This is a genomic window from Streptomyces sp. NPDC086777, from assembly GCF_040702065.1.
Lineage (GTDB): Bacteria > Actinomycetota > Actinomycetes > Streptomycetales > Streptomycetaceae > Streptomyces.
The window spans coordinates 208,448-264,787 of record NZ_JBFBJI010000003.1 but is presented as its reverse complement, the minus strand read 5'-3'; the positions used below and the strand labels follow the sequence as shown (position 1 = coordinate 264,787).

55 protein-coding genes (2 of these 55 only partly in view) are annotated in these 56,340 nt (G+C 68.9%); 26 read left to right on the top strand and 29 right to left on the bottom strand.

Translation table 11 applies throughout. The features are described 5' to 3' along the window. The 5 genes from AB0472_RS06170 to dnaA all read right to left on the bottom strand — a co-directional run. On the bottom strand, positions 1 to 59 hold the beginning of the coding sequence (locus AB0472_RS06170) for a DciA family protein (RefSeq protein ID WP_366353812.1). It extends 469 nt beyond the left edge of the window; the window shows 59 of its 528 coding nt (coding positions 1-59); it begins with the start codon at positions 57 to 59; the stop codon falls past the left edge of the window. Beyond that, positions 56 to 1,177, bottom strand: coding sequence for a DNA replication/repair protein RecF (recF, locus tag AB0472_RS06165; RefSeq protein ID WP_366353810.1), 1,122 nt, complete (start codon positions 1,175 to 1,177; stop codon positions 56 to 58). The genes AB0472_RS06170 and recF overlap by 4 nt, the downstream gene beginning before the upstream one ends. A gap of 73 nt (positions 1,178 to 1,250) precedes the next feature. After that, positions 1,251 to 2,126, bottom strand: a complete 876-nt coding sequence (gene gnd, locus AB0472_RS06160) for a phosphogluconate dehydrogenase (NAD(+)-dependent, decarboxylating) (protein ID WP_351956817.1) — start codon at positions 2,124 to 2,126, stop codon at positions 1,251 to 1,253. 177 nt (positions 2,127 to 2,303) lie between these two features. Further along, entirely contained in the window at positions 2,304 to 3,434 is a 1,131-nt protein-coding gene (gene dnaN, locus AB0472_RS06155) for a DNA polymerase III subunit beta (RefSeq protein WP_189262851.1), read from the bottom strand. A gap of 953 nt (positions 3,435 to 4,387) precedes the next feature. Beyond that, positions 4,388 to 6,358 (bottom strand): chromosomal replication initiator protein DnaA, encoded by a 1,971-nt coding sequence (gene dnaA, locus AB0472_RS06150; protein ID WP_366353808.1) that lies wholly within the window; start codon positions 6,356 to 6,358, stop codon positions 4,388 to 4,390. 374 nt (positions 6,359 to 6,732) lie between these two features. On the opposite strand from dnaA, the gene rpmH reads away from it, so the two are divergent. The 9 genes from rpmH (at position 6,733) to AB0472_RS06105 (ending at position 13,773) form a co-directional block, all read left to right on the top strand. After that, on the top strand, positions 6,733 to 6,870 hold the full coding sequence (gene rpmH, locus AB0472_RS06145; RefSeq protein ID WP_015659252.1) for a 50S ribosomal protein L34: 138 nt from the start codon (positions 6,733 to 6,735) through the stop codon (positions 6,868 to 6,870). A 21-nt stretch (positions 6,871 to 6,891) separates the two neighbouring features. Continuing rightward, positions 6,892 to 7,263: a ribonuclease P protein component gene (gene rnpA / locus AB0472_RS06140; RefSeq protein ID WP_352355774.1), complete on the top strand. Its 372-nt coding sequence runs from the start codon at positions 6,892 to 6,894 to the stop codon at positions 7,261 to 7,263. Beyond that, a complete protein-coding gene (gene yidD, locus AB0472_RS06135; RefSeq protein ID WP_366353805.1) occupies positions 7,260 to 7,625 on the top strand; it encodes a membrane protein insertion efficiency factor YidD in 366 nt (121 codons plus the stop codon). The genes rnpA and yidD overlap by 4 nt, the downstream gene beginning before the upstream one ends. A 3-nt stretch (positions 7,626 to 7,628) precedes the next feature. Then, complete coding sequence (gene yidC, locus AB0472_RS06130; RefSeq protein WP_366353804.1) at positions 7,629 to 8,963, top strand: membrane protein insertase YidC; 1,335 nt, start codon at positions 7,629 to 7,631, stop codon at positions 8,961 to 8,963. A gap of 15 nt (positions 8,964 to 8,978) precedes the next feature. Further along, on the top strand, positions 8,979 to 9,491 hold the full coding sequence (locus AB0472_RS06125) for a R3H domain-containing nucleic acid-binding protein (RefSeq protein ID WP_366353802.1): 513 nt from the start codon (positions 8,979 to 8,981) through the stop codon (positions 9,489 to 9,491). 116 nt (positions 9,492 to 9,607) lie between these two features. Further along, positions 9,608 to 10,324: a 16S rRNA (guanine(527)-N(7))-methyltransferase RsmG gene (gene rsmG / locus AB0472_RS06120; RefSeq protein WP_366353800.1), complete on the top strand. Its 717-nt coding sequence runs from the start codon at positions 9,608 to 9,610 to the stop codon at positions 10,322 to 10,324. Positions 10,325 to 10,622: 298 nt separating this feature from the next. Further along, a complete protein-coding gene (locus tag AB0472_RS06115) occupies positions 10,623 to 11,696 on the top strand; it encodes a ParA family protein (RefSeq protein ID WP_366354063.1) in 1,074 nt (357 codons plus the stop codon). Continuing rightward, positions 11,693 to 12,820: a ParB/RepB/Spo0J family partition protein gene (locus AB0472_RS06110; RefSeq protein WP_366353798.1), complete on the top strand. Its 1,128-nt coding sequence runs from the start codon at positions 11,693 to 11,695 to the stop codon at positions 12,818 to 12,820. Before AB0472_RS06115 ends, AB0472_RS06110 begins: the two co-directional genes overlap by 4 nt. A gap of 335 nt (positions 12,821 to 13,155) precedes the next feature. Beyond that, positions 13,156 to 13,773, top strand: a complete 618-nt coding sequence (locus AB0472_RS06105; protein WP_366353796.1) for a GNAT family N-acetyltransferase — start codon at positions 13,156 to 13,158, stop codon at positions 13,771 to 13,773. Positions 13,774 to 13,825: 52 nt separating this feature from the next. On the opposite strand, the gene trxA is transcribed toward AB0472_RS06105, so the two are convergent. The 7 genes from trxA to AB0472_RS06070 form a co-directional block, all read right to left on the bottom strand. Further along, on the bottom strand, positions 13,826 to 14,158 hold the full coding sequence (gene trxA, locus AB0472_RS06100) for a thioredoxin (RefSeq protein WP_093500841.1): 333 nt from the start codon (positions 14,156 to 14,158) through the stop codon (positions 13,826 to 13,828). Between the two features lie 46 nt (positions 14,159 to 14,204). Then, positions 14,205 to 15,173, bottom strand: coding sequence for a thioredoxin-disulfide reductase (gene trxB / locus AB0472_RS06095; protein ID WP_366353794.1), 969 nt, complete (start codon positions 15,171 to 15,173; stop codon positions 14,205 to 14,207). A gap of 191 nt (positions 15,174 to 15,364) precedes the next feature. After that, complete coding sequence (locus AB0472_RS06090; RefSeq protein WP_366353792.1) at positions 15,365 to 16,273, bottom strand: zf-HC2 domain-containing protein; 909 nt, start codon at positions 16,271 to 16,273, stop codon at positions 15,365 to 15,367. Next, on the bottom strand, positions 16,270 to 16,995 hold the full coding sequence (sigM, locus tag AB0472_RS06085; protein WP_366353791.1) for an RNA polymerase sigma factor SigM: 726 nt from the start codon (positions 16,993 to 16,995) through the stop codon (positions 16,270 to 16,272). The genes AB0472_RS06090 and sigM overlap by 4 nt, the downstream gene beginning before the upstream one ends. Before the next feature lie 35 nt (positions 16,996 to 17,030). Continuing rightward, complete coding sequence (locus AB0472_RS06080) at positions 17,031 to 18,752, bottom strand: protein kinase family protein (protein ID WP_366353790.1); 1,722 nt, start codon at positions 18,750 to 18,752, stop codon at positions 17,031 to 17,033. A 118-nt stretch (positions 18,753 to 18,870) separates the two neighbouring features. Further along, positions 18,871 to 21,204: a murein biosynthesis integral membrane protein MurJ gene (gene murJ, locus AB0472_RS06075; RefSeq protein WP_366353789.1), complete on the bottom strand. Its 2,334-nt coding sequence runs from the start codon at positions 21,202 to 21,204 to the stop codon at positions 18,871 to 18,873. Positions 21,205 to 21,249: 45 nt separating this feature from the next. Then, positions 21,250 to 23,694, bottom strand: a complete 2,445-nt coding sequence (locus AB0472_RS06070) for a DUF6049 family protein (protein ID WP_366353788.1) — start codon at positions 23,692 to 23,694, stop codon at positions 21,250 to 21,252. Positions 23,695 to 23,983: 289 nt separating this feature from the next. Here AB0472_RS06070 and AB0472_RS06065 point away from each other — a divergent pair, with 289 nt between their 5' ends. Further along, entirely contained in the window at positions 23,984 to 25,426 is a 1,443-nt protein-coding gene (locus AB0472_RS06065) for a CCA tRNA nucleotidyltransferase (protein WP_366353786.1), read from the top strand. Between the two features lie 89 nt (positions 25,427 to 25,515). On the opposite strand, the gene AB0472_RS06060 is transcribed toward AB0472_RS06065, so the two are convergent. The 3 genes from AB0472_RS06060 to AB0472_RS06050 all read right to left on the bottom strand — a co-directional run bounded on the left by AB0472_RS06060 (position 25,516) and on the right by AB0472_RS06050 (position 28,760). Further along, entirely contained in the window at positions 25,516 to 26,811 is a 1,296-nt protein-coding gene (locus AB0472_RS06060; protein WP_366353784.1) for an MFS transporter, read from the bottom strand. 139 nt (positions 26,812 to 26,950) lie between these two features. Further along, entirely contained in the window at positions 26,951 to 28,033 is a 1,083-nt protein-coding gene (locus AB0472_RS06055) for an inositol-3-phosphate synthase (protein ID WP_366353782.1), read from the bottom strand. 43 nt (positions 28,034 to 28,076) lie between these two features. After that, positions 28,077 to 28,760 (bottom strand): PadR family transcriptional regulator, encoded by a 684-nt coding sequence (locus AB0472_RS06050; RefSeq protein WP_366353781.1) that lies wholly within the window; start codon positions 28,758 to 28,760, stop codon positions 28,077 to 28,079. 362 nt (positions 28,761 to 29,122) lie between these two features. Between AB0472_RS06050 and AB0472_RS06045 the strand changes: the two genes are divergently transcribed. Together AB0472_RS06045 and AB0472_RS06040 are read left to right on the top strand one after the other, a co-directional pair. After that, on the top strand, positions 29,123 to 31,762 hold the full coding sequence (locus tag AB0472_RS06045) for a transglycosylase domain-containing protein (RefSeq protein ID WP_366353780.1): 2,640 nt from the start codon (positions 29,123 to 29,125) through the stop codon (positions 31,760 to 31,762). Between the two features lie 131 nt (positions 31,763 to 31,893). Beyond that, positions 31,894 to 33,393, top strand: coding sequence for a glycosyltransferase 87 family protein (locus AB0472_RS06040; protein ID WP_366353778.1), 1,500 nt, complete (start codon positions 31,894 to 31,896; stop codon positions 33,391 to 33,393). Positions 33,394 to 33,502: 109 nt separating this feature from the next. On the opposite strand, the gene AB0472_RS06035 is transcribed toward AB0472_RS06040, so the two are convergent. From AB0472_RS06035 to AB0472_RS06025, 3 genes are all read right to left on the bottom strand, one after another. Next, positions 33,503 to 34,534, bottom strand: coding sequence for an alanine racemase (locus AB0472_RS06035; protein ID WP_366353776.1), 1,032 nt, complete (start codon positions 34,532 to 34,534; stop codon positions 33,503 to 33,505). An 84-nt stretch (positions 34,535 to 34,618) separates the two neighbouring features. Beyond that, complete coding sequence (gene femX / locus AB0472_RS06030) at positions 34,619 to 35,740, bottom strand: peptidoglycan bridge formation glycyltransferase FemX (protein ID WP_352355810.1); 1,122 nt, start codon at positions 35,738 to 35,740, stop codon at positions 34,619 to 34,621. Positions 35,741 to 35,902: 162 nt separating this feature from the next. Continuing rightward, on the bottom strand, positions 35,903 to 36,205 hold the full coding sequence (locus AB0472_RS06025) for a hypothetical protein (protein ID WP_366353774.1): 303 nt from the start codon (positions 36,203 to 36,205) through the stop codon (positions 35,903 to 35,905). Positions 36,206 to 36,466: 261 nt separating this feature from the next. Between AB0472_RS06025 and rpsF the strand changes: the two genes are divergently transcribed. The 4 genes from rpsF (at position 36,467) to rplI (ending at position 38,170) form a co-directional block, all read left to right on the top strand. Continuing rightward, the gene (rpsF, locus tag AB0472_RS06020) at positions 36,467 to 36,757 is read left to right on the top strand and encodes a 30S ribosomal protein S6 (RefSeq protein ID WP_093500872.1); all 291 of its coding nucleotides are present in this window, start codon (positions 36,467 to 36,469) and stop codon (positions 36,755 to 36,757) included. 75 nt (positions 36,758 to 36,832) lie between these two features. Beyond that, positions 36,833 to 37,426: a single-stranded DNA-binding protein gene (locus tag AB0472_RS06015; RefSeq protein ID WP_366353771.1), complete on the top strand. Its 594-nt coding sequence runs from the start codon at positions 36,833 to 36,835 to the stop codon at positions 37,424 to 37,426. Between the two features lie 42 nt (positions 37,427 to 37,468). Then, the gene (rpsR, locus tag AB0472_RS06010) at positions 37,469 to 37,705 is read left to right on the top strand and encodes a 30S ribosomal protein S18 (RefSeq protein ID WP_003949403.1); all 237 of its coding nucleotides are present in this window, start codon (positions 37,469 to 37,471) and stop codon (positions 37,703 to 37,705) included. Positions 37,706 to 37,723: 18 nt separating this feature from the next. Beyond that, the gene (rplI, locus tag AB0472_RS06005) at positions 37,724 to 38,170 is read left to right on the top strand and encodes a 50S ribosomal protein L9 (RefSeq protein ID WP_093500876.1); all 447 of its coding nucleotides are present in this window, start codon (positions 37,724 to 37,726) and stop codon (positions 38,168 to 38,170) included. Between the two features lie 175 nt (positions 38,171 to 38,345). On the opposite strand, the gene AB0472_RS06000 is transcribed toward rplI, so the two are convergent. Further along, positions 38,346 to 39,683, bottom strand: a complete 1,338-nt coding sequence (locus AB0472_RS06000) for an MATE family efflux transporter (RefSeq protein WP_366353769.1) — start codon at positions 39,681 to 39,683, stop codon at positions 38,346 to 38,348. A 459-nt stretch (positions 39,684 to 40,142) separates the two neighbouring features. Between AB0472_RS06000 and dnaB the strand changes: the two genes are divergently transcribed. Next, a complete protein-coding gene (gene dnaB, locus AB0472_RS05995; RefSeq protein ID WP_366353767.1) occupies positions 40,143 to 41,618 on the top strand; it encodes a replicative DNA helicase in 1,476 nt (491 codons plus the stop codon). Between the two features lie 34 nt (positions 41,619 to 41,652). Here the strand turns inward: dnaB and AB0472_RS05990 are convergent, their stop codons facing one another. After that, the gene (locus tag AB0472_RS05990; protein WP_366353766.1) at positions 41,653 to 42,219 is read right to left on the bottom strand and encodes a dihydrofolate reductase family protein; all 567 of its coding nucleotides are present in this window, start codon (positions 42,217 to 42,219) and stop codon (positions 41,653 to 41,655) included. Positions 42,220 to 42,403: 184 nt separating this feature from the next. Here AB0472_RS05990 and AB0472_RS05985 point away from each other — a divergent pair, with 184 nt between their 5' ends. After that, the gene (locus tag AB0472_RS05985; protein ID WP_366353764.1) at positions 42,404 to 43,789 is read left to right on the top strand and encodes a serine hydrolase domain-containing protein; all 1,386 of its coding nucleotides are present in this window, start codon (positions 42,404 to 42,406) and stop codon (positions 43,787 to 43,789) included. 82 nt (positions 43,790 to 43,871) lie between these two features. Here AB0472_RS05985 and AB0472_RS05980 read toward each other — a convergent pair whose 3' ends face one another. Next, positions 43,872 to 44,324 (bottom strand): GNAT family N-acetyltransferase, encoded by a 453-nt coding sequence (locus tag AB0472_RS05980; protein ID WP_366353763.1) that lies wholly within the window; start codon positions 44,322 to 44,324, stop codon positions 43,872 to 43,874. Positions 44,325 to 44,333: 9 nt separating this feature from the next. Further along, a complete protein-coding gene (locus tag AB0472_RS05975) occupies positions 44,334 to 44,792 on the bottom strand; it encodes a MarR family transcriptional regulator (protein WP_366353761.1) in 459 nt (152 codons plus the stop codon). Between the two features lie 143 nt (positions 44,793 to 44,935). Here AB0472_RS05975 and AB0472_RS05970 point away from each other — a divergent pair, with 143 nt between their 5' ends. Together AB0472_RS05970 and AB0472_RS05965 are read left to right on the top strand one after the other, a co-directional pair. After that, on the top strand, positions 44,936 to 46,144 hold the full coding sequence (locus AB0472_RS05970; protein WP_366353760.1) for an MFS transporter: 1,209 nt from the start codon (positions 44,936 to 44,938) through the stop codon (positions 46,142 to 46,144). Between the two features lie 44 nt (positions 46,145 to 46,188). Next, positions 46,189 to 46,608 (top strand): heme-binding protein, encoded by a 420-nt coding sequence (locus AB0472_RS05965; RefSeq protein WP_366353759.1) that lies wholly within the window; start codon positions 46,189 to 46,191, stop codon positions 46,606 to 46,608. Between the two features lie 70 nt (positions 46,609 to 46,678). On the opposite strand, the gene AB0472_RS05960 is transcribed toward AB0472_RS05965, so the two are convergent. Beyond that, entirely contained in the window at positions 46,679 to 47,545 is an 867-nt protein-coding gene (locus tag AB0472_RS05960) for a GNAT family N-acetyltransferase (protein WP_366353757.1), read from the bottom strand. A 192-nt stretch (positions 47,546 to 47,737) separates the two neighbouring features. On the opposite strand from AB0472_RS05960, the gene AB0472_RS05955 reads away from it, so the two are divergent. Together AB0472_RS05955 and AB0472_RS05950 are read left to right on the top strand one after the other, a co-directional pair. Then, positions 47,738 to 48,370, top strand: coding sequence for an HAD-IB family phosphatase (locus AB0472_RS05955; protein WP_366353755.1), 633 nt, complete (start codon positions 47,738 to 47,740; stop codon positions 48,368 to 48,370). A gap of 307 nt (positions 48,371 to 48,677) precedes the next feature. Beyond that, positions 48,678 to 50,135, top strand: coding sequence for a globin domain-containing protein (locus AB0472_RS05950; RefSeq protein ID WP_366353753.1), 1,458 nt, complete (start codon positions 48,678 to 48,680; stop codon positions 50,133 to 50,135). A 4-nt stretch (positions 50,136 to 50,139) separates the two neighbouring features. Here AB0472_RS05950 and AB0472_RS05945 read toward each other — a convergent pair whose 3' ends face one another. From AB0472_RS05945 to AB0472_RS05925, 5 genes are all read right to left on the bottom strand, one after another. Continuing rightward, complete coding sequence (locus AB0472_RS05945) at positions 50,140 to 50,622, bottom strand: NUDIX hydrolase (RefSeq protein WP_366353751.1); 483 nt, start codon at positions 50,620 to 50,622, stop codon at positions 50,140 to 50,142. 87 nt (positions 50,623 to 50,709) lie between these two features. Next, positions 50,710 to 51,615, bottom strand: coding sequence for a LysR family transcriptional regulator (locus AB0472_RS05940; RefSeq protein ID WP_366353749.1), 906 nt, complete (start codon positions 51,613 to 51,615; stop codon positions 50,710 to 50,712). Between the two features lie 230 nt (positions 51,616 to 51,845). Beyond that, the gene (locus AB0472_RS05935; protein WP_366353748.1) at positions 51,846 to 52,976 is read right to left on the bottom strand and encodes a cystathionine gamma-lyase; all 1,131 of its coding nucleotides are present in this window, start codon (positions 52,974 to 52,976) and stop codon (positions 51,846 to 51,848) included. Continuing rightward, the gene (locus AB0472_RS05930; RefSeq protein WP_366353746.1) at positions 52,973 to 53,464 is read right to left on the bottom strand and encodes a low molecular weight protein-tyrosine-phosphatase; all 492 of its coding nucleotides are present in this window, start codon (positions 53,462 to 53,464) and stop codon (positions 52,973 to 52,975) included. Before AB0472_RS05930 ends, AB0472_RS05935 begins: the two co-directional genes overlap by 4 nt. 7 nt (positions 53,465 to 53,471) lie before the next feature. Further along, entirely contained in the window at positions 53,472 to 53,849 is a 378-nt protein-coding gene (locus AB0472_RS05925; RefSeq protein ID WP_351956854.1) for a phage holin family protein, read from the bottom strand. Between the two features lie 59 nt (positions 53,850 to 53,908). On the opposite strand from AB0472_RS05925, the gene AB0472_RS05920 reads away from it, so the two are divergent. From AB0472_RS05920 to AB0472_RS05905, 4 genes are all read left to right on the top strand, one after another. After that, positions 53,909 to 54,226 carry a cupin domain-containing protein gene (locus AB0472_RS05920; RefSeq protein ID WP_089100494.1) on the top strand — a complete coding sequence of 106 codons (318 nt, stop codon included), beginning with the start codon at positions 53,909 to 53,911 and terminating at the stop codon, positions 54,224 to 54,226. A 165-nt stretch (positions 54,227 to 54,391) separates the two neighbouring features. Next, positions 54,392 to 54,604, top strand: a complete 213-nt coding sequence (locus AB0472_RS05915) for a DUF5326 family protein (protein WP_366353744.1) — start codon at positions 54,392 to 54,394, stop codon at positions 54,602 to 54,604. A 211-nt stretch (positions 54,605 to 54,815) separates the two neighbouring features. Further along, the gene (locus AB0472_RS05910; RefSeq protein ID WP_366354061.1) at positions 54,816 to 55,604 is read left to right on the top strand and encodes a helix-turn-helix domain-containing protein; all 789 of its coding nucleotides are present in this window, start codon (positions 54,816 to 54,818) and stop codon (positions 55,602 to 55,604) included. A 98-nt stretch (positions 55,605 to 55,702) separates the two neighbouring features. Next, positions 55,703 to 56,140 (top strand): SsgA family sporulation/cell division regulator, encoded by a 438-nt coding sequence (locus tag AB0472_RS05905; protein ID WP_093500910.1) that lies wholly within the window; start codon positions 55,703 to 55,705, stop codon positions 56,138 to 56,140. 181 nt (positions 56,141 to 56,321) lie between these two features. Here AB0472_RS05905 and AB0472_RS05900 read toward each other — a convergent pair whose 3' ends face one another. Next, a protein-coding gene (locus AB0472_RS05900; RefSeq protein WP_366353743.1) for a YibE/F family protein crosses the window boundary here: on the bottom strand, positions 56,322 to 56,340 show its end. It continues 1,589 nt past the right edge of the window; 19 of the gene's 1,608 nt are visible here — the last part of the coding sequence; the start codon falls outside the window, past its right edge; the stop codon is at positions 56,322 to 56,324.

Sequence of the window (56,340 nt, the reverse complement as noted above, 5' to 3'; positions counted from 1 at the left end):
ACGCGCGCGAGGTCGACACCGGAGGGTTCCTCCTTGGGCGCGGGTCCTTCGGTGCTCATGCCCGCTCCACCGTCCCGTCGGCCACCGCGTACCGCCGGCCGGCGAGGACGTGCGGTACGTCGTCGTCCACGGCGGCGGTGACCAGTACCTGCTCGCCGGGCGCGACCAGCTCCGCCAGCCGCTCCCGGCGCCGTGCGTCCAGCTCGGCGAACACGTCGTCGAGCACCAGCACCGGCTCGTTCCCCTCGGCACACAGCAGGTCGTACGACGCGAGGCGCAGCGCCAGCGCGTACGACCAGGACTCGCCGTGCGAGGCGTAGCCCTTGGCGGGCAGCTGCCCCAGCTTGAGGACCAGGTCGTCGCGGTGCGGGCCGACCAGGGTCACGCCCCGCTCGATCTCCTGCTTGCGGGCGTCCGCCAGCGCCGCCATCAGCTGGCCGTACAGGTCCTCGCGCGTGTGCGCCTCGCCGGGCGCCGACGGCCTGTACTCCAGCGCGACCGGACCGCCGCCCGGCGCGAGCTGCTCGTACGCCTTGTCCGCGAGGGGCTGGATCGCGGCGACCAGGTCGAGCCGCTGGGCGAGCAGCTCGGCACCGGCCCGCGCCAGGTGCTGGTCCCACACGTCGAGCGTGGAGAGGTCCATGGAGCGGCCGCCGTGCCGCCGGGCGAGGGCGGCGGTCTTCAGCAGGGTGTTCCGCTGCTTGAGCACCCGCTCGTAGTCGGACCGCACGCCGGCCATCCGCGGCGACCGCGCGGTGATCAGCTCGTCCAGGAAGCGGCGCCGCTCCCCGGGATCGCCCTTCACCAGCGCGAGGTCCTCGGGCGCGAACAGCACGGTCCGTACGATCCCCAGCACGTCACGCGGCCTGACCTGCGAGGACCTGTTGATGCGGGCCCGGTTGGCCTTGCCGGGGTTGAGCTCCAGCTCGACCAGCTGCTGCCGGTCGCCCTGCCGGACCTGCGCCCGGATGATCGCCCGGTCGGCGCCCATGCGGACCAGGGGAGCGTCGGAGGCGACCCGGTGGCTGCCGAGGGTGGCGAGATAGCCGACGGCCTCGACGAGGTTGGTCTTGCCCTGGCCGTTGGGGCCGACGAAGGCGGTGACGCCCGGGTCGAGCGGGACCTCGACCCGGGCATAGGAGCGGAAGTCGGCCAGCGACAGATGCGTGACGTGCATGGTTCTCGCCGACCTCCCCGTGACCTGCTGCTTCGTTCTCTGCTCGGTACTGCTTGTCGGTGCTGCTCCGGTGCTACTTCGCCTCTACGGCGTGGCCGCCGAACTGGTTGCGCAGCGCGGCGATCATCTTCATCTGCGGCGAGTCGTCCTGCCGGGAGGCGAACCGCGCGAACAGCGAGGCCGTGATCGCGGGCAGCGGCACCGCGTTGTCTATGGCGGCCTCCACAGTCCACCGGCCCTCGCCGGAGTCCTGTGCATAACCCTTCAGCCTGTCCAGGTGCTCGTCCTCGTCGAGGGCGTTCACCGCGAGGTCGAGCAGCCAGGAACGGATGACCGTCCCTTCCTGCCAGGAGCGGAAGACCTCGCGCACGTCCGTGACGGAGTCGACCTTCTCCAGGAGCTCCCAGCCCTCGGCGTAGGCCTGCATCATCGCGTACTCGATGCCGTTGTGGACCATCTTCGCGAAGTGGCCCGCGCCGACCTTGCCGGCGTGCACCGAACCGAAGTCACCCTCGGGCTTGAGCGCGTCGAAGACCGGCCGGACCTTCTCGACGTGCTCGGCGTCGCCGCCGTACATCAGGGCGTAGCCGTTCTCCAGGCCCCAGACACCGCCGGAGACTCCGCAGTCGACGAACCCGATGCCCTTGGCGGCCAGCTCCTCGGCGTGCCTCTCGTCGTCCGTCCAGCGGGAGTTGCCGCCGTCGACGACCACGTCACCGGGCTCCAGGAGCTCGGCCAGCTCGTCGATCGTGGACTGGGTCGGGGCCCCGGCCGGGACCATCACCCACACCACGCGCGGCCCGCTGAGCTTGCCCACAAGCTCTTCCAGGCTGTGGACGTCGGCGAGGTCCGGGTTGCGGTCGTATCCGACGACGGTGTGGCCCGCGCGGCGGATCCGCTCGCGCATGTTGCCGCCCATCTTGCCGAGGCCGACGAGACCGAGCTCCATCAGTTGGTTCCTTAGGTTGCGGTGTGGCAGGAGAGGCACGTTCGTGCCCGCGTCCGAGCCTAATCCCGGCCCTTTGCGCACAGTTGTGGGCATAGCCGCTCACCTGGGGAAACCCACCGATTCCCGGTGCCGGGTGCCCACAGGGGGCGCCCGACACCGTGCACAGCTGTGGACAACTCAGCCGCTGAGCCGCACCGGCATGATCAGGTACTTGTACGCCTCGTCCGCCTCGGCGTCCACGGCGGGCTTGCCGCTGAGCAGGGCGGGCTTCGTGGAGGTCGTGAAGGAGAGCTGGGCCACCGGCGAGTCGATCGCGCTCAGGCCGTCCAGCAGGAACGTCGGGTTGAAGGCGATCGAGATGTCGTCGCCCTCCAGCTGCGCGTCGACCCTTTCCACAGCCTGTGCGTCGTCGCTGGAACCGGCCTCCAGGATCAGCACGCCCTGCTCGAAGCTGAGCCGCACCGGGGTGTTCCGCTCGGCGACCAGGGCGACGCGCTTGACGGCCTCCACGAAGGGGGCGGTCTCGATCACGGCGACGGAGTTGAACTCGGTCGGGAACAGCGTGCGGTACTTCGGCAGGTCGCCCTCGAGCAGCCGCGTGGTCGTACGGCGGCCGGCGCCCTCGAAACCGATCAGCCCCTCGCCCGCGCCCGAGCCGGAGAGCGCCAGGATGACGCTGTCGCCGCTCGTGAGGGCCTTGGCGGTGTCCAGGAGCGTCTTGGCGGGCACCAGGGCGACCGCGGAGGCCTCCGGGTTCTCCGGCTTCCACAGGAACTCGCGGACGGCGAAGCGGTAGCGGTCGGTGGAGGCCAGGGTGACCGTGTCGCCCTCGATCTCGATGCGCACACCGGTGAGCACCGGCAGCGTGTCGTCACGTCCGGCGGCGATGGCCACCTGGGAGACCGCGGAGGCGAAGACCTCGCCGGGGACCGTGCCCGTCGCGTTCGGCATCTGCGGCAGGGAGGGGTACTCCTCCACCGGCAGCGTGTGCAGCGTGAACCGGGACGATCCACAGACCACCGTGGCCCGTACACCGTCTGTGGAGATCTCCACCGGACGGTTGGGGAGCGCGCGGCAGATGTCGGCGAGCAGCCGGCCGGAGACGAGGACCGTGCCCTCCTCCTCGACCTCGGTCTCGACGCTGACCCGCGCGGAGACCTCGTAGTCGAAGCTGGACAGGCTCAGCTGGCCGTCCTCGGCCTTGAGCAGCAGGCCGGCGAGGACCGGCGCCGGCGGACGGGCCGGGAGGCTGCGTGCCGCCCACGCCACTGCCTCCGCGAGTACGTCGCGTTCCACCCGGATCTTCACCGTAAGCCCGCCTCCTGCTGTCGCCGGGGCTTCTCGCCCTGCTGCGCCTTCGTCGTCTGTCCCGGTGTCGTCGGCCCCGGGGAGGGGAAGAACACCGGGGACCAGTCTGACGCACCGCACTGACAGCTGGTGCCTCTCGGGGTCAAGTCGTGACGAGACGCGGTCAGGGGCCGGAGAGCGAGTTGTGCACAGGGCCCTCTTCGAAACGGATTCCCAGCTCTCTCTAGTTGTCAGTAGTAGTAGGGGCTGTGGATACCGTGGATAACCTCGTTTGCCCAGCTCAGGGCCGAGATTTTGTCCACTGCCCCTGTGGGTGGGCCCGGTGGAAAACTGGGTGCCGCTGTGGAGAACAGAAAGTTCTGCACACGCCATGCACAGCCCGGGGGTACTTCTCCCCAACGCCGTCCCCAGCTTTACCCACCTTTCCCACAGGCCAACCCGGCACCTTTGTGTGACGCCTTTCACTCGACCCGGTGAGCAGGCGCGTCACGTTGCCGAACAGTGGACAGCGGTGTGGAGAAGCCGGGGATCGCTGGGGACAACAGCCCCTCACCCTGTGGGCGACCGGTGGACAACTTCGTGCACAGCCTGTGGATCTCTTCTTCGTCCACAGTCTGTGGAGATCCGTTGTCCACGATTCCACAGCCACCTGAGCTGCCCTGATGCGGTTTCGACCCCCAGCCTGTGGACGACGTTCGGGACAACTTCACAGTCCCCAGGGTGTGGACGCAAGAAAGTCGGCAAATCTGTGGAGGACGCCCGTAACCAGGCCGGTAATCGAACAGCGGCGGGCGATTGTTTGCGGCCCCGTGCAGGGCACGCGCCCCGTCAGGAGCGCGGGGAACGGCGCGACAAGCCCCCACCGGGCCCGCGGCAGACCACCTCCTGAGCCGCCCCAGGACGCGAAAAGGCGCCCCGGGATCTCTCCCGAGGGCGCCCTGAACGCCGTGGAACTAGCCGTTCTTGATGCGGTTGGTCAGCTCGGTGACCTGGTTGTAGATCGACCGCCGCTCCGCCATCAACGCCCGGATCTTCCGGTCTGCGTGCATCACGGTCGTGTGGTCCCGGTTCCCGAACTGCGCCCCGATCTTCGGCAGCGACAGATCCGTCAGCTCCCGGCACAGGTACATGGCGATCTGCCGCGCCGTGACCAGCTGCCGCCCGCGCGAGCTCCCGCACAGGTCCTCGACGGTGAGCCCGAAGTAGTCCGCGGTCGCCGCCATGATCGCCGTCGCGCTGATCTCCGGCGTGGAGTCCTGCCCCCCGGGGATCAGGTCCTTCAGCACGATCTCGGTCAGCCCGAGATCGACCGGCTGCCGGTTGAGCGACGCGAACGCGGTCACCCGGATCAGCGCGCCCTCCAGCTCACGGATGTTGCGCGAGATGCGGGAGGCGATGAACTCCAGCACCTCCGGCGGAGCGTTCAGCTGCTCCTGCACCGCCTTCTTGCGGAGGATCGCGATCCGCGTCTCCAGTTCCGGCGGCTGGACGTCGGTGATCAGGCCCCACTCGAACCGGTTCCGCAGCCGGTCCTCCAGCGTGACCAGCTGCTTGGGCGGCCGGTCGCTGGAGAGCACGATCTGCTTGTTCGCGTTGTGGAGCGTGTTGAAGGTGTGGAAGAACTCCTCCTGCGTCGACTCCTTGTCCGCGAGGAACTGGATGTCGTCGACGAGCAGGATGTCCATCTCGCGGTACCGCTTGCGGAAGCTGTCGCCCTTGCCGTCGCGGATCGAGTTGATGAACTCGTTGGTGAACTCCTCCGAGCTCACGTAGCGCACGCGCGTGCCCGGGTAGAGGCTCCGCGCGTAGTGCCCGATCGCGTGCAGCAGGTGCGTCTTGCCGAGTCCCGACTCCCCGTAGATGAAGAGGGGGTTGTACGCCTTCGCGGGCGCCTCGGCGACGGCGACCGCGGCCGCGTGCGCGAAGCGGTTGGACGCGCCGATGACGAACGTGTCGAAGAGGTACTTCGGGTTCAGGCGTGCGGTCGGCTCGGCGGGGCCGCCGGCCGGCGTCGGCTTCGAGCCCAGCGGCCCGGGCCCGCCGGCACTCGGCATGTTCGGGAGGTCCGGCCGTCCGGGACCGCCGCGATGCCCCTGACCCGGCCCGCCCGAGGGCTCGGGCAGCTCACGGCGCCCGGAGTCCCGGTCGTAGTCGGACCGGTCGTGGGAGGACCGCTCGTACTCGGAGCGGTCATGGGAGGGCCGCTCGTAGTCCGAGCGGTCGTAGTCGGGGCGGTCGTAGTCGGGGCGCGGCGGTTCGTACTCCGCGCGCTGCTGCTCGTACGGGGGGCGGTCCACCGGCTGCTGCGGGCGGTACTCCTTGGCGTACGGGTCCTGGCCGCCGTAGCCGTCCGGGCGGTACCCGTCCTGGGACGGCGAGGCATACGGGTCGCGCTCCGGGAAGCCCAGCCGCGGCTGCTGCCAGCTGTACTCGTCCTGCCCGGGGCGCGGCCAGGCGCCCGGCTCGGGGCGCTGGTACTCGGAGGGGTAGGCGGGGCGGGCGGTGGGCAGCTGGTCACGGCCGCCCTGGTCCGGCAGCTGTTCGGCGCGGTGCCGGCCGTACCCGCCGTCGTACTGCGACGACGGGGGCTCGGGCTCGTCGTAGCGCTGCTTCTGCACCGGGGGCGCCGGCGGGGCCGGGGGCTCGCCCGCGGACTCGTCCACGGTGATCGCGATACGGATCGGGCGCCCGCACTCGCGGCTCAGGGTCTCGCTGACGATCGGGGCGAGACGGCCCTCCAGTACGTTCTTCGCGAATTCGTTCGGTACGGCGAGGAGAGCGGTGTCCGCGACCAGCGCGAGCGGCTGGCAGCGCCTGATCCAGTGCTCGTCCTTCGCCTCCACACCCTGACCGCGGCCCTCACCGAGGAGCTGCTCCAGTACTCGTGGCCACACTGCGGCAAGATCGGCAGGTACGTCAGCCACAGGGCACGCTCTCTCACAGGTCCCACGAACGTGTGGTTCGAGGACGGGTCGGGATGAATATCGGGTCGGGCGGGGATAAAGGAACGAATCGGAGTTCAGCCACGGTAGTCAGCGTGGCGGGTGCGGTTCAAGTTGTTGTCCCCAGCCTGTGGATAGTGTCTCTTGGTCACTGCTGGTTTGACCGAATGGCGTAGCCCCGCGTACCGTAACCAGGTCGAGTTGTCGATGGCTGCTGCCGCCTGCCTCCGATGGGCACAGATCGCTGAAGGTGATCGGGAAGCGGTGCACTCGGGCGTGATGCGAGCTACTCGTGGGCGCACGGTGACAGCCAGGACGGCACCCGCCACACCCGATTTGATTTCTGGAGCCCCCGAGTGAGCAAGCGCACCTTCCAGCCGAACAACCGTCGTCGCGCGAAGACCCACGGCTTCCGCCTGCGGATGCGCACCCGTGCCGGCCGCGCGATTCTCGCGAACCGTCGTGCCAAGGGTCGCGCCAGCCTGTCCGCCTGATCCCGATCAGGTCATGACGTCGTGCTGCCTACCGAGCATCGGCTGAGGCGGCGCGAGGACTTCGCGACCGCGGTACGACGGGGCCGCCGGGCAGGTCGCCCGACCCTCGTCGTCCACCTTCGTAGCGGTGCCACGGACCCGCACGCGCCTGGGGAGAGCGCTCCCCCGACGCGTGCGGGTTTCGTCGTGAGCAAGGCCGTGGGTGGTGCCGTTGTGCGCAACACAGTGAAGCGCAGACTGCGCCATCTGATGCGTGAGCGAGTCGCCCTGTTCCCCCCCGGTAGCCTGGTAGTCGTACGAGCGCTGCCCGGAGCGGGCGACGCCGACCATGCACAGCTGGCCCGAGACCTGGATGCCGCCATCGAGCGGCTGCTGGGAGGGGGCGCGCGATGAAGTACCCGCTGCTGGCTCTGATCAAGCTGTACCAGTGGACGATCAGTCCGCTGCTGGGGCCGGTGTGCAAGTACTACCCGTCGTGCTCCCACTACGGCTACACGGCCATCGACCGGCACGGTGCGATCAAGGGCACGGCACTCACGGCCTGGCGCATCCTGCGGTGCAATCCGTGGTCGCTCGGTGGTGTGGACCATGTTCCGCCGCGCAAGCGCCCGCGGTGGCACGAAATGCTGCGTGACGCCTGGCGTGCACGCAGGGGCGGGCCCTCCGCCGCCGAACCGGCCACCGAGGAGAAGCCTCCCTCCGGGCTTCCTTCGAGCCCGGCCGCAGAGACTTCGTCCCATGCCCAAGGAGCATGATTAGTGGACACGATTGCCAGTCTGTTCAGCTTCATCACGACACCCGTCTCATGGGTCATCGTCCAGTTCCACGCGGTCTACGGGAAGATCTTCGGTCCCGACACGGGCTGGGCCTGGGGCTTGTCCATCGTGTCCCTCGTGATCCTGATCCGCATCTGCCTGATCCCGCTCTTCGTGAAGCAGATCAAGGCGACCCGGGCCATGCAGACGCTGCAGCCCGAGATGAAGAAGATCCAGGAGCGCTACAAGAACGACAAGCAGCGCCAGTCCGAAGAGATGATGAAGCTGTACAAGGAGTCGGGTACCAACCCGCTCTCCTCGTGCCTTCCCATCCTGGCGCAGTCCCCGTTCTTCTTCGCCCTGTACCACGTGCTCAACGGCATCGCGACGGGCTCGACGATCGGCGTTATCAACGAGTCGCTGCTCGCCAGCGCCCGTAAGGCCCACATCGTCGGGGCACCGCTCGCCGCGAAGTTCACGGACGGTTCCTCGAAGGTGGAGGCGCTCGGTGCCTCCCTCACGGACGTCCGGGTCGTCACCGCGGTCATGATCGTCCTGATGTCGGCGTCGCAGTTCTACACGCAGCGCCAGCTGATGACGAAGAACGTCGACACCACGGTGAAGACGCCGTTCATGCAGCAGCAGAAGATGCTGATGTACGTCTTCCCGGTCATGTTCGCCGTCTTCGGTATCAACTTCCCGGTCGGTGTCCTCGTCTACTGGCTGACCACCAACGTGTGGACCATGGGCCAGCAGATGTACGTCATCCGCAACAACCCGACCCCGGGTTCCAAGGCTCAGGCCGCCTACCTGGAGCGCCTCACCAAGCACGTCACGCACCACGGCAAGACCCGTCGGCGCAGCGAGAAGACCATCGTCAAGGCGATCGTCGCCAAGGGCCGGGACCGCAACGAGTTCGAGCGCTCGTTCATCAACGCGCTGACCAAGGCCGGCCTCGTGGCCCAGGCCGACGGCACCGTGATGAAGGGCGAGGCCCAGGCCGTCGCGCAGACCGAGGACGGCGTCACGACCACCGGCGCCGCCAGGCGCCAGCAGCCCAAGCGCCAGACCAAGGCCCAGCGGCAGTCCGGCGCGGTGAAGGCGGGCGGTGACTCCACCTCGGCTTCCTCGGACGTGTCGGATTCCCCGGACCCGTCGGCTTCGGAGGGCAAGACGACCTCGCTGGAGAAGTCCGACGAGCCGCAGGACGCCAAGCCGCAGGACGCCAAGCCGGCCACCCAGCAGGCCCCGAAGAGCGGCTCCAACGGCCGCAGCAGGGCCCAGTCCGGCCAGCGCAAGGGCGGTCCGCAGCGCCCCAAGTCCCCGTCCAAGAAGTAAGAAGGAGCCCATCCCGTGACGGAAGGCACCACCTCCGCCGCTGCCGAGGGTGCAGACACCCTGACCCGCCTGGAGCAGGAGGGCGAGATCGCGGCGGACTATCTCGAAGGTCTGCTGGACATCGCCGACCTCGACGGCGACATCGACATGGATGTCGAGGCAGACCGCGCCTCCGTGTCGATCATCAGCGACTCGGGCGGTCGCGACCTGCAGAAGCTGGTCGGCCGCGACGGCGAGGTGCTGGAGGCGCTCCAGGAGCTGACCCGCCTGGCCGTGCACCGGGAGACCGGTGACCGCAGTCGGCTGATGCTCGACATCGCTGGCTACCGCGCCAAGAAGCGCGCCGAGCTCTCCGAGCTGGGCGCCAAGGCCGCCGCCGAGGTGAGGAGCACCGGCGAGCCCGTGAAGCTCAAGCCGATGACCCCGTTCGAGCGCAAGGTCGTGCACGACGCGGTGAAGACCGCCGGGCTGCGCAGCGAGTCGGAGGGCGAGGAGCCGCAGCGGTTCGTCGTCGTACTGCCCGCCTGAGCGGTCCCCCGCATGACCGGCCCCGTCTGTTGAGCAGGCGGGGCCGAACTTTGTCAGCCTGGTAGTTCTGATGGCCGGTGCGCGGAGCACCGGCGCGGTACGGAAGGACGGTCCCCGTGACGGAGGCTGCAGAGCTCCCCCCGGCGCCCGAACAGGCGCGGGAAGTGTTCGGCGAGCGCTTCGCCGATGCGGTCCGCTACGCGGAGCTGCTCGCCGAGGCAGGCGTGCAGCGTGGTCTGATCGGCCCACGGGAAGTGCCCCGTCTGTGGGAACGGCACCTGCTGAACTGCGCGGTGCTCTCCGAGGCCGTCCCCGAGGGGGTGACGGTGTGCGACGTGGGTTCCGGAGCCGGTCTGCCGGGCATTCCGCTGGCGCTGGTCCGGGAGGACCTCAACATCACCCTGTTGGAACCGCTGCTGCGCCGGACCAACTTCCTGACCGAGGTCGTTGAGCTGCTCGGCCTGGACCATGTCACCGTGGTGCGTGGCCGCGCCGAGGAGGTCATGGGCAAGCTGCCTCCGGTACACGTGGTGACGGCCCGCGCCGTGGCCCCACTGGACCGCCTGGCCACCTGGGGCGTCCCGCTGTTGCGGCCCTACGGTGAGATGCTCGCCCTCAAGGGGGACACGGCGGAGGAGGAGCTGAAGGCCGCCGCCACCGCGCTGACCAAGCTCGGCGCGGTCTCCACGTCCATCCTGCATGTGGGTGAGGGCGTGGTGGATCCGTTGTCGACCGTCGTCCGTGTGGAGGTCGGGGAGAGCCCGGGTGGCGTGCGCTTCGCGGCCAAGCGGGCGAAGGCGGCTCGTACGGGGAGGACGCGTAGGCGCCGCTGATCCGTCCTGACGACCAGACGTACTCCACACAAGCTGCCAAACCTACGCATGACGGAGTGTCGCGGCTTTTCGGTACTGCTCGCTGTGCATCGTGTTTCACGTGAAACGTCGCTCACTGCTACACGGCATCATCGGCCGGGGCCGCGCCGCGGCCGAACCGCGCGACCGAAAGCCCCTAGGATCCCTCAGAGAGGGGGCCTCTGGTGACACTCCGTCCTCCCTGCGGGGCGCGGAGTTGTCCACAGAGGTGGATTTCTCCACAGAACACCAGGCCTCACTGGTTCACGACCCCGAAGACATGGGAGGCTCTGTTCATTGCGAGCCTGAAGTCGAGGAGAGTGAATCCTTGCGGTCCGACGCCAACATCGCGGGACCGATGACCGATCCGGTCCCCGGTCCCCGTACCGAGTCGATGGGGGCGGATGTTTCACGTGAAACACCGCCTCCGATGGACGACACTCCCATCGGTCGTGCTGCCCAACTCGCGGTGGAGGCTCTGGGCCGCGCCGGCGAAGGACTGCCACGTCCGGAGCAGACCAGAGTCATCGTGGTCGCCAACCAGAAGGGCGGCGTAGGCAAGACGACGACCACCGTCAACCTTGCCGCGTCCCTGGCCCTGCACGGCGGCCGCGTCCTGGTGATCGACCTCGACCCACAGGGCAATGCGTCCACTGCGCTGGGGATCGACCATCACGCCGAAGTTCCGTCCATCTACGACGTGTTGGTCGAGAGCAAGCCACTGGCCGAGGTCGTCCAGCCGGTGGTGGACGTCGAAGGTCTCTTCTGTGCCCCGGCCACGATCGATCTCGCCGGTGCGGAGATCGAGCTGGTGTCCCTGGTGGCGCGGGAGAGCCGGCTCCAGCGGGCGATTCAGGCGTACGAGCAGCCGCTGGACTACATCCTCATCGACTGCCCGCCCTCGCTCGGCCTGCTGACGGTCAACGCGCTCGTCGCGGGCGCGGAGGTGCTCATCCCGATCCAGTGCGAGTACTACGCGCTGGAGGGCCTCGGACAGCTGCTGCGCAATGTCGACCTGGTGCGGGGGCACCTCAACCCCAACCTGCACGTGTCGACCATCCTGCTCACCATGTACGACGGCCGGACGCGTCTCGCCTCCCAGGTCGCGGACGAGGTGCGCAGCCACTTCGGCGATGAGGTGCTGCGGACGAGCATTCCCCGCTCGGTCCGTATCTCCGAGGCGCCGAGCTACGGGCAGACGGTACTGACCTACGATCCTGGATCGAGCGGTGCCCTCTCGTACCTTGAGGCGGCCCGAGAAATCGCGCTGAGGGGCGTTGGGGTCAACTACGACCCGACGCAGGCCCATATCGGCGCTCAGACCAACCCGAACATGGTGGAGGGGATCCAGTGAGCGAGCGACGGAGGGGGCTGGGTCGTGGTCTCGGTGCACTGATCCCAGCTGCCCCGACCGAGAAGACCCCGGCCCAGACGGCCGTGGGGGGAACGGCAGTTCCGTCCCCCGCTGCGGCACCGGTGCTGACGACCGACCGTGGCGTCGCCGCGGCGAAGGTGACGACGCTGCCAGCTGTTTCGTATGACACCGAGGAGCCCTCGGTGTTCGGGGTCGGAGGAAGTGCGGAGACGCCTGCTCCTCCGATGGGTGCCCACTTCGCGGAGATTCCGCTCGACGACATCACGCCGAACCCGCGCCAGCCGCGTGAGGTCTTCGACGAGGACGCTCTGCAGGAGCTGGTCACCTCCATCCAGGAGGTCGGCCTTCTCCAGCCCGTCGTCGTGCGGCAGCTGGGCCCCTCCCGCTACGAGCTCATCATGGGCGAGCGGCGCTGGCGGGCTTGCCGTGAGGCCGGCCTGGAGGCGATCCCGGCGATCGTCCGAGCGACAGACGACGAGAAGCTCCTCCTGGACGCGTTGCTGGAGAACCTGCACCGTGCTCAGCTGAACCCGCTGGAAGAGGCCGCTGCCTACGACCAGCTGCTGAAGGACTTCAACTGCACGCATGACCAGCTGGCCGACCGTATCGGTCGCTCTCGGCCACAGGTCTCGAACACCCTGCGTCTGCTGAAGCTCTCCCCGGCGGTCCAGCGCCGGGTGGCCGCCGGCGTCCTCTCGGCCGGGCACGCCCGGGCGCTGCTCTCCGTCGACGACTCGGAGGAGCAGGACCGGCTCGCTCACCGGATCGTCGCCGAGGGCCTCTCGGTACGGGCCGTCGAGGAGATCGTGACCCTCATGGGCTCGCGGCCCCAGACGACGACACGTGCCAAGGGACCGCGGGCCGGTACCCGGGTCTCCCCGGCCCTGACGGACCTCGCGACCCGGCTCTCGGACCGGTTCGAGACGCGGGTGAAGGTCGACCTGGGCCAGAAGAAGGGCAAGATCACCGTCGAGTTCGCCTCCATGGAGGACCTTGAGCGGATCCTTGGCACCCTCGCCCCGGGCGAGGGACCGGTCCTGCACCAAGGCCTCCACGACAGCGATCCCTCGGCTTCCGAGGATCCTGAGGAGCCCGAGGACTGATCGTCCCGGGCGTTTCCCCGCCTGGTTGGCGTCCTGTCGCTCAGAGAGCGGACCATGTCCGGTACGTAACGGAACACGGTCCGCTCTTTGCTCTCTGGCGGTATCGATGGAAACGCTGTGTGGATACGATGCGTTCGGTATGGCGCATCCACCTGGCAGCTGGCAGCACCTCTGAGAGAGGCGGGGGCCATGCGATCGATGAGCCGCACCGGACTGGTGAGCGCGGGTCTGGGACTGGGCGCGACCGTCGGATTCTTCGGCAGTCTGCTCAGAGAACGCAGCGCTCTGACAGCCGCTCGCGACGCTGCGGGCGAAGGAAGCGAGGAACAGCCTTCATGGGGCGTCGGCTCGTACCGCTCACGCTGGACAACCTTCAGGACCTTCCCCAGCGCTGTCGCTCGTGTGTCTTCTGGGAACTGGACCCCGTCAGCTGCGAAGCAGCGGTGAGAGCGGGTACAGCCGCGCTGGAGAAGGAATCCTGGATCTCCGCCGTCCTGCTCGACTGGGGATCGTGCGGCCGAGTGGTCTATGTCGACGACGTACCGGTGGGCTTCGTGCTCTACGCTCCCCCCGCGTATGTCCCGCGCTCCACAGCGTTCCCCACGAGCCCGGTGTCATCGGACGCCGTGCAGCTCATGACCGGCTTCATCATGCCCGGCTATCAGGGGCAGGGGCTCGGACGCGTGATGGTGCAGACGGTCGCCAAGGATCTGCTGCGGCGGAACTTCAAGGCGATCGAGGCATTCGGTGACGCCCGCTACAAGGAACCGGCCTGCCTCCTCCCCGCCGATCATCTGCTGGCGGTCGGCTTCAAGACGGTTCGGCAGCACCCCGTGCACCCACGGTTGCGGCTGGAGCTGCGGACTACGCTCTCCTGGAAGGAAGACGTGGAGCTGGCGCTCGACAGGCTTCTGGGGGCCGTACAGAAGGAGCCGGCGCTGCGGCCGCTCTAAAGCGAATGGGCCAACCCGTGGGGGTTGGCCCATTCGTGTTTCACGTGAAACATCACTCGGCGATGAAGTCCTCAAGGTCGCGGAGCAGCGCCGCCTTCGGCTTGGCGCCGACGATGGTCTTGGCGACCTCGCCACCCTGGTAGACGTTCAGGGTCGGGATCGACATGACGCCGTACTTGGCCGCCGTGTCGGGGTTCTCGTCGATGTTCAGCTTGACGATCTCGATCTTCTCGCCGTGTTCGGCGGCGATCGCCTCGAGCGACGGGGCGATCTGGCGGCACGGGCCGCACCACTCGGCCCAGAAGTCCACCAGGACGGGCTTGTCGCTCTTGAGGACGTCCTCGTCGAACGTCGCGTCGGTTACTGCCTTCAGGGTGCCGGCCACGGCGGGCTCCTTTACTTGATCGTGCGGTGGGGCGGAAGGGGAAAGATCAGACGGAGGTCTTCTCGGGCTCGGCCTTCTCCTCGTCCGCGAGGGCGGCGAGGAAACGCTCGGCGTCGAGAGCGGCGGAACATCCGGTACCGGCCGCGGTGATCGCCTGGCGGTAGGTGTGGTCCACCACATCACCGGCGGCGAAGACACCGGTCACGTTGGTGTGCGTCGAGGGGGAGGCGACCTTGAGGTAGCCCTCCTCGTCGAGGTCCAGCTGCCCCTTGAACAGCTCGGTGCGCGGGTCGTGGCCGATCGCGATGAACAGACCCGTCACGGGCAGGTCGGAGAGCTCGCCGGTCTTGACGTTGCGCAGCTTCAGACCGGCCAGCTTCTGCTCGCCCTGCACCTCGGCGATCTCGCTGTCCCAGGCGAACTTGATCTTCGGGTCGGCGAAGGCGCGCTCCTGCATCGCCTTGGAGGCGCGCAGGGTGTCCCGGCGGTGGACGATCGTCACCGACTTGGCGAACCGGGAGAGGAAGGTGGCCTCCTCCATCGCGGTGTCGCCACCACCGATCACGGCGATGTCCTGGTCCTTGAAGAAGAACCCGTCACACGTGGCACACCACGAGACACCGCGTCCCGAGAGTGCGTCCTCGTTCGGCAGACCGAGCTTGCGGTGCTGGGAGCCGGTGGTGACGATGACGGCCTTCGCCTTGTGGACCGTGCCGGCGGTGTCGGTGACGGTCTTGATCTCACCGGTCAGGTCGACGGCGACGACGTCGTCCGGAATCAGCTCGGCACCGAATCGCTCGGCCTGCGCCCGCATGTTGTCCATGAGGTCGGGGCCCATGATGCCGTCGCGGAAGCCCGGGAAGTTCTCCACCTCGGTGGTGTTCATGAGCGCACCGCCCGCGGTGACGGCCCCCTCGAACACCAGGGGCTTCAACGACGCGCGCGCGGTGTAGAGCGCCGCCGTGTAGCCGGCGGGCCCGGAGCCGATGATGATCACGTTACGGACGTCGCTCACGGCTTGATTCCTCGTCTCTGGTCAACGTCATTCGACCGGTGGGAACTCCTCAGAAGCTCTCACCCCACCCAACGGATCCTAAGGGGCGCGCATTCCCGGTGTGTCCGGGCACACGGGCATCCCCTACCGTACGGATTTCCGCGCTGGAACAAGAGATGCGTCTTCCGCCCGAGAGCCGTGCCGACAGACGCTCAGGGACGCGCCAGTGACTCCGTCAGCAGGACCTTGCCGGGAGACGTGGAAGCCTTGCCGTCACAGGTGGCGTCGACGATGAAAGCCGTCACCCGGGAGGCGTCGGAGGCGTCGGGGAGAACGACGAGGAAGGCGTGCTTCCCCTCGTACGTCCCCTGCTTCGCGCCGATGACATCGCCGGTCTGGGCGATGCCCGAGCGGACACACGCCGGCACGGGGACCGAGGGCTGCATCCGGGTGGTGTACGGGGTTTCCGCGGAGCCGGTTCCCGACGGCTGTGACTCGATGCCGAAGGGCTTTTGAGAGCCGCGCTGGGTGTTCTTCCTGGTGCCGAGGAGGTCCTGCACCTGGCTCTGGAGCGTGCTACGGGAGAAGGTCCCGGCAGAGCTGGACGGCTTGCCTTGCGCGGTCGTCGTTCCGCCTCCGCCAAGCGACTGGAGGAAGAACGAACCGGCGCCCAGGACGGCGGCGGTCAGTACCGTGCCCAGGACGATGGTGCGGCGGCGTCGGCCGCGGTCACGTCCGCGCTCCTTGCGTCCGGGGCCGACGGAGGCGGTCGGCCGCCCGGCGGGACGGTCTCCCGTGGTCGGCATCTCGTGAGGCGACGTCTCTCGGGGCGATGTTTCACGTGAAACATGAGTCACGGGTGCCGCTGCGCCGAGCAGAGCCTCGGCGGCGAGGGCCGCGTCGATCCGGTCCGCGACGTCGGCCGGCATCTGCGGAGCGGCCGGCAGTGCGACCAGCAGCCCCTGGATCTCCTCCAGCGAGGCGTGGACGTCCCTGCAGAGTTCACACCCGTCCAGGTGCTGTCGTACTTCCTGCGTCCGGGCGGGTGGGAGCAGACCCTCGGTGAGGTCGGAGATCTCCGCGACGTCCGGGTGCCCGGCCGTGTCTGTCGTCGACGTCACGCTCGCCCACCTCCGCCCTTCACTGCGGCTGAATCACTCGGCCCGGTGTCCTGTGGGTCCTCGTTCCGAGGTCCCGCTGCGGGTGGGACGGATGTCCCCTCCGCCCGGTTCCGTGCCGGGGCGGGGTCGTTCTCGTCGGCGGTACTTTCCGGCCGCAGATGGGTGAGCAGCGGCAGGAGTCTGGCTCTGCCGCGGGCGCAGCGGCTCTTCACCGTCCCGGTGGGGACGTCCAGGATCCGGGCCGCCTCGGCGACCGGATAGCCCTGCATGTCGACCAGGACGAGCGCGGCCCGCTGATCGTGCGGCAGGGTGCCGAGGGCTTCCAGGAGCTGGCGGTGCAGATCGTTCCGCTCGGCCGGCGCGGAGGCCGATTCATGCGGCTCCAGCAACTGCTCCAGCCGCTCGGTGTCATCGACGGGGGCGGTCTTGCGGGAGGCCGCCTTGCGGGCGCGGTCGAGGCAGGCGTTGACCGTGATGCGGTGCAGCCAGGTGGTGACGGCCGACTGGCCCCGGAAGGTGTGGGCCGCCCTGTAGGCGGACACGAGGGCGTCCTGGACGGCGTCAGCGGCCTCCTCGCGGTCCCCCAGGGTCCGCAGGGCGACCGCCCAGAGCCGGTCCCGGTGCCGTCGTACGACCTCACCGAAGGCATCGGGGTCGCCTTCCACATGGCGGGCGAGCAGGTCCTGGTCGCTCACTCCGCCGTATCCGGCGCCCTCCGTCATCTGCCCCCTCCGCCTTCGGTGCCGCCGGTGAGACGTCAGCCGGTGAACTTCACCTCGGTGATGGCCTGCTTGTACCCGGCTCCCGAGTACGCGGCGGGGTCCTCACCCGAATTCGGGACGGCGGTGATCCACACCAGCACGTACTGGCTCTTCACCTTCTTGCCGACCTTCACCGAGGCGGTGTTCCCGGTGGTCGTGACGGTTCCCAGCTTGGTCATGGAACTCAGCGATCCGGGGCTCAGTGAGTCGGCCGCGTACAACTCGACCGTTGTGTGATCGCCAGGGTAGCGAAGCCCGATGCTCGCCGTTGCCAGTTCCTTGGCGGAGCCCAGGTCGTAGACGATGCCCACACCGGCCTTGTACGGCGCCAGTGCCGGACCCGCGGTGAAGGTCTTCGTCCGCCAGAACGTCGAGGTGCTGCCGTCGTAGGTCAGCTTGACGTCGCCCGGGTGCTGGGCGCCGCCGTCGACGACGTACTCCTGGGCGTCCTGGATCTTTATCGCGACAGGCACCGGGCTGGTGTTGTTCTTGTCGCCGTCGTCCGTCGTCTGGGTGTTGGTGGTGTCCCCGCCGGACTTGTCGCCCTGGTCCATCAGGGCGTCCGCGAGCTGCCAGCTGCCCAGGCCCAGGGCGGCGATGAGGAGGGCCGAGACGGCCCACTTCAGCGCCTTGCCGGTACGGCTCTGGAGCGGGGGCGGCGGGGCCTGGAGCGGCTGTGTCACGCCGGGCGGCGTGGGACGGCCGTAGGTGCCCTGCTGGTAGGTGGTGCGCTGGTACTCGGGCGGTGCCGTGAACGCCGGCTCCGGCGGGCGGATGCGGGGCATCTCGCCGATCGCCTTCACCAGCTCCTCCGGTGTGGTGCACGCGGACTCGTGGCGGGAGGCGGTGGCGCCGTCGTTGACGAGGGCTCGCATGGCGAGTTCGGACAGGCCGCGGTGGACACCGGCACGCACCTGGTCGGGTGCGATCAGGCCGACGTCCTTGGGTAGCCCGGCCAGCCCGTACGCGTCGCTCTCGTACGGCCAGCGCTGGGTCAGCGCCGCGTACAGCAGGGCGCCGATCGCTTCGGTGTCGGTGCGCTGCGGGGTGTCGGAACTGATGCCGCGCAGCGCCGCGTTCACCGCGAGGCCGCGGATGCGCCACTGCCCGGTGGAGGTGCGCAGTACGGCGTTCGGGTTCAGACGGAGATGGGCCAGCCCTTCGCGGTGCGCCGCCGCCATGGCCGAGGCGATCTGACTGACCATCTGGTAGGCGTCGTGCGGCTCCAGCGGTCCGGCCGCGAGCAGCGCGGTCAGTTCCGTGGCGTCCGGCAGCCACTCGTGGACGACGTAGACGAGCTCGTCCTCCTCGACGGCGTCCAGGACCTGCACGAAGCGCGGGTCGCCGAGCAGCGCCGCGGACCGGGCGGCGGCCAGCACCGCACGGGTCCGTGGATGGTCGGAGGGCAGGATGTGCACGCCGACGGCACGACGAAGTTTCTCGTCGACCGCGCGCCAACTGCTGAATCCGTCCAGACGGGTGACGCACTCCTCAAGACGGTAGCGTCTGGCGAGCTTGTGCCCGCTGTGCAGTTCAGGGGGTGCGGCCTGCTTCTCAGCACCCGCGGCCATGCCGTTTCCCTGTGCTTCGTCGCTGTCCGTGTCCCGCTCCGGGTTCTTGGCCACCCCGTCGGCCGTGGACTGGTCCGCCTTGGCGGTCAGCGGCTCGTCACCGCTGTTGTCTGCCACGTCGACGGCAGCCGTGCTCCGTTCCGCCACCGTCGTTCCTGCCTCCCCATCCGTTGCACGCTGTCCGACGCCGAAACCAATTGTGCCCACAGTCCCCCGCTATGCACGACACGCGGCGGCGAACGATGGTTGTGCGCTTACCCCCGCTTCAGCGACCCAGACGCCCGCGCACCATACCCACGAGGGAGTTGAGCTCCTCGATGCGCATGCGGCGCGCGGCGACGTAGAAGACGCCGAGCAGGACCGCCCCGCCGGCCAGCAGCGAGGCGAAGGAACCGATCACGCCCTGCCCCAGAGTGTGGCCGATGCCGTAGCAGGCCGCACCACTGAGCAGCGCGGCCGGTACGGACGCGATGCAGAGCCTGGCATAGGTGCGGATGACGCGGGAACCGTCCAGGTCGCCGCCGAGCCGCTTGCGCAGCCGCCGCCAGGCCACCCCGACGCCGATCGCGTAGGCCAGGCCGTAGGAGGCCGCCATGCCGGCCACCGCCCAGCGGGCCGGGAGCAGCACGTAACAGGCGACCGAGGCCCCCGCGTTCACCGCCGCGACGATGACCGTGTTGTAGAAGGGGGTGCGGGTGTCTTCGTAGGCGTAGAAGGCGCGCAGGACGACGTACTGCACCGAGTAGGGGATCAGGCCGAGGGCGAAGGCCATCAGCATGAATCCCATGTTGGTGGCCTCGCTGATGCCCGAGGAGCCGAAGATCAGGGTGCACATCGGCACGCCGAGGGCCAGGAAGCCGAAGGCGATGGGGACGATCGCGACGGCGGTCGTCCTCAGGCCCTGGGAGATGTCGTCGCGGACGGCGCCCGTGTCGTTCTCGGCGGCCGAGCGGGAGATCCGCGGCAGCAGGGCGGCCATCAGGGAGACGGTGATGATGGCCTGCGGCAGGCCCCAGATCAGCTGGGCGTTGGCGTAGGCGGCGAAGCCGGTGCCGTCGACCGGGGAGCTCTTGCCGGCCGAGGTCGACAGCTGGGAGACGACGAGCGCGCCCGCCTGGTTGGCGAGGACGAACAGCACGGTCCACTTGGCGAGGGTCGCGGCCTTGCCGAGGCCGTGGCCCCGCCAGTCGAAGCGCAGCCGCAGCCGGAACCCGGTCTCGCGCAGGTAGGGGATCATCGCCAGGGCCTGGACCACGAGGCCGAGCAGCACGCCGAGGCCGAGCAGCCGCTGGCCGTCCGGCGGAATGTTCGTGACCTTCATGCCGGAGTGCGCGGCGGTGCCGTAGACCCAGATGAACAGGCCGAGGGTGACGATGATGACGATGTTGTTGAGGACGGGGGTCCACATCATCGCGCCGAACTTGCCGCGCGCGTTGAGGATCTGACCCATCACCACGTGGATGCCCATGAAGAAGATCGAGGGCAGGAAGTAGCGCACGAAGGTGATGCCGACCTGGTTGGCCGCCGGGTCGCTGGCGACCGAGTCGGACAGCAGGCGGATCAGGAGGGGTGCGGCCGCGATGGTGGCCGCGGTGAGCAGGCCCAGCGCCACCATGACGAGGGTCAGCAGGCGGTTGGCGAAGGCCTCGCCGCCGTCGTCGTCCTCCTTCATGGCCCGCACCAGCTGCGGCACGAAGACGGAGTTGAGGCCACCGCCGACGGTCAGGATGTAGATCATCGTCGGCAGCTGGTAGGCGACCTGGAAGGTGTCGCCGAGCAGGCCGACGCCCAGCGCGGAGACGATCAGCGCGGAGCGGACGAACCCGGTGAGGCGGGAGACCATCGTGCCCGCCGCCATCACGGCGCTCGACTTGAGCAGGCCCGCGGCCTTTCCGCCCTTCTTCGCGGGGGCGGGTGCCGGGGCCGCGGCGGGTACGGCACCGAGGTTCAGGGTCTGGTCGACAGCGGCCGGCGGCATCGGTGCCTGGTACGGCGGCACCTGGGCGGGGCCGCCCGGCGCGGCCGTCGGACCCGGCACCGACGGGGACTCCGGCGGCCGCTGACCGCCGCCCTGCTGCGGATCCCGGTAACCGTTCTGCTGCTGGTCCCGGTACCCGCTCTGCTGCTGGTCGCGGTAGCCGTTCTGCTGCTGGTCGCGGAAGAGATGCGCGAAGGCGTCCGGCTCGTGACGCTCCTCACCGGAATGCGAGACCAGGTCGTCCACGCCCACGAACTGGGTCGTGCGCGGGTTGTCGCCGTAGGGGAGGTACTGGCTCGGGCCGTCCGGCTCCGGCGCCGGGGTCTGGGCCCACACGTTCGGGTCGGGGGCGTGCGGCGACTGGGCGGGCTGGCCGTACAGCGGCTGCTGCGGGTAGCTGCCCGGAGCCGGCGGGGGGTGCGCGGCACGGTCGTAGAGCGCCTCGGCGACCGGGTCCTGGGCGGAGAGGTCGCGTGCCCGGTACGGGTCCTGGTCGTAGGCGTCCTGGAGGTACATGTCAGCCGCGTGCTGCGGCGGGACCTGGCCGGGCTCCGGCGGCGGCTCGGGGTAGCCCGAACCGGCCGCGCCCTGGCCGTTCTCACCGTTGTACGGCGCGTTCATGGTTACCCCACCTCATCGTCCCGGGCCCACCGGCCACGACATCGCTCAACGGTCCACTCTCTCACCCGTCTCGGACGGGTCGGCGCTTTCCGGTGCGGTGTCCGGTGTCGGGTCACTCGGCTGCTCCGGGTCGTCTTCCCGGGGCCGGGCGACGGATTCCTCCTGGAGACGATCCTCATGGGCGGCGGGGTTCCCCGGCCCGTGAACGTCTTCGGCGTCCTCGGTGTCCCCTAGGCTCGTGGCCTCCGAGGTGCCGGGAGCCTCAGGGGCGCCGGGAGCGTCCGGGGTGCCCTCGCCCTCCGCGTCGGGGCCGCCGCCCTCGTCGGCCCGCCGGGCAGCCGCCCGCTTGCGCTGGGTGTACATCCGGAAGCCGGCGAGCACCAGCAGCAGCACTCCGCCGCCGATGACCAGCATCACCGTCGGGGTGACCTCGGTGACCTTCACGTCGAACCTGACGGGCGCGCCGTACTCCTGCCCGTCCTCGGTGTAGAGCTGGGCGGTGACCTCGACCCGGCCGTTGGCGTTGGCCGAGGTGGAGAACTTCACGGACTGGCTGTGGCCGCCGGAGACCTCGACCGGCTGCTCGTAGTAGGGCTTGCCGCCGATCTCCAGCCGGGTCGGCATGGTCGAGGTGAGCCGCAGCACGAGATGGTCGACACCCTGGACCAGGTTGTTCTGGACGGTGACCGGGATGGTGGCGCTGCGGCCGGAGAGCTTGGTCTCGGACTTGTCGATCAGCTTGACCTGGCTGGTGAGGTCGTCGAGCCAGGACTCCACGCTCGTCCGGAAGCTGTCCGCCTCGCTGCCCTGGCCCCGCCACGACGTGGACATCTCGCGGTTTATGGCCCGCCCGAAGGGGGTCACCACCCGGGACTCGTCGGTGAGGATCACCTGGAAGCTGTCGAGCTTGTCCTGGGTGCGGGCGATCTGCTCGAAGGCCGTCCGGGGCAGCTGCTGCTTGCGCAGTGCGGAGGGGTACGCGGACGACGAGGGGATCTTCGTGGTCGCGGCGGGATCGGGCTTTGCCTTGGCGGCCGCCTCCAGGTCCTGGGACTGCGACCAGTTGCCGTCCTGCAGTGCGGTGATCGCCGTCGCCATCGCCTCGGCCTGGCTGATCGACGGCATCCGCTGCGGGGCGACGACGATGCTGCGCTGCTTTCCGGTCTGGGTGTTCAGCGCCAGGCTCTGGGCGAGGAACTGCTGTACCGCGAGCGTCGACGCGTCCGCATCCGTCAGATCGCCCTGGAACGCGGTGGACAGCCGCGCGTCCGCGACCACGGCCGTCGTGCCGCCGCCGATCGGACGCGCCGCCGAGGGCGTGTAGGTCAGCCCGCCGGTCTCCTGGAGGCTGTCGCTGCGGGCGATCACCTTGTCGGCACCCGCGGAGGTGGCGACCTTGATGATCGAGGGGTCTACGGCGCCGTCCACGGGCCACGCGAAGTCGGTGTTCGGTGTGACATGGAGCACGGTCTTCACGGTGGTGGTGGCGACGTCGGTGGCGTCCTTGAGGTGGCTCAGCGAGCCGGTCACGCTGGTGCCGTTGTGGGCGAGGGAGGCCAGGTCCGGGTCAGCGAAGGGGAGGGCCACCACCTCCTTGTCCGCCACCGCGTCCTGCAGGCCGGCGAGGAACTGCTTGGCCACCGCCTGATGGGTGCCGGCCGTGGTGGTGTCGCCGGCGCCCTGGATCCGGTAGTTCCGCGTCATCGCGTCCACGGAGGCCAGCAGATCCGGGTCGATCACCCAGGTGACGTCGAGATCCTTGCCGAGCGCCAGCATCTGGGCCAGGCGGCCGCCGGGGGCGATCTCCTTGGCGAGGTCGTCGTTCTGGAAGACGGGCGTCTGCAGTTCGCCGGCGCCCGTCTTCGCCGTCACGTGGACGGTGGAGATCAACGGCCAGAGATACGTCGTCTTCGTCTTCGTGTCGGCCTCGGAGGACTGCCACGGCAGGAACGTCCGCTGGATGCCGAGGACCTGGTCCCACTGCTGCGCGGCGGTCTTGCCGGACAACGAGACGCCGAACTGGTACACGCCGTCCTGGCCGAGGTCCAGCTTGTCGACCGGCACGGAGATGCTGAAGTGCTCGGCGACCCCCGGCGAGAGCGAGGCGAAGTCCTCGGTGTACTTGCCGCCGACCTCGGTACCCAGGCCCGACTGGAGGTCGTCGGAGTGCCGGGCGGCCGTGTCGATCTCCGAGCGCGTGCTGAGCAGTGCGCCCGTTCGCAGGTCCACATGGGCGTCCGTGACGGCCTGCTTGCCGTTGTTGGTCACGGTGCCGGAGACCGTCAGTGTGTCCCCGTCGGAGGGGGCGCTGGGGCTCAGTGAGTCCAGGGCGACGGACACGGTGTCCGAGCCGGCCGCCTGCGCCGGTACCGCCGTGGGCAACTGCATCAGTCCGGCCAGCAGGGGCGCACCCGCGAGCAGTGCCCCGGTGCGCCGCAGCCAGCGGCGGGCAGGTGAGGGCGTCCCCTGGAAGTCTGCCGCCTCGGCCACGCGCTCGTCCGTCCCTCGTCGTCGTCAGTGGTCGTCGGAATGTGCGTCCACGCATGGTAACGAGGTGCGCTGAACGGAAGTGCCGCGGTCCGCCTCACAAGATCGGAACGGGAGAGCGGGCCGTCCCCTATATTCCAGTATCGTCGGGAGACTCGTTTAAGTGGCGAAAGATCTTCTTGCGCGGGTACGGAGTGAGGTGTCCCACTCGCCGCACAGGGAGGCTTTACATGGGGTGCTGCTGGAATATGGCGGCGCTTCGGACCGTCTGGGCCACGTACCCTGTTCTGTTGTGCCGAACGCCAATGAAGACACTCCCACTGTCCTGAGCCAGGCGCAGCAGCGAGCGGTGAGCGAACTGCTGCGGGTGGCGCCGGTCGCCGACGACCTCGCCCGCCGATTCGAGGAGGCCGGGTTCTCGCTCGCCCTGGTCGGCGGCTCGGTTCGGGACGCGTTGCTGGGCAGGCTCGGCAACGACCTGGACTTCACGACCGACGCCCGTCCCGAGGACGTACTGAAGATCGTTCGGCCCTGGGCGGACGCCGTCTGGGAGGTCGGGATCGCCTTCGGCACGGTCGGCGCGCAGAAGCAGGGTTACCAGATCGAGGTCACCACCTACCGCTCCGAGGCCTACGACCGCACCTCGCGCAAGCCCGAGGTGTCGTACGGGGACTCCATCGAGGAGGACCTCGTCCGCCGTGACTTCACGGTCAACGCGATGGCGGTGGCGCTGCCGCAGAAGGAGTTCATCGACCCCCACGGCGGTCTGGAGGACCTGGCACTGCGCGTGCTGCGCACCCCGGGTACGCCTGAGGAGTCCTTCTCGGACGACCCGCTGCGGATGATGCGGGCTGCCCGCTTTGCCGCGCAGCTCGACTTCGAGGTGTCCCCCGAGGTCGTCGCTGCGATGAAGGACATGGCCGGCCGTCTGGAGATCGTCTCGGCCGAGCGGGTCCGGGAAGAGCTCAACAAGCTGATTCTCTCGGCGCACCCCCGCAAGGGACTGACCCTGCTCGTCGACACCGGTCTTGCCGACCATGTCCTGCCCGAGCTGCCCGCCCTTCGCCTGGAGAGCGACGAGCACCATCGGCACAAGGACGTCTACGACCACACGCTGATCGTCCTGGAACAGGCCATGGCGCTGGAGGATAACGGTCCCGACCTCACCCTCCGGCTCGCCGCCCTGATGCACGACGTCGGCAAGCCGCGCACCCGTCGATTCGAGAGCGACGGCAGGGTCTCGTTCCACCACCACGAGGTGGTCGGAGCGAAGATGACCAAGAAGCGTATGACGGCCCTGAAGTACTCCAACGAGCTGGTGAAGGACGTCTCGGAGCTGGTCGAACTCCATCTGCGCTTCCACGGCTACGGCACCGGGGAGTGGACGGATTCGGCGGTCCGTCGCTACGTCCGCGACGCGGGCCCGCTGCTGGGCCGTCTGCACAAGCTCACCCGGTCCGACTGCACCACCCGCAACAAGCGGAGGGCCGCGGCGCTCTCCCGCGCGTACGACGGCCTGGAGCAGCGCATCGCAGAGCTCCAGGAGAAGGAGGAGCTCGACGCGATCCGCCCGGACCTCGACGGAAACCAGATCATGGAGATCCTCGGTATCCGCCCCGGCCCGGAGGTCGGCAAGGCGTACAAGCACATGCTGGAGCTTCGGCTGGAGAACGGGCCGATGGGGCACGACGCGGCGGTGACCGCGCTCAAGGAGTGGTGGGCCGAGCAGGGCTGAGGGTGGCCAGCGGGGTCATGTTTCACGTGAAACATGACCCCGCTGTGATGCAGCGAGGGGCGATGTTTCACGTGAAACATCGCCCCTCTTCACTGTGGGGACGCGTGATCCTGTTGCGGCCGGCGGTCACGTTCGAAGCGGGTCATGGCCGCAGCGACGGCTGCGTAGACGAGGGCGACCGTGATGACGAGGGTCGCGGAGCGACCGTCCGCCGGAAGCATCAGTGCCGCCACCGCGGCGGCCCCGACAAAGGCGACGTTGAAGAGTACGTCGTACAGAGAGAAGATCCGGCCGCGGAAGCCGTCGTCGACGGACGACTGGACGAGGGTGTCCGTGGCGATCTTCGCGCCCTGGGTGATGAGCCCCAGGACGAAGGCGGCGACGAGCATGGGGACGGTGGCGAACGGGAGGCCCAGGGCGGGCTCCAGCACCGCGGCCGACGCGGCGCAGACGACGATCCAGCGGCCGGGGCCCAGCCACCCCGCGGTCCATGGCGTCACCACGGCCGCGGCGAAGAAGCCCGCGCCGGAGACGCCCAGGGCCAGCCCCAGCAGTCCGAGCCCGTCGTTCGGGTCGGAGGAGAGGGCGTACCGGCAGAGCATCAGCACCAGGACGAGTAGCGCGCCGTAGCAGAACCGCATCGCCGTCATGCTGACCAGGGCCCAGGCCGCCTCGCGGCGACGTGGTGCGGCGAGATGCCGAATCGCCTCCAGCAGGTCGCGTGCCGTGGTGATCACGGCCGTTCCCATGCTCGGCTGCGCCGGATGCCGGTCCGGGCCGAGGAGGTCGGGCGCCATGGTCAGGGAGGCGAGCGCCGCGCCCAGGTACAGCGTGGCGCCCAGCAGCACCACGGCGGCATCGGAATCGGAGGCCACCAGCCGTACGGCGAAGGCGAGGCCTCCGCCGGCGGTCGCGGCCAGGGTGCCGGCGGTCGGGGAGAGGGAGTTGGCGAGCACCAGCCGGTCGGTGTCGACCACCCGTGGCAGCGCGGCGGACAGGCCGGAGAGAACGAAGCGGTTGACGGCTGTGACACACAGGGCGGAGGCGTAGAAGAGCCAGTCGGGGACCGGGCTGACCATGAGGACGGCGGTGGCCGCGGCCAGCAGGGCGCGCAGCAGATTGCCGTAGAGGAAGATCTGGCGGCGGCGCCAGCGGTCCAGCAGGACTCCGGCGAAGGGGCCCACGAGGGAATACGGGAGGAGGAGGACGGCCATGGCCGAGGCGATCGCGGCTGGCGAGGTCTGCTTCTCCGGGGAGAAGACGACGTAGGCGGCGAGGGCGACCTGGTAGACGCCGTCGGCTCCCTGGGAGAGCAGGCGTATGAGGAGGAGACGGCGGAAGTTCCGCAGGCGCAGCAGGACACGCAGGTCGCGGACGACGGGCATGGGGCACAGCCTCACATATGGGTCCGCGCACAGGAGAAGGGTCTCCGGATCGGATGACCCGGAGACCCTTCTGAGCCCTGGCAGGAGCGTTTTTTGCGAGCTTCAGTTATGGAGCTTCAGTGCCCGGTGGTGTGCCGGGTCAGCGCTCGACGTCGCCGCGGATGAACTTCTCGACGTTCTCGCGGGCCTCGTCGTCGAAGTACTGGACCGGCGGGGACTTCATGAAGTAGCTGGACGCGGAGAGGATCGGGCCGCCGATGCCGCGGTCCTTGGCGATCTTCGCGGCGCGGAGGGCGTCGATGATGACACCGGCCGAGTTCGGGGAGTCCCAGACCTCGAGCTTGTACTCCAGGTTCAGCGGGACGTCACCGAAGGCGCGACCCTCCAGGCGGACGTACGCCCACTTGCGGTCGTCGAGCCAGGCGACGTAGTCGGACGGGCCGATGTGGACGTTCTTCTCACCGAGGTCCCGGTCGGGGATCTGGGAGGTGACGGCCTGCGTCTTGGAGATCTTCTTCGACTCCAGGCGCTCACGCTCGAGCATGTTCTTGAAGTCCATGTTGCCGCCGACGTTCAGCTGCATCGTGCGGTCCAGGATGACACCCCGGTCCTCGAACAGCTTCGCCATGACGCGGTGCGTGATGGTCGCGCCGACCTGCGACTTGATGTCGTCGCCGACGATCGGGACACCGGCCTCGGTGAACTTGTCCGCCCATTCCTTGGTGCCGGCGATGAAGACCGGGAGGGCGTTGACGAAGGCGACCTTGGCGTCGATGGCGCACTGGGCGTAGAACTTCGCCGCGTGCTCGGAACCGACGGGCAGGTAGCAGACGAGGACGTCGACCTGCTTGTCCTTGAGGATCTGGACGACGTCGACCGGCTCGGCCTCGGACTCCTCGATGGTCTGGCGGTAGTACTTGCCGAGACCGTCGAGGGTGTGGCCGCGCTGGACGGTGACACCGGTGTTGGGCACGTCGCAGATCTTGATGGTGTTGTTCTCGGAGGCGCCGATGGCGTCCGCCAGGTCAAGACCGACCTTCTTGGCGTCCACGTCGAACGCGGCGACGAACTCCACGTCCTTGACGTGGTAGTCACCGAACTGCACGTGCATCAGGCCGGGGACCTTGGACGCCGGGTCGGCGTCCTTGTAGTACTCGACGCCCTGCACCAGCGATGCGGCGCAGTTACCCACGCCGACGATGGCTACGCGAACCGAACCCATTCCGGTTGCTCCCTGTGTGTACGAGTGAGGCCCTGAACGGGTCTCACGTGGCGGTGTCGTCGGACGCATCCGGCCGGAGGGAATCCCCGGACCGGGGCAGGGCGCCCGGCGCTCCATTGGTGGTGTTCTGCTGAGCGGACCCCTCGGAGGCGGAACCCTTCAGGTCCCGCCCGGCCCGCTCGCTCTCGATGAGCTCGTTCAGCCAGCGCACTTCGCGCTCCACGGACTCCATTCCGTGGCGCTGGAGCTCAAGCGTGTAGTCGTCGAGGCGCTCCCGGGTCCGCACCAGCGAGGCGCGCATCTTCTCCAGGCGCTCCTCCAGCCGGCTGCGGCGGCCTTCCAGCACGCGCATCCGCACATCGCGGGAGGTCTGCCCGAAGAAGGCGAACCGTGCCGCGAAGTGCTCGTCCTCGTACGCGTCGGGGCCGGTCTGGGACAGGAGCTCCTCGAAGTGCTCCTTACCTTCGGCCGTCAACCGGTAGACGATCTTGGCGCGGCGGCCGGCGAGCGGAGCGGCGAGTGCGTCCTCGGTCGTACTCCCCGGCTCCTCGATCAACCAGCCGTTGGCGACCAGCGTCTTGAGGCAGGGGTAGAGGGTTCCGTAGCTGAAGGCACGGAACACGCCGAGTGATGTGTTGAGCCGTTTCCGCAGCTCATAGCCGTGCATCGGGGACTCGCGGAGCAGGCCGAGGACGGCGAACTCAAGGATGCCGGAACGCCGGCTCATGGTCCCCTCCTCTCGTCCGCGGCTTGCTTATCTCGCTCTGATGTATCGACTCGATACATCACGACGATAGATCGGCTTTCTCCGTGCGACAAGAGGAACGACGGTGAACGGGATCACATCACCGATTCGTTGGAGGCAACTTGCCTGGTTTGGGGTGAACTTCGGGGCTCGGCGGGTTTTGGTGGTGCGTAGTCTGTGCGGCATGCACACCACCGGGAACCAAGCGACGCCTGGGGGGCGTCGACGTCCTCGGTGCCGTACGGGTGAATGCAGAACCGACCACATCCGTATTTCGGGGGGACCGGAAATCAGCCGCCGTTCCAGGCGCCCACGGGTGCGCCTGCCCGAGGAGTAATCGTTCGATGAGCGAGCACCGTCGCAAACCGCCGCCGCCGCAGGGAGGCGGACGTGCCGCGGCCCGACGCGGCCAGTCCGGACCGTCCTCCGGCCGCCGTGCGGCGCCGGGAGGCGCCGCCGGGTCTCCTTCCGACTCCTATGCGTCCAGTTCCTACGGGTCTGACTCGGGAGGTGAGGAGCGCCCTTACGGTGGACGTGCCGAGGCACGCCGTGCGTCCCAGAGAAGCACGGGAAACAGCCGTCGCAGAGTGGCCGACAACGGAGGCCGCGGTCCGGGTGGTCCCGCCGGGCCGGGACGCGGCAGAGGCCGGGCGTCGACGGCGCCCGGCAAGAAGCGTCTGATCGACTACCCCAGGGCGAACAGATTCGGCTGGCGCCGCTGGGTCCCCTCCTGGAAGCTCGTCTCCGGGCTGTGCATCACCTTCCTGGGCAGCCTGGTCGCGCTGGTCGGCGTGAGCTACGCCATGGTGTCCATCCCCAGCGAGAACGACGCGGCCAGGTCCCAGAACAACGTCTACTACTGGTCCAACGGTGACCAGATGGTGGCCACAGGCACGGGTGCGAACCGGCAGAACGTCACGATCGACCAGATCCCCGAGGCCATGCAGAACGCGGTGATCTCGGCGGAGAACAAGAGCTTCTACTCGGACTCGGGCGTCGACCCCATGGGTATCGCGCGCGCTCTGGTCAACATGGCCCGGGGTGGTGAGACGCAGGGTGGTTCGACGATCACCCAGCAGTTCGTCAAGAACACCTACCTGAGCCAGGACCAGACGGTCTCCCGGAAGTTCAAGGAGATGTTCATCTCCATCAAGGTGGGCACCAAGCTCACCAAGCAGCAGATCCTCCAGGGCTACCTGAACACGTCGTACTTCGGGCGTGGTGCCTACGGCATCCAGGCCGCCGCGCAGACCTACTACGGCGTGGACGCGAAGGACCTCCAGCCGAGCCAGTGCGCGGTCCTCGCGGCTCTGCTCAAGGGCGCGACGTACTACGACCCCGCCGGCAACCCGGACATCGATCCGGCGGCCACCAAGGAAGCCAACTACAAGCGTTCGCACGACCGCTGGGCCTGGATCCTCGAAGAGATGCACAAGGACCAGCACCTCACGGACGCCGAGTACCAGACGGCCATCAAGACGTACCCGACGCCCCAGGGCCGTAAGGCGGTCAAGGGCATGACCGGCCAGATCAGCTACCTCGCCGACACGGCCAAGAAGTACGTCCTCGCGCACTCCAACATCACGGAGGCGCAGTTCGACCAGGGCGGCTTCCAGATCTACACGACCTTCCAGAAGGACAAGGTCAACGCCCTGAGCGCGGCCGTGCAGAAGGTACAGAAGGCGCGTCTGGATCCGAAGAACCGTGACAAGGACAAGTACGTCCAGTTCGGTGCCGCGTCGGTGGTGCCCAACGACGGCGCGATCGTCGCCCTGTACGGCGGTGCCGGCTACGAGAACAACCACTTCACCAACAACGCCGACACCTCCGGTGTCCCCGTCGGTTCGACGTGGAAGCCGTTCGTACTGGCGGCGGCGATGGAGTACGGGACGTACAAGACCGACGGGGTCGGGGTGTCGCCGCTGAGCAAGTACAACGGCGACGACAACCTCAAGGTGCGCAGGCCGGACGGTACGTTCTACTTGAACAAGGACAACTCGATCTTCCGGCAGCGGAACGAGAGCGAGTACCCCTGGGGCTACATCACCCTGCGCAAGGCGATGGAGCAGTCGATCAACACGCCGTTCGTCCAGCTGGGCGTCGACGTGGGGCTCACGAAGGTCCGTGACATGGCCCATGCCTCCGGCATTCTGAACGACAGCATGCTGCAGGGCCTGAACCCGTCGTTCGCCATCGGTACGTCCACTCCCAGTGCCATCCGCATGGCGGACGCCTACGCGACCTTCGCGGCGTCCGGCGAACACGTGGACCCGTACTCCGTGACTGCGGTCAAGCAGGACGGGCAGCCGCTGACCGGCTTCGACAAGCCCAAGCCGACCAGGGCCATGGACGAGAACGTGGCGAACAACGTCACGGACGTCCTGCAGAACGTCATCCAGAACGGTACGGGCACCAACGCCAAGGCCCTGGGCCGTACGGCGGCGGGCAAGACCGGTACCACCGACAGCAACAAGTCGGCCTGGTTCGTCGGCTACACCCAGCAGCTGTCGACCTCGGTGGCGATGTTCCGTGAGAACCCGAAGGACGCCGAGCTGCTCTCCATGAACGGCACCGCCGGCGTGGCGTCCATCCATGGTGGTGACATCCCGACCTCGGTGTGGACCGAGTACATGAAGGCCGCGCTGAAGGGCAAGAACGACCTGGGCTTCCCCGAGGCGACCAAGATCGGTCAGGTCGCCGACGAGGCCGGGGCTCCTTCCCCGACGCCGTCTCCCAGCATCACGCCGAGCGAGACGCCCACCGAGACGCCGAGCGCCACTCCGAGCGAGACGATCGCCCCCCCGTCGCCCACGGTGACGGAGACCTGCCGGTTCGCCTGGAACTGCTCGACCAACGGTGGCAACACCGGTGGCAGCACGTCGGGTACGACCTCCTCGCCGACGGCTACGGAGACGACCGGCGCAGGCGACACCAGAGGCAATGCCAACGGCGGAGGGAACCTCTTCGGTGGATCAACCGGCTAGCCGCGCGGTCTGACCGGCTGGTGACCGTTTCGCCCGCCGAAGTCTGTTTCACGTGAAACGTGGGCCGCCGCACCCGATGAGGTGCGGCGGCCCTCGGCGTATTCCTAGAGAGGTGCGGCAGGATGGGCCCCATGCCCAGTGCAGAGACGACGCCCGCGGGCGTGCGCGAGCCGGAGCCGGTGCGGCCGACCAGGGAAGACGAGGTCGCCGCGGCCGGAAGTGAGCTGATCGGCGGCCCCATCGGGCGGCGTGCCCTGCTCGGCACGTCCTGGTGGACGCCGCTACGGGTGGTCGTCATCGTGGCGGTCGGGATGTTCGCCCTCGGCATGGTGCAGAAGGTGCCCTGCTACGACAGCGGCTGGTTCTTCGGCGCGAGTTCCCAGTACACCCACGCCTGCTATTCGGACATTCCGCACCTCTACCAGGGGCGCGGTTTCGCCGACGGTCTGGTGCCGTACTTCGACAAGCTCCCGGGCGACATGGACTACCTCGAATACCCGGTGCTGACCGGTGTGTTCATGGAGGTGGCCGCATGGCTCACGCCCGGCAGCGGCAGCATCATGCTGCAGGAGCAGGTGTACTGGTTCGTCAACGCCGGGATGCTGATGCTGTGCGCCGCGATCATCGCGGTGTGCGTGGTCCGTACGCACCGCCGGCGCCCCTGGGACGGCCTGCTGGTCGCGCTGGCGCCCGCCTTCGCCCTGACCGCCACCATCAACTGGGACCTCCTGGCGGTCGCCCTGACGGCCGCGGCGATGCTGATGTGGTCCCGGAGCCGTCCCCTCGCCTTCGGTGTCCTCCTGGGGCTTGCCACGGCCGCCAAGCTGTACCCCGTGTTCCTGCTGGGACCGCTGTTCCTGCTGTGCTGGCGCGCGGGCAAATGGCGGGAGTTCTTCGTCGCCACGGGCGGTGCGGTGGCCGCGTGGCTCGTCGTGAACCTGCCGGTGATGATCTTCGCCTTCGACGGCTGGTCGAAGTTCTACACGTTCAGCCAGGAGCGGGGCGTCGACTTCGGATCCTTCTGGCTGATCTGGGCGCAGAACACGACCACTCCGCCCAGCACCGACTTCGTGAACACCGCGGCCACGGTCCTGGTGCTGCTCTGTTTCCTGGGTGTCGCCGCCCTGGCCCTCACCGCCCCGCGCCGGCCCCGCTTCGCCCAGCTGGCCTTCCTGGTGGTGGCGGCCTTCATCCTCACCAACAAGGTCTACTCCCCGCAGTACGTGCTGTGGCTGGTCCCGCTGGCCGTCCTCGCCCGGCCCAAGTGGCGGGACTTCCTGATCTGGCAGGCGTGCGAGGTGGCGTACTTCCTGGGGATCTGGATGTACCTCGCGTACACGACCAGCGGAGACGCCCACAAGGGCCTGCCGACCGACGGCTACCACTGGGCCATCGCCGTGCACCTGCTCGGCACGCTCTACCTGTGCGGCATGGTCGTACGCGACATCCTCATGCCCGAACGGGACGTGGTGCGCCGCAACGGGGAGGACGATCCCTCCGGCGGGGTGCTGGACGGCGCGGAGGACGTCTTCGTGCTCGGCGCTGCGGCCCGTCCCGCGCGCCACGCGGCCCACTTCGAGGGGCCGCAGGTGGAATGGGGAAGCCGATCCTCCGAGGAGGGTTCGCTCTGAGCGAACACCCCGGATCCTGAACGGAAATGGGCCGCACACGGACTCCGTGTGCGGCCCTTCTCCTGTCCTGTGAGAGGTCAGGCGGTGTGCTTCTCCGTGCTGTGGACGGTCAGCGGTCCACGATCCGGTCGAACTGGGTCGTGGTGTGCCGCAGATGGGCCACCAGCTCCTCGCCGACCTTCGGCTCCGGGGCGTCCGAGGGCACGAAGAGGATCGACACCTGCATGTGCGGCGGCTCCGCGAACCAGCGCTGCTTGCCGCCCCAGACGAACGGGGAAAGATTCCGGTTCACCGTGGCCAGGCCGGCCCGTGCGACGCCCTTGGCGCGCGGCATGACGCCGTGCAGGGCCTTCGGGGCCTCCAGGCCCACTCCGTGCGACGTACCGCCCGCCACGACCACCAGGAAGCCGTCCGAGGCCGCCTTCTGCTGCCGGTAGCCGAACCGGTCGCCCTTGGTGACGCGGGTGACGTCCAGGACCGCTCCGCGGTACTCGGTCGCGTCGTGGTCCCCCAGCCACAGCCGGGTGCCGATCCGGGCCCGGAACCGGGTCTGCGGGAACTGCCGCTGCAGCCGGTGGAGTTCGTCGGCCTTGAGATGGCTCACGAACATCGTGTGCAGCGGCAGTCGGGCCGCGCGCAGCCGGTCCATCCAGCCGATGACCTCCTCGACGGCGTCCGAGCCGTCGGTGCGGTCCAGCGGCAGGTGGATGGCGAAGCCCTCCAGGCGGACGTTCTCTATGGCCGAGTGCAGCTGCGGCAGCTCCTGCTCGCTGATGCCGTGCCGCTTCATCGTGGACATCACCTCGATGACCACACGGGCACCCACCAGGCCGTACACGCCGTCGATGGACGACACCGAGCGGATGACCCGGTCGGGCAGCGGCACGGGTTCCTCGCCCCGCCGGTACGGGGTCAGTACCAGCAGGTCGCCGCCGAACCAGTCCTTGATGCGCGCGGCTTCGTACGTCGTGCCGACGGCGAGGATGTCCGAGCCGAGCCGCGTGGCCTCTTCCGCCAGCCGCTCGTGCCCGAAGCCGTAGCCGTTGCCCTTGCAGACCGGGACCAGGCCCGGGAACTGCTCCTGCACGTGCTTGTGGTGCGCCCGCCAGCGCGCGGTGTCGACGTAGAGCGTGAGCGCCATGGCCGGACCTGGAACCTTTCTGGGTGGCTGGCGACTGCCAGAGGACTGCGGTGTGTCAGGGCTATAGAAGCACGGAGCGTGACGTCAGCGGCGCGACATGTAGATGTCGAGCGCCTTGTGGAGCAGCTTGTTCAGCGGGAAGTCCCACTCGCCGAGGTACTCGGCGGCCTCGCCACCGGTGCCCACCTTGAACTGGATCAAGCCGAAGAGGTGGTCCGTCTCGTCCAGCGAGTCGGAGATCCCGCGCAGGTCGTAGACGGTGGCGCCGAGCGCGTAGGCGTCGCGCAGCATCCGCCACTGCATCGCGTTCGAGGGCCGTACCTCACGGCCGATGTTGTCGGACGCGCCGTAGGAGTACCAGACGTGTCCGCCGACGATCAGCATGGTCGCCGCGGACAGGTTGACCCCGTTGTGCCGCGCGAAGTACAGCCGCATCCGGTTGGGGTCCTCGGTGTTGAGGGCCGTCCACATCCGCTGGAAGTACGACAGCGGGCGCGGCCGGAAGTGGTCGCGAACGGCCGTGATCTCGTACAGCCGCTGCCACTCGGCCAAGTCCTGGTAGCCGCCCTGGACGACCTCGACGCCGGCCTTCTCGGCCTTCTTGATGTTGCGTCGCCACAGCTGGTTGAAGTTCTTGTGGACCTCTTCCAGGGAACGGTTCGCCAGCGGCACCTGGAAGACGTAGCGCGGCTGCACGTCACCGAAGCCGGCGCCGCCGTCCTCGCCCTGCTGCCAGCCCATGCGGCGCAGCTTGTCGGCCACCTCGAAGGCGCGCGGCTCGATGAAGTCGGCCTCGATGTCGCGCAGCCGCTTCACGTCCGGGTTCTGGATGCCCTGCTTGATGGAGTTGGACTCCCAGCGCCGGATGATCACCGGCGGGCCCATCTTCACGGAGAACGCGCCCTGCTGCTTGAGGTGCGCGAGCATCGGCTGGAGCCACTCGTCGAGATTCGGCGCGAACCAGTTGATGACCGGGCCCTCGGGGAGATAGGCGAGGTAACGCTTGATCTTGGGCAGCTGGCGGTACAGCACCAGGCCGGCGCCGACCATCTCGCCGGTGCGCTCGTCGAACCAGCCGAGGTTCTCCGAACGCCACTCCGCCTTGACATCGGCCCAGGCCGGGACCTGCATGTGGCTAGCCGCCGGCAGGCTCTGGATGTACGCCAGATGCTGTTCGCGGCTGATGGTCCTCAGGGTCAGGCTCATGTCGGGGCGCTCCTCGGGCTGGTGTGTCCCCATGGGTACAGGGGCTCCGGCTCTCGCGCCGAAGCCTACTGCGCCTCGCCCGCGGCCCGACTGGCCGTACGGCACCTGTGCCCCGGCCGCTGTCCGGCCGGGGCGTTCGACGGTGGTGCGGGGGTGCTGGGCTCAGCCGAAGAGGCCGCCGTGCGCCATGCCGATGAAGAAGCCGATGCCCGAGGCACCGAGACCCAGGATCAGGCCGAAACGCTCCCGCGTGGTGATCGAGACCCACTGCCCGTACAGACCGGTGAAGAGTCCGATCAGGCCGGTCCAGGAGCTGAGCAGGTGCAGGCTGTGGAAGAACGACGTGATGAAGGCGATCAGCCCGAGCGCCAGCGTCACTGCCATCAGGGAGTCCTGGAGCCGATGGGTCTTGCCGTCGGTGGCGAAAAGGGATCCGGCGGTGTTGGGTCGCAATACCTGTGCCATGGGCACCTCCTGCGGAAGGCGGCGCATCGTAGCGCCGTACACACCCGATGCGTACAGATTGAGGGCCCCGACCGCCGGATTTCAACCGGAAGCGGGTGTGCGGGTAGTCTGTAGCGTCTGCACCGGTGTCTGCCCATGCCCTGTCCGGGATCCCAGCGGGACCCCCGAATGTCAGTGGCTGCGGCTACCGTTGCGTACGCATCACAACCCTCCTGCCACGGAACGACCGTGGCCGCTGAGTCCAAAGGAGGTGGGTTCCACATGCGTCACTACGAGGTGATGGTCATCCTCGACCCCGATCTGGAGGAGCGCGCTGTCGCCCCCCTGATCGAGAACTTCCTCTCCGTCGTCCGTGAGGGCAACGGAAAGGTCGAGAAGGTCGACACCTGGGGCCGTCGTCGTCTCTCGTACGAGATCAAGAAGAAGCCCGAGGGCATCTACTCGGTCATCGACCTGCAGGCCGAGCCTGTGGTCGTCAAGGAGCTCGACCGCCAGATGAACCTGAACGAGTCGGTCCTCCGGACCAAGGTCCTCCGCCCCGAGACCCACTGAGCTCCGCTCAGCCGATCTCGGGATTTCGAGTAGCAGCACAAGCAGCCAGCAGCAAACCCGCCGAGAGGTTCCCCCATGGCAGGCGAGACCGTCATCACGGTCGTCGGCAATCTTGTCGATGACCCCGAGCTGCGCTTCACCCCCTCCGGTGCGGCGGTCGCGAAGTTCCGTGTCGCGTCCACCCCCCGCACCTTCGACCGTCAGACCAACGAGTGGAAGGACGGCGAGAGCCTGTTCCTGACCTGCTCGGTCTGGCGTCAGGCGGCGGAGAACGTCGCGGAGTCGCTCCAGCGAGGCATGCGCGTCATCGTGCAGGGCCGGCTGAAGCAGCGGTCCTACGAGGACCGTGAGGGTGTCAAGCGCACGGTCTACGAGCTGGACGTCGAGGAAGTCGGCGCCAGCCTGCGGAGCGCCACGGCCAAGGTCACCAAGACCGCCGGTGGCGGCGGCCGCGGTGGCCAGGGCGGGTACGGCGGCGGTGGCGGCCAGGGTGGCGGCGGCTGGGGCGGTGGCTCCGGCGGCGGCAACCAGGGCGGCGCTCCCAACGACGACCCCTGGGCTTCCGGCGCTCCCGCCGGTGGCGGCAACAACCAGGGCGGCGGCGGTTGGGGCGGTGGCTCCGGCGGCTCCGGCGGCGGTGGCGGCTACTCGGACGAGCCCCCCTTCTAAAGGGCTCGCATCCCCACTTCTTGATCACACAGGAGAAACACCATGGCGAAGCCGCCTGTGCGCAAGCCTAAGAAGAAGGTCTGCGCTTTCTGCAAGGACAAGGTCACGTACGTGGACTACAAGGACACGAACATGCTGCGGAAGTTCATTTCCGACCGCGGCAAGATCCGTGCCCGCCGCGTGACCGGCAACTGCACGCAGCACCAGCGTGACGTCGCCACGGCCGTCAAGAACAGCCGTGAGATGGCGCTGCTGCCCTACACCTCCACTGCGCGCTAAGGGAAGGGTGACCGACTAATGAAGATCATCCTGACCCACGAGGTCTCTGGCCTCGGCGCTGCCGGCGACGTCGTCGACGTCAAGGACGGCTACGCCCGCAACTACCTGATCCCGCGGAAGTTCGCGATCCGCTGGACCAAGGGTGGCGAGAAGGACGTCGAGCAGATCCGTCGTGCTCGCAAGATCCACGAGATCCAGACCATCGAGCAGGCCAACCAGGTGAAGGCCCAGCTCGAGGGCGTCAAGGTCCGCCTGGCCGTCCGCGCCGGCGACGCCGGCCGCCTCTTCGGTTCCGTCACCCAGGCCGACATCGCTTCGGCGATCAAGGCTGCCGGTGGCCCCGAGGTCGACAAGCGTCGCATCGAGGTCGGTTCGGCGATCAAGACCCTGGGCGCCCACGAGACGTCTGTGCGTCTGCACCCCGAGGTTGCCGCCAAGGTCAACATCGAGGTCGTCGCGGGCTGACACCGCGCTCGGTTTGAGTGGTAGCTGAACAGGGGTCGCACCCGTGAAGGGTGCGGCCCCTGTTTGTGTGTCGGCTCTCCGGGACGGCCCTGGGCTGGCGCCGCGGGTGTTTCACGTGAAACAGGACAGCTCACGATGTTTCACGTGAAACTGTCGGCAGCGCACATGGGTCACGTCAGCGCGTCGCGCCGGTCACGACCCATCGGCCCGAGCGGGCGCGCAGCCAGAGGGTGAGCATCCGGACGGTCATCATCAGCGTCATGGCCCCCCAGAGCGCCGTCAGCCCACCGCCGAGAGCGGGGACGAGCAGGGCCACCGGAGTGAAGACCGCCAGCGTGAGGACCATGGCCCCGGCGAGATACGGCCCGTCTCCGGCACCCATCAGTACGCCGTCGAGGACGAAGACCACACCGGAGATCGGCTGGGAGAGCGCCACGATGAGCAGCGCGGGCACGGCGATGCTTCGCACAGCGGGGTCGCCGGTGAACAGCGGAAGGAAGAGCGGCCGGGCGGCGATCACGAGCAGCCCCAGGATCACTCCGGTCGCGATGCCCCACTGCACCATCCGCCGGCACGCCTCACGGGCGCCGACGGCGTCTTCCGCCCCGAGATAGCGTCCGATGACGGCCTGGCCGGCGATCGCTATGGCGTCCAGGGCGAACGCCAGCAGGCTCCACAGGGACAGCACGATCTGATGGGCGGCGATGTCGGCATCGCCCAGCCGGGCCGCGACGGCGGTCGCGATCATCAGGACGGCCCGCAGTGAGATGGTCCGGACGAGCAGGGGTACGCCGGCCTGTGCCGAGGCCCGTATCCCGGCGGCGTCCGGACGCAGCGACGCCCCGTGCCTGCGGGCGCCGCGGACGACGACGGTCAGATAGACGGCCGCCATGCCGCACTGGGCGATGACCGTGCCCCAGGCGGAACCGGCGATACCCAGTCCTGCGCCGTAGACGAGCGCCGCGTTGAGCCCGGCGTTGGCGATGAACCCCGCTACGGCGACGTACAGCGGTGTCCGGGTGTCCTGGAGGCCGCGCAGGACGCCGGTGGCGGCGAGTACGACCAGCATGGCTGGGATGCCGAGGGAGGAGATCCTCAGGTAGGTGGTCGCGTAGGGGGCGGCGGTGGCCGAGGCGCCGAAGACGTCCACGATGCCGGGTGCGAACGGGAGGACGACGGCGATGACCGCGGCGCCGAGCAGCAGTGCCAGCCAGATGCCGTCCATGCCTTGGCGGACGGCAGCCTGGAGATCGCCTGCGCCGACCCGGCGGGCGACGGCGGACGTGGTGGCGTAGGCGAGGAAGACGAAGATGCTCACGGCGGTGGTCAGGAGGGCCGAGGCGATCCCGAGGCCGGCGAGCTGTGCGGTGCCGAGGTGGCCGACGATCGCGCTGTCGGCCATGACGAAAAGCGGTTCGGCGACGAGTGCACCGAAGGCCGGGACGGCCAGTGCGATGATCTCTCGGTCATGCCCCCGTCGGGTGGTCTCGGAGGTCGCGGGAGCCTGTGACATGGGCGCTAATCTAATCGTCCACAGGTAAGCGATGCAATAACCTAGTGACCCTTACCCCTGGTTGTGCGGTCCGCGCTGTCGCGCGTTGTTCGAAGCGATCTTGGTCCGACTGGGAAAGTTTTTCTTCTGCACAGCCGGTGGACGGGAAAGTCGCAGCTCAGGGCGTGTGATGAGTGGCGATCGAGGGCTTGTTCACAGGGCTGTCCACCGCGTCGTGCACAGGTTTTGGCGAGTTCTCCACAGCATACGGGCGGTCGTCCACATGGCCTGTGGATAACCAGATTGGCTGACGGTGCCCGCGGGCCTAACGTGGTCCGGCACCCACTCCTTGTCGCGGCCTCGGAAACCTCACAAAACCGACGCGTCCCGAACCGGAATCGGGCGTCTTAGTTGTCAGTGCCGTGCCGTAGAAAAGAGGACACGGCGAGGTCCGCGGTGCGGACGGGAGGAGGTGGCTCGGTGAGCATTTCCGAGCCCTTGGACGACCCGTGGGCCGACGCCGGTCCCGGTGATCGTCTGCCCGCCTCCCGCCGACGGGACGAGGGCGGTCGCGGCCGGGACGACCGGCACGACCGGGGCCGGGACAGCGGGGACTGGGACGGTGGGGGCACCACCTTCGAGCGGGTCCCCCCGCAGGACCTGGACGCCGAGCAGTCCGTGCTCGGCGGCATGCTGCTCTCCAAGGACGCCATCGCCGACGTCGTCGAGATCCTCAAGGGCCACGACTTCTACAAGCCCGCGCACGAGACGATCTACCAGGCGATCCTCGACGTATACGCGAAGGGCGAGCCGGCCGACCCCATCACCATCGCCGCCGAGCTCACCAAACGCGGTGAGATCAACAAGGTCGGCGGCGCCTCCTACCTGCACACCCTCGTCCAGACGGTGCCGACGGCCGCGAACGCCGAGTACTACGCGGAGATCGTCCACGAGCGGGCGGTGTTGCGCCGTCTGGTCGAGGCGGGCACCCGCATCACCCAGATGGGATACGCGGCCGACGGCGACATCGACGAGATCGTCAACAGCGCCCAGGCCGAGATCTACGCCGTCACCGAGCAGCGGACCAGCGAGGACTACCTGCCGCTCGGCGACATCATGGAGGGCGCCCTCGACGAGATCGAGGCGATCGGCTCCCGTACCGGCGAGATGACCGGCGTGCCCACCGGCTTCACCGACCTGGACTCGCTCACCAACGGCCTGCACCCAGGTCAGATGATCGTCATCGCCGCCCGCCCCGCCATGGGCAAGTCCACGCTCGCGCTGGACTTCGCACGCGCCGCGTCGATCAAGCACAACCTGCCCAGCGTCATCTTCTCCCTCGAAATGGGCCGCAACGAGATCGCGATGCGTCTGCTGTCCGCCGAGGCCCGGGTCGCCCTGCACCACATGCGCTCCGGCACGATGACCGACGATGACTGGACCCGGCTGGCCCGCCGGATGCCGGACGTCTCGGCCGCACCGCTCTACATCGACGACTCCCCGAACCTGTCGATGATGGAGATCCGTGCCAAGTGCCGTCGCCTGAAGCAGCGCAACGACATCAAGCTCGTGATCATCGACTATCTCCAGCTGATGCAGTCCGGCGGCAAGCGGTCCGAGAGCCGCCAGCAGGAAGTGTCGGACATGTCGCGAAACCTCAAGCTGCTCGCCAAGGAGCTGGAAGTTCCGGTGATCGCGCTCTCACAGCTCAACCGTGGCCCCGAGCAGCGCACCGACAAGAAGCCGATGGTGTCCGACCTGCGCGAGTCCGGCTCCATCGAGCAGGACGCCGACATGGTCATCCTGCTGCACCGCGAGGACGCCTACGAGAAGGAGTCGCCCCGCGCGGGCGAGGCCGACATCATCGTCGGCAAGCACCGAAACGGCCCGACGGCGACCATCACCGTGGCGTTCCAGGGCCACTACTCCCGCTTCGTGGACATGGCGCAGACCTGATCCGGGCTTGAGACCGGCGGGTAGAGGCTGCCGCTCACCGCCTCGTCTCGTACCTGGTCAGCAACACGCCGCCGGGAAACGCCCGCGTCTCCACCAGGTTCAGGTTCACCCAGCTGTCCAGCGCGGTGAAGAACGGCGTGCCGCTCCCCACCAGGATCGGATAGGCGGCGATCACGTACTCGTCGATCAGCCCGGCGCGCATGGCCGCCCCGGCGAGCGTCGCGCCGCCGATGCTCATGGGGCCACCGTCCTCGGCCTTGAGCCGGGTGATCTCGGCGATCGCGTCGCCGGTGACCAGGCGGGCGTTCCAGTCGACCTTGTCGATCGTCGAGGAGAACACCACCTTCGGCGTGTCCCGCCAGTTCCGCGCGAACTCGATCTCCGCCGGGGTGGCGCCCGGCTGCTGGTCGCCGGTCGGCCAGTAGGAGCTCATCGTCTCCCACAGCTTGCGCCCGTACAGCGACAGGCCAGCCGCCCGGTCGTGGTCGAGCCACCACTGGAACAACTCGTCGCTCGGTGGTCCGCTCCAGCCGATGCCGTTGCCCGTCGCCGTGATGTAGCCGTCCAGGGTCAGGTTCATGCCGTAGATCAGTTTTCGCATGGCCCAGCCTTTCGCCCGTGGGTGTCCGGCGTACAGACCAGCGCGGCGCGGGAAACTCATCGGTGCGCGATCGGGCCTCCGCCGGCCCTCGCTCTCGGAGCCCCTGAAGCCGGGGCGCCACCGACGTGGTCCCTGCCGGCGAAATGGACTCGACGCCGGTCTGCACACCAGGTGGACTGGGCGCATGACGACATTCCAGGAAGAGCTGCTCCCCGCCACCCGGCGGGCGTTGCTGCATCGGATCGCCGTGGCCCAGTCCGAAGGCCGGGCGCCGTCACTGGTGGCGGCGGTCGTGCGAGGCGGACGGCCCGTCTGGCACGGGGCGCGGACCTCGGTGGACGGGCATGGGCCGGACGAGAACGTGCAGTACCGGATCGGCTCGATCACCAAGACGTTCACGGCCGTTCTGGTGCTCAGGCTGCGTGATGAGGGGCTGCTCGACCTCGGCGACCCGTTGGAGAAACATCTGCCGGGCACCGGCGCGGGGGAGGCGACCATCGCCGAACTCCTCGCGCACACGGGCGGCTTGGCGGCCGAGTCCCCGGCACCCTGGTGGGAGCGGACTCCGGGCTCACTGCGCCCGGAGCTCAGCGACGTGCTCGGTGAGCAGCCCCTCCTGCATCCCGTCGGGCGCCGCCACCACTATTCCAACCCTGGCTACACCCTGCTCGGCGCGCTGGTCGAGGAACTGCGCGGTGCCCCCTGGGAGGAGGTACTAGGGCGCGAGGTACTCGAACCGCTGGGTCTCGGCCGGACAACCGCGCAGCCGCAGGCGCCGCACGCGGGCGGCTGGGCGGTGCACCCCTGGGCCGACGCCCTGCTTCCGGAGCCGCTGGAGGACCTCGGCCGGATGGCACCGGCCGGGCAACTCTGGTCGACCACCGGCGACCTGGCCCGCTTCGCGGTGTTCCTGGCGGCCGGGGACGACCGGGTGCTGAGCGCCGGGTCGGTGCGGGAGATGCGCACCCCGGCGGCCCCCGCCGAGTCCGCCGACGTACTGGACGGCGCCACCTACGGTCTCGGGCTGCAGATCCAGCGCCGTGACGGGAGGCTGTTGGTCGGGCACTCCGGCTCGTTGCCCGGCTTCCTGGCCAACCTCACGATCAGCGTGGACGACGACGTGGCGGCCGTGGTGTTGGCGAACTGCACCTCCGGCCCCCTCCTGTCCGCCACCGGGGCCGACCTTGTCCGGATCGTCGCGGAGGCCGAGCCGCGCATCCCCGAGCCATGGCGCCCGCTGCCGCAGGTCGAGCCATCCGTCCTGGAGTTGGCAGGCCCGTGGTACTGGGGCACGCATGCCTTCGTGCTCCGCTTGGCGGCCGACGGGCTTGTCTCACTGGGGCCACTGACCGGCTCCGGTCGGCGTGCCCGTTTCCGCTCCAACGGCGACGGCACCTGGACCGGCCTGGAGGGCTACTACGCGGGAGAGCTGCTACGGCCCGTACGGCGCCCGGACGGCACCGTGAGCCACCTGGACCTCGGATCGTTCGTGTTCACGCGTCAGCCGTACGACGAGACGGCTCCTGTGCCCGGTGGGGTCGACCCCGAGGGGTGGCGGGGGATCGGCTAGCGGACGAGAGGCCGGGGGCGGTGTTTCACGTGAAACACCGCCCCCGGCCTCTCGCTCAAATCGGCTGTGAGCCGTTGGGGGTTCAGATGTCGAGCTTGAAGCCTGTGTGGGAGGCGGTGAAACCGAGCCGCTCGTAGAAGCGATGGGCGTCGACCCGTGACGCATCCGAGGTCAACTGGACCAACGTGCAGCCCTGGCGGCGGGATTCGTCGATGGCCCACTCGATGAACCGGGTGCCCAGTCCGCTGCCGCGTTCGTCGGCGTGGATGCGCACGCCCTCGATGATCGACCGGGTGGCGCCCCGCCTCGACAGTCCAGGGATGATCGTGAGCTGGAGCGTGCCGACGACACGGCCCTCGCGGACGGCGACGACCAACTGCTGGTTGGGATCGGCACTGAGTCGTTCCAGGGCGCTCAGGTAAGGCGCCAGGTCGTCCGGCGTCTCCCGCCGGGCCCCCAGCGGGTCGTCGGCGAGCATGCCGACGATGGCCGGGACGTCGTCGGCGACCGCGGTACGTATGTCAAGGTCTCCCATGCCGACAGACTAAGCGGCCACGTGCAGCGCCTCCACGGCACGGACCAGGGGAGCCAGTTCCGGATCCCTGGCCGCCTCGTCGAGGGCCTCGCGCAGTGCCGTGTCGTTGGTGGGACGAGCCTCTTCCAGCAACCGCAGGCCTGCCTCGGTGACGTTGGTGTAGATGCCACGTCGGTCCGTCGGGCAGAGGTAGCGCTCCAGGAGGCTACGGTCCTCCAGACGCGTGACCAGCCGGGTGGTGGCGCTCTGGCTGAGTACGACCGCGTCGGCCACCTGCTTCATCTGCAGATGGCCCCCCTCGCCGTCGTGCTGCCGGCTGAGCACGTCGAGCAGGGAGTACTCGCGCACGCTCAGGTCGTGCTTGACCTGAAGGGCGCGCTCGATGTGCGCCTCGATCCTCCCGTGGAGCAGGGAGAGGGCGCACCAGCCCTGGGCGAGGGCGGTGAGCGCGGGGTCCGTCGCTGTCATTGGCGTTTTTCCTCCGTCCCGGAGCGGCTGATCCCAGGATAGAGCAGACCCGCAATATCCCTCGCTTGCATATAGCCCGCGTCTGCAACTATTGTGAACGCACGCAAAGCGCACCTGCAATCGTCTGGGAAGGTCCTACCTCCATGCCTCTCGCGCTTCTGGCCCTCGCGATCGGGGCCTTCGGAATCGGAACCACCGAATTCGGGATCATGGGCTTGCTGCCCGAGGTCGCGGGTGACTTCGGGGTCTCCATCCCGACCGCCGGCCTGCTCGTCACCGGCTACGCGCTCGGCGTCGTCATCGGCGCCCCGCTGATGACCGTGCTGGGCACGAAGGTTCCCCGCAAGCGGATGCTGATGCTGCTGATGGGCTTCTTCATCGCCGGCAACCTGCTCACCGCCGTGGCCCCCGTCTTCGCCGTCATGCTGATCGGCCGGGTGGTCGCCTCCCTCGCCCACGGTGCCTTCTTCGGCATCGGCTCGGTCGTCGCGGCCGAGCTGGTCGCCCCGAGCAAGAAGGCAGGGGCCATCGCGATGATGTTCACCGGCCTCACTGTCGCCAACGTCATAGGCGTCCCGCTGGGCACCCTCGTGGGGCAGCACGCCGGCTGGCGCGTCACCTTCGGGATCATCGCCGCCCTCGGCGTCGTCGGCCTGGCCGGCATCGCCAAGCTGGTCCCCGAGCTGCCGAAGCCACAGGGCGTGCACCTGCGGCACGAGCTGGCCGCCTTCAAGAACACCCAGGTGCTGCTCGCCATGGCGATGACCGTCCTCGGCTTCGGCGGGGTCTTCGCGGCCATCACCTACATCGCGCCGATGATGACCCATGTCACCGGCTTCGCCGACAGCTCCGTCACCTGGCTTCTGGTCCTCTTCGGCCTCGGCATGGTGGGCGGCAACCTGGTCGGCGGGAAGTTCGCCGACCGCGCCCTGATGCCCATGCTGTACGTGTCCCTGGGCGCCCTGGCCGTCGTCCTCGCCCTCTTCACGCTGACCGCACACAGCAAGGTCGCGGCCGCCGTGACCGTGGCCCTGATCGGCGCCCTGGGCTTCGCCACCGTCCCGCCGCTCCAGAAGCGCGTACTGGACCAGGCGCACGGCGCTCCGACCCTGGCCTCGGCCGTGAACATCGGCGCCTTCAACCTCGGCAACGCGCTGTCCGCCTGGCTCGGCGGCATGGTGATCGCGGCAGGCTTCGGCTACACCTCCCCGAACTGGGTCGGCGCCGCCCTCGCCGCGGCCGCCCTCGTCCTCGCCTTCCTGTCGGCCGCGCTGGAGCGCCGCGACAGCGCTCCCAGCGCGGTGGTCACCGGCGGCACACCCGCAGGACAGCGGGCGTCGATCCACCACTGACCGCCCGCAACCCGCACCGCATCTCGCACCGAGCAAGGAGAACCATGAGCACCACCACCGTCGTCCCGCTCACCACCCAGGACGCCGAGTTCCTGATCACCGAGGCAGGTCGCGCCGCCGAGGCCGCCGGGGTCACCGTCAGCGTCACCGTCCTGGACGCCGGGGGCCATCTGCTGGCCTTCCGCCGGGACGACCGCGCCGTGCTGATCTCCGGCGAGACCAGCACCCGCAAGGCCTACACGGCACTCCAGCTGAACACGCCCACTGCCGACCTCGTCGACGCCGTGCAGCCGGGCGGCCTCTTCCACACCCTGCCCACGGCGCTCGACAGGCCGCTGCTGTTCATCGCGGGCGGTGTCCCCGTCCGGCGTGACGGCCGGCTCATCGGCGCGATCGGTGTCGGTGGCGGTGCGCCCGACCAGGACCACGGTTTCGCCTCCGCCGCCGTGGCCGCACTCGCCTGACGTCAGTTCGCTCGACGGCGGACGTCGGCTCCCCCTGGGGAAGCCGACGTCCGCCGTGGTCGACGGCTGCTCAGCCCGCCGCGACCGTCAGCGGTGCGAACCGCCGTGTCCAGTCTCCCGGCAACTCCGCGATCCCGTAGGTCATCACCGAGTTCTCGGCGACGGAGACCAGCCCGCGGTCCTGCGCCCAGGCCAGCAGTTCCTCGTGCCGGACGTCGATGTCGGTGCGGAGCGGGCGGTCGGTACGGGCGGCGAGCGAGGAGATCAGGGACTTCGCCGTCTCCGTGTCCCGGGCGATCAGCGGTCCGACGACATGTGTGTCCATGTTCGGCCAGGCAGCCGCGTAACCGACGATCCGCCCGTCGTCCACGGCGACCCGCAGCAGGTCCGAGAAGGCGGGCAGCCGGGTGATGAGAAGGGTGCGGTCGGTGCCGAACACCTCCGCGTCCACCCGGAGGATGGGACCGATGTCGTCGGCGGTGGCCGCCCGGGTCACCACCCGCGGCTCGGACCCGTCCGGCGTGAAGCGGCCGCGGAGCATCGCCGAACGGCCCGTGACCTTGAATCCCAGCTCCTTGTAGAGCGGCCGGCCGTACGGCGTCGCGTACAGGGTCAGCGGGGTCGTTCCCATCACCGAGACGATGTGCCGCATCAGCCGGCGCCCGATGCCCTGACGGGCGTGGCGTTCGGCGACCAGGACCATGCCGACCGCGCCGAGATGCGGGCGTTCCGCTGGGCCGTATTCCGTTACGACACAGGCGGCGACCAGACCTCCGCCGGGGTCGTCGATGCCGTATCCCTGCCCGGCCGTGAGGAGCAAGCGCCACTTGTGTTCTTCGCGGGGCCACCCCCGATCCTCGGACAAGTCGGCGCAGGCGCTCAGATCGCGTGGCGTCAGTCGGCGGATGGGCAGTGGACCGTCGGAAGGAGTTGACACGCAGGTCAGGCTTGCCGACCGACGCCCCTGGCGTCCACCTGTTTCAGGGCGGAGACACGTGCTTTTGGCCATGTCGTAGTACGCGGCTCAGCCTCTGGACAGGTGCGGGTCGTTTCACGTGAAACAGCGCCGTACGGCCCCCCTGCGTCGCCGCGCCGAGGAGTCACAGAGGCTGGCCGTTAGCCTCGGTCCATGGCGAGACTTCACCTCTTCGATCTCGACGGCACATTGCTGCACGGCACCTCCGCACCCGTCGAGATATCCCGTCAACTCGGCCTGGAAGCAGAGACCGTCGAACTTGACCGGGCGATTTCGGCAGGACGGATAGCTCCGCCGGAGTACGCGGCGCGGGTGTACGCCCTTTGGGCCGAGCTGACCGAGGCCCATGTGGCGGCGGCGTTCGACGAGGCGCCGTGGCTGGCTCGTATCAGGGACGTCTGGACCGAGATCAGAGGATCCGGGGACTACTGTGCGGTGGTCTCGCTCTCTCCCTCGTTCTTCGTGGAACGTCTGCTGGACTGGGGAGCCCACGCGGCCTTCGGATCCCGCTTCCCGGCGGTGCCGTTCGCCGAACCGGTGGACCCGGCGGGAGTTCTCACCGCCGCGGCCAAGGTGACGATCGCGGACCGCCTGTGCGAGCAGTTCGGGGTCGGTCGGGCGGACTGCGTCGCCTACGGCGACTCGATCTCGGACAGGGACTTGTTCGGCGTGGTTCCGGTGTCCGTCGCGGTCAATGCGGACGGACATCTCGCCGGTCTTGCGACGTACTCCTACACGGGACGGGATCTGTGGGATGCCTATGAATTGGCGTGCGGCGCCCGGTAATTGAGGGAACCGATGGTTCGCCCGTTGCCGGTTTCACGGGGGAGACAGGGGGGACTTGTGTGGGCGGCGGCGGCCGGTAGGGTCGACTCCGGTTGACGTCCGGGGCCGGACGCTCCGTGCGGGAGTGATTGCGGCCCATGTCACACTCTCGCCTTACTTGTCCCTACACGGGGGAATCGCGGGTTGAATGTGGTCGTGTCGGCCACCTGGCCCGACCGGGGAGAGCTAGCCGTCATCGGGGGAAAGCAAGCACCTTCCGAGAGAAGGGTGCAGACCGACCGCAAGATGTTCGAGGCGAGGGCACACCATGGACGCTCCGACCACCACGTCGGCGGGCAACGACGGGGCCGGCGGAGGTAACTGGTTCACGTCGCACGACAGGCCCGCGGTCGATCCTTACGCCGGGCCTCCGCCCGGGGCGCCGGGAGGCGGGCAGGAACCGCCCCAGAGCCGCCCTCCCGCTGCCGCGGAGCCCCGGCAGCGAATACGGCCGACGACCGAGTCGGCGCGCCCTCAGGGGGCCGCTCAGCCCCCGCCCGCAGGACAGCCCGTGGCACCCGACTCCTTCTCCTCCGCGGCCGGGCATCCCGCACCGGGATCCTTCGGCCGGCACGTCCCGCCACAGCGCGGCGCACAGCAGCCGCAGGACGCCTCCCCGGACGCGATCCGCATCCGCGGCACCATGGCCGAGGTCGGTCCGATCGCCGACAAGGTCACCTCGTACTTCTACGCCTTGCTCTTCGTCCGCCACCCCGAACTGCGCTCGCTGTTCCCGGCCGCCATGGACACCCAGCGGGACCGGCTGCTGAAGGCGCTGCTCACCGCGGCCGAGCACATCGACAACCCGCCCGTCCTGGTCGAGTACCTCCAGAACCTGGGCCGCGGCCATCGCAAGTACGGCACCCGGCCCGAGCACTATCCCGCCGTCGGTGAATGTCTCATCGGCGCACTGAGCAAGTACGCCACGGGCATCTGGGACCGCGAGACGGAGGCGGCCTGGGTACGGGCGTACACGACGATGTCCCAGGTGATGATCGACGCCGCGGCCACGGACGAACTGCGCGCCCCGGCGTGGTGGCATGCGGAGGTCGTCGCCCATGAGCTCAGGACCGCCGACGTCGCGGTGCTCACGCTCAGGCCGGACCAGCCGTACCCCTTCCTCGCCGGGCAGTACGCGAGCCTGGAGACACCCTGGTGGCCGCGGGTGTGGCGGCACTACTCCTTCGCCTCCGCGCCCCGTTCGGACGGCCTGCTCACGTTCCATGTGAAGGCCGTCCCGGCGGGCTGGGTCTCCAACTCGCTGGTGCACCGTGCGCGCCCGGGTGACGTCGTCCGGCTCGGCCCGGCCGGTGGTTCGATGACCGTCGACCACACACGGGGCGACGGACTGCTCTGCCTGGGTGGCGGCACCGGCATCGCGCCCGTCAGGGCGATGGTCGAGGATCTCGCCGAACGCGGCTCGCGCCGCCCGGTCGAGGTGTTCTACGGCGCCCGTACCGACCACGACCTGTACGACATCGACACCCTGCTCCGGCTCCAGCAGAGCCATCCCTGGCTCACGGTCCATGCGGTCGTCGACCAGCGGGCGCACCTCCAGCTCCCCGACGCCATCCACGGTCACGGCCCGTGGATCGAGTACGACGCCTATCTGTCCGGTCCGCCCGGCATGATCCGCAACGGGATCACCGCGCTGCGGGCCGTCGGCATCCCCGCGCACCGCATCCGGCACGACTCGGTCGAGGAACTGGTCGTCGCCGGCGACTGACCCGTCAGCCGAGATCGGGAGCGTGCATGGCCCGCACGCCCTCGATGTTGCCGTCCAGATAGTGCCGCAGCGACAGCGGTACGAGATGGACCGAGGCGATCCCGACACGGGTGAAGGGGACACGGACGATCTCGTACTCGCCGGCGGGCTCGTCGACTTCGGGGCCGTGCCGCAGGGCCGGGTCCATGGACTCCAGTCGGCAGACGAAGAAGTGCTGCACCTTCACGCCGGTCGTGCTGCCGCTGTCACCGATGTGCTCCACGGTGTCCACGAAGCAGGGCACCACATCGGTGATCTTGGCACCGAGCTCTTCGTCCACCTCGCGGTGCAGGGCCTCGACGACGGTGGTGTCCTCCGGTTCGACCCCGCCACCGGGCGTAACCCAGTAGGGATCGACACCGGGCTTGGTGCGCTTGATCAGGATCAGGTCGTCGCCGTCCAGGAGAACGGCGCGGGCGGTGCGCTTGACCACGGGTCGGACGGTCATGGGAGAAATGTGGCCCAGCTGGTTCCACGTGAAACATCGCGTAGCGCCACCGTACGGCCGCATTGCGTCAACCTCGCAGAAAGGTGCTCAGGCCCAGTCCGCGGACGCGTGCTGAAGCCACTCGTGCGCCCGTGCCACATGAGGCAGGGCGAGCGTGCCGGTGCGCACCACGAGAAAGTACGTCCGCAGCGGGGGTACCGCGGGATCGTGCAGTGCCACGACCTCACCGCGTTCCAGGGCGGCCGTGCACAGATAGCGGGGCAGCACGGCGAGACCGGCACCCGCGACCGCACAGGCGAGGACCGCGCGCAGATCCGGCACCACGACCGTGCCGGAGGCGGCCGGACGCGTGTCGAAGACCGAGCCCCAGTAGCGCGAGACGAACGGCAGCGACTCGTGGACCTCGACGACCGGGAGGTTCTCCAGGGCGGCCGCGCCCTTGCCGGCCACGATGTCGGAGCCGATCTCCTGGGACCAGCGCGGGGCGGCGACCAGTACGTGTTCCTCGTCGCAGAGCGCGGTTGCGGTGAGCAGGGGGCCGCGCGGCCGGACCGTACTGATGGCCAGGTCGTGGTGACCGGCGGACAGCCCCTCCAGGGTGTCCTCGGCGTTCCCGAACGAGGCGCGCAGCGCGAAGCCCTGGCCGCCGTACCCGGCGAGCTCCGCGAGCGCGGGAAGGGCGCGCTCGGCGGTGAACTCGGGCGGGCCGGCGAGGTGCAGGGTGCGCACCGAGGAGTCGTCGTCGAGACCGCGTTCGGCTATCTCCACGAGGGCGTCCAGGTGCGGAGCGGCTTTGTGGGCCAGTTCGTCGCCGATCGTCGTGGGGGTCACCCCACGGGCCTGGCGCAGGAAGAGAGGTCGGCCCAGTTGCCGTTCCAGGGTCCGGATCTGGGACGTGACAGCCGGCTGCGAGAGGCCGAGCAGGGCGGCGGCGCGGGTGAAGGAGCCGGCCCGGTGCACGGTGACGAAGGTGCGCAGCAAGGCCAGATCCATCGCACACCCTTCCGTTCTGCCTGCCCCTTTCGGGCCCTCGGGCAGGCCCCAACTATAAATAAGTCGATAGGTCTCTGTCGCTACAGTGATTGGACACTGACGCAGAGTCAACTAGCCTTGGTCGCGCGGTTCTTGGCGCGCGAGAACCGGGGGACGGTCCGAGCCACGAGGGGGGAGGCTCGGACCGTCCGGTATGCGCAGCCGGACCCGTGGTGGCGTCCGTAATCCGGTCACCGCTCCGACTCGTCGAGCGCGCTCAGTACATCGGCCACGAGATCTTCGGGATCCTCCGCGCCGACCGAGAGCCGGATGAAGCCGTCCGGGACGTCGTCCCCGCCCCAGCGCCGACGCCGCTCGGCCGTGGACCGCACCCCGCCGAAGCTGGTCGCATCGTCGACCAGCCGCAGGGCCTCGAGAAATCGCTCGGCATGCGCACGCGTGGGCAGCGTGAAGGAGAGCACCGAGCCGTAGCGCCGCATCTGCTGCGAGGCGATCTTGTGCGCGGGGTCGTCGGCCAGCCCCGGGTAGCGCAGGGCGGTCACCCCGGGCCGCTCGCGCAGCGCCTCCGCGAGGAGCAGGGCGGTCGCGTTCTGCCGGTCCACCCGCAACTGGAGGGTGGCGAGGGAGCGATGGGCCAGCCAGGCCTCCATGGGCCCGCAGATCGCTCCGATGATCTTCCGCCACCGGCGTACGGCGGCCATGGCCTGCGCGTCGCGCCCGGCGACGTACCCCAGCAGGACGTCTCCGTGGCCGGTGAGCTGCTTGGTGCCGCTGGCCACGGAGAAGTCGGCGCCCAGCGCCAGCGGCCGCTGGCCGAGCGGGGTGGCGAGGGTGTTGTCGACGGCGACCAGCGCGCCACGGGCGTGTGCCGCCTCGGCGAGCCGCCGGATGTCGCAGACGTCGAGCCCGGGATTGCACGGCGACTCGATCAGGAGCAGCTTCGCACCGTCCAGGACGCCGAGCTGGGCGTCGCCGGCGGTCGGCGCGGTGCGCACCTCGATGCCGTACGCCTCCAGCTGGGCGCGGATCAGCGGCAGCACCTGGTAGCCGTCGGAGGGCAGGACGACCGCGTCACCGGCGCGCAGCTGGGAGAAGAGCACCGCTCCGATGGCCGCCACGCCGGAGGCGAACACCAGCGTCTCCACGTCCTCGCCGGGTGCCTCCAACTCGCCGATGGCCCGTTCCAGATGGGTCCAGGTCGGGTTCTCGTCACGGCCGTAGGCGTACGGACCGCTCACCTCGCCGGGCAGATGGAAGTGCGCCGCGAAGACCGGCCCGGGCAGGGTCGGCTCGTTCTTGACGGGCTCGGGCAGGCCCGCCCGCACCGCGCGCGTGCCCTCACCCATGGGTGCCTCGCTCATGCCGCCGTCCCCTCCACTTCGGCCCGTACCGCGGCGAGCAGGCCCTCGCTCGCCGCCTCCACCATCTCAAGACACTCCTCGAAGCCGTCCAGACCGCCGTAGTACGGATCCGGTACGTCCAGGTCGTCACCGGCCGCCGGGTCGTACGAGCGCAGCAGCCGCACCTTGCGCGCGTCCTCCTCGGTGGGAGCCAGGCGGCGCAGGGACTTGAGATGTCCGGAGTCGAGCGCGATCACGAGGTCCCGGCGGGCGAACCAGGACGCCTGGAACTGGCGGGCGGTGTGCTCGCCGTCGTAGCCGTGCTCCTCGAGGACGCGGACGGTGCGCGGGTCGGCGCCGTCGCCCTCGTGCCAGCCACCGGTGCCGGCGCTGTCGGTCTCGACACGGTCGTCGAGCCCGGCCTCGGCCATGCGGGCACGGAAGACCGATTCGGCCATCGGGGAGCGGCAGATGTTGCCGGTGCAGACGAAGCAGACGCGGTAGGTCATCGAGGGCTCAGTCCGTGTCGGGAAGGATCATGTTGAGCGCCCAGGACACGACCGAGATGATCAGACCGCCCAGGACGGCCGTCCAGAAGCCCTCCACGTGGAAGCTCAGGTCGAGCTTGTCGCACACCCAGGACGTCAGCAGCAGCATCAGCGCGTTGACCACCAGGGTGATCAGACCGAGCGTGAGGATGAACAACGGGAAGGTAAGAATCTTCACGATCGGCTTCACCAGGAAGTTGACCAGGCCGAAGACCAGGGCGACCAGGATCAGCGTCCAGACCTTCTTGGTGGTGCTGTCGCCGGTCAGGGTGATCTTGTCGAGCAGCCATACGGCGACCGCCAGGGCGCCCGCGTTGGCGATCGTCTTGACTACGAAATTCTTCATGTGTCTGATCGTGGCAGAAGAGATCGGATACGAGCAGTGGGGCGAGGGCGACGAAGGCGATGAAGGCATTCCGGCTGGACGAACTGGAGGCGGAGCGCGCCGCCAACGACGGGGCCTACCTGCAGTTCCTGCGGGAGCGGAACATGTCGGTCGGCCTCTACGCCCTCGACGCCGGCTCGCACGACCCGCAGCAGCCGCACAACCAGGACGAGGTCTACTTCGTCGTCAGCGGCCGTGCCGCGATCACCGTCGGCATGGAGACCACCCAGGTGGCGCGGGGCAGTGTGGTGTACGTGCCGGCCGGGGTGGCCCACAAGTTCCATCACATCAGCGAGGATCTGCGGGTTCTGGTCGTCTTCTCTCCGCCCGAGGCCTGACCCCGGGTCTCGGGGTTCCCTAGGGGACGGGTCAGGGGAGGACAAGGGATCCCAGGCCCCCGCACGACCCCTGTGCGGCTCTAGCATCGGGTGCAGGACATCGCATCGTGCGGGACGCACGAGACCGTACGTGCCGGAACGCACGAGAAGGCGGAGGACAGGGCAATGCGAGAGATCTTCACGGGTCTGCCGTGGTGGGTGAAGTGGATCGCGGTGCCGGTCATCGCGCTGGTGGTGTTCGGCGGTCTGATCACGGCCGTGATCAGCTGGGTCGTCTTCCTCCTCTTCAAGCTCCTGGTCTTCGTGGCGCTGGTCGGCGGACTGATCTACATCGTGCGGAAGTTCATGTCGAACTCCTCGTCGAAGAGCGACTGGTGAGGACCGTGGGGACCGGTGGGCGGTAACAGGAATCACCGGTTCCCTCGGGCGAGGGAAGTTTCCCGCAGGGGCCGACCGGGAGCGGCGGTGGACGGTTAGAGTCGCTGACCCCCTCGCGCTCCGGGAGTGACCCTTGCCCACGCTTGACGCCACCTCCGCACCCACGGAACATCCCCCGCCCCCGACCCAACGCAGTTCCGGCACACCCCCCGTGCAGCGGCCGGCCTCCCCGGCCGACTCCACGCAGCCGCAATCGGCCACCCTCATCGGCTCCGTGCAGCGCGCGATGCGCCTGCTGGAGTGCGTCGCCGGACACGAACACGGCGCACCCGCCAAACAACTCGCCCGCGAGACCGGGCTCGCCCTGCCCACCGCCTACCACCTGCTGCGCACTTTGGTCCACGAGGGCTATCTGCACCGCGACAAGGGGCTGTTCTTCCTCGGTGAGGCGGCGGAGCGGCTGAGCAGCAGCGGAGCGCAGCAGAAACGTCGCAGCGCGGTCGTTGACACCCTCGCCCACTGGCGGGATTCGATCGGCGTCCCGGTGTACTACGCCATGTACCGGGACGGCGAGATCGAGGTCATGAGCGTCTCCCACTCCCCGGCCATCCCGGCGGTCGAGGAGTGGGCCGGCTTCCGCGAGACCGGGCACGCGCACGCCGTCGGCCAGTGTCTCCTCGCCCAGTTGGACCAGGACGTCCGGCGCGACCATCTCCGCCGCTACCCCGTTCGGCACCTCACTCCGTACACGGTCCGTGACGACCAGACGCTGCTGCGTCGCCTGGAGCGCGCGCGCCGGATGGAGCCGGTGGTGGAGCGCCAGGAGTACACGCTGGGGACGGTGTGCGCGGCGATCCCCCTCACCGTCGGCACCACGGCCGCCACGATCGCCATCTCCCTCCCGCTCCACCAGGCCGACCGGCTGCTGCCCGCGGTCCGGCAACTGCAGGCCGAGGTGGGCCGGCACCTGGGGTCCCTGGCGATCGCTATCAGTATCTGAAAACTCACTCCTTGTGATCTCCCGTGTACTTTCAGCAAGATTTGACCACCAGCAAGGGATAAATCCCGGCCAGTCGGTGCCATATGACGGGGTAGGCAATGCGCGAGTCCGTACAAGCAGAAGTCATGATGAGCTTTCTCGTCTCGGAGGAGCTCTCCTTCCGCATCCCCGTGGAGTTGCGCTACGAGACCTGTGATCCTTATGCCGTCCGGCTCACCTTCCATCTGCCCGGGGATGCTCCGGTGACCTGGGCCTTCGGCCGGGAGCTCCTGATCGACGGGGTGGGGCGGCCGTGCGGGGAGGGCGACGTGCACATCGCGCCCGCCGACTCCGAGGTGCTGGGCGAGGTGCTGATCCGGCTTCAGGTCGGCGGCGACCAGGCGGTGTTCCGGTCCTCCGCGCCCCCGCTGGTGGCCTTCCTGGACCGGACGGACAAGCTGGTGCCGCTCGGCCAGGAGGGTTCGCTCGCCGACTTCGACGCTCACCTCGACGAGGCCCTGGACCGCATCCTGGCCGAGGAACCGAGCACCGGCTGAAGCGTTATGGCACGGAGCCGCGCGCGGCTCGTCCGTAGCCGCGTGAGGATGCGCAGGAACGCTTCTGCGTGCTCATGGGTGTCGCTGCGCGGCCCGTGCCGGGACGCTTCCTCTACCGCGCGGGCGCACTGCTCGCGCCCCCAGTTCGTGGACGGCCTCCTCCCGGGCCGTCCACCGCACCTCACCGCTTCCGGCGCCGC

Bases quoted from the DNA above. Each gene is read 5' to 3' on its own strand.
- AB0472_RS05980 (WP_366353763.1), bottom strand. From the start codon at position 44,324: ATGGGAGACCTTGACATACGTACCGCGGTCGCCGACGACGTCCCGGCC.
- yidD (WP_366353805.1), top strand. From the start codon at position 7,260: ATGAAGTACCCGCTGCTGGCTCTGATCAAGCTGTACCAGTGGACGATC.
- AB0472_RS06115 (WP_366354063.1), top strand. From the start codon at position 10,623: ATGGGAGGCTCTGTTCATTGCGAGCCTGAAGTCGAGGAGAGTGAATCC.
- AB0472_RS05945 (WP_366353751.1), bottom strand. From the start codon at position 50,622: ATGACCGTCCGACCCGTGGTCAAGCGCACCGCCCGCGCCGTTCTCCTG.
- AB0472_RS05955 (WP_366353755.1), top strand. From the start codon at position 47,738: ATGGCGAGACTTCACCTCTTCGATCTCGACGGCACATTGCTGCACGGC.
- AB0472_RS05905 (WP_093500910.1), top strand. From the start codon at position 55,703: ATGCGCGAGTCCGTACAAGCAGAAGTCATGATGAGCTTTCTCGTCTCG.
- AB0472_RS05975 (WP_366353761.1), bottom strand. From the start codon at position 44,792: ATGACAGCGACGGACCCCGCGCTCACCGCCCTCGCCCAGGGCTGGTGC.
- AB0472_RS06025 (WP_366353774.1), bottom strand. From the start codon at position 36,205: ATGGCACAGGTATTGCGACCCAACACCGCCGGATCCCTTTTCGCCACC.
- AB0472_RS05920 (WP_089100494.1), top strand. From the start codon at position 53,909: ATGAAGGCATTCCGGCTGGACGAACTGGAGGCGGAGCGCGCCGCCAAC.
- AB0472_RS06060 (WP_366353784.1), bottom strand. From the start codon at position 26,811: ATGCCCGTCGTCCGCGACCTGCGTGTCCTGCTGCGCCTGCGGAACTTC.
- AB0472_RS06040 (WP_366353778.1), top strand. From the start codon at position 31,894: ATGCCCAGTGCAGAGACGACGCCCGCGGGCGTGCGCGAGCCGGAGCCG.
- AB0472_RS05970 (WP_366353760.1), top strand. From the start codon at position 44,936: ATGCCTCTCGCGCTTCTGGCCCTCGCGATCGGGGCCTTCGGAATCGGA.
- AB0472_RS06105 (WP_366353796.1), top strand. From the start codon at position 13,156: ATGGGGCGTCGGCTCGTACCGCTCACGCTGGACAACCTTCAGGACCTT.
- AB0472_RS06055 (WP_366353782.1), bottom strand. From the start codon at position 28,033: ATGGGTTCGGTTCGCGTAGCCATCGTCGGCGTGGGTAACTGCGCCGCA.
- rplI (WP_093500876.1), top strand. From the start codon at position 37,724: ATGAAGATCATCCTGACCCACGAGGTCTCTGGCCTCGGCGCTGCCGGC.
- murJ (WP_366353789.1), bottom strand. From the start codon at position 21,204: ATGAACGCGCCGTACAACGGTGAGAACGGCCAGGGCGCGGCCGGTTCG.
- rpsF (WP_093500872.1), top strand. From the start codon at position 36,467: ATGCGTCACTACGAGGTGATGGTCATCCTCGACCCCGATCTGGAGGAG.
- AB0472_RS05930 (WP_366353746.1), bottom strand. From the start codon at position 53,464: ATGACCTACCGCGTCTGCTTCGTCTGCACCGGCAACATCTGCCGCTCC.
- AB0472_RS05940 (WP_366353749.1), bottom strand. From the start codon at position 51,615: ATGGATCTGGCCTTGCTGCGCACCTTCGTCACCGTGCACCGGGCCGGC.
- sigM (WP_366353791.1), bottom strand. From the start codon at position 16,995: ATGACGGAGGGCGCCGGATACGGCGGAGTGAGCGACCAGGACCTGCTC.
- AB0472_RS06000 (WP_366353769.1), bottom strand. From the start codon at position 39,683: ATGTCACAGGCTCCCGCGACCTCCGAGACCACCCGACGGGGGCATGAC.
- AB0472_RS05965 (WP_366353759.1), top strand. From the start codon at position 46,189: ATGAGCACCACCACCGTCGTCCCGCTCACCACCCAGGACGCCGAGTTC.
- AB0472_RS06035 (WP_366353776.1), bottom strand. From the start codon at position 34,534: ATGGCGCTCACGCTCTACGTCGACACCGCGCGCTGGCGGGCGCACCAC.
- gnd (WP_351956817.1), bottom strand. From the start codon at position 2,126: ATGGAGCTCGGTCTCGTCGGCCTCGGCAAGATGGGCGGCAACATGCGC.
- AB0472_RS05915 (WP_366353744.1), top strand. From the start codon at position 54,392: ATGCGAGAGATCTTCACGGGTCTGCCGTGGTGGGTGAAGTGGATCGCG.
- rpsR (WP_003949403.1), top strand. From the start codon at position 37,469: ATGGCGAAGCCGCCTGTGCGCAAGCCTAAGAAGAAGGTCTGCGCTTTC.
- AB0472_RS05935 (WP_366353748.1), bottom strand. From the start codon at position 52,976: ATGAGCGAGGCACCCATGGGTGAGGGCACGCGCGCGGTGCGGGCGGGC.
- recF (WP_366353810.1), bottom strand. From the start codon at position 1,177: ATGCACGTCACGCATCTGTCGCTGGCCGACTTCCGCTCCTATGCCCGG.
- AB0472_RS05950 (WP_366353753.1), top strand. From the start codon at position 48,678: ATGGACGCTCCGACCACCACGTCGGCGGGCAACGACGGGGCCGGCGGA.
- AB0472_RS05925 (WP_351956854.1), bottom strand. From the start codon at position 53,849: ATGAAGAATTTCGTAGTCAAGACGATCGCCAACGCGGGCGCCCTGGCG.
- femX (WP_352355810.1), bottom strand. From the start codon at position 35,740: ATGAGCCTGACCCTGAGGACCATCAGCCGCGAACAGCATCTGGCGTAC.
- AB0472_RS06050 (WP_366353781.1), bottom strand. From the start codon at position 28,760: ATGAGCCGGCGTTCCGGCATCCTTGAGTTCGCCGTCCTCGGCCTGCTC.
- AB0472_RS05985 (WP_366353764.1), top strand. From the start codon at position 42,404: ATGACGACATTCCAGGAAGAGCTGCTCCCCGCCACCCGGCGGGCGTTG.
- AB0472_RS06045 (WP_366353780.1), top strand. From the start codon at position 29,123: ATGAGCGAGCACCGTCGCAAACCGCCGCCGCCGCAGGGAGGCGGACGT.
- AB0472_RS05990 (WP_366353766.1), bottom strand. From the start codon at position 42,219: ATGCGAAAACTGATCTACGGCATGAACCTGACCCTGGACGGCTACATC.
- AB0472_RS06015 (WP_366353771.1), top strand. From the start codon at position 36,833: ATGGCAGGCGAGACCGTCATCACGGTCGTCGGCAATCTTGTCGATGAC.